At 34.7% G+C, this 57,671-nt stretch carries 43 protein-coding genes (1 of these 43 running past the window's edge); 22 read left to right on the top strand and 21 right to left on the bottom strand.

Annotation, left to right across the window (positions count from 1 at the left end):
• The 5 genes from SD960_RS21830 to SD960_RS21810 form a co-directional block, all read right to left on the bottom strand.
• A protein-coding gene (locus tag SD960_RS21830) for a phosphoribosylaminoimidazolesuccinocarboxamide synthase (protein WP_318805967.1) crosses the window boundary here: on the bottom strand, nt 1-59 show its 5' portion. The gene continues 898 nt to the left of window position 1, outside the view; the window shows 59 of its 957 coding nt (coding positions 1-59); it begins with the start codon at nt 57-59; its stop codon lies beyond the left edge, outside the window.
• A 176-nt stretch (nt 60-235) separates the two neighbouring features.
• Nucleotides 236-823 (bottom strand): hypothetical protein, encoded by a 588-nt coding sequence (locus SD960_RS21825; RefSeq protein ID WP_318805966.1) that lies wholly within the window; start codon nt 821-823, stop codon nt 236-238.
• A gap of 116 nt (nt 824-939) precedes the next feature.
• Entirely contained in the window at nt 940-1,773 is an 834-nt protein-coding gene (locus SD960_RS21820; protein WP_318805965.1) for a Cof-type HAD-IIB family hydrolase, read from the bottom strand.
• A 138-nt stretch (nt 1,774-1,911) separates the two neighbouring features.
• The gene (locus tag SD960_RS21815; RefSeq protein ID WP_318805964.1) at nt 1,912-2,274 is read right to left on the bottom strand and encodes a DUF1801 domain-containing protein; all 363 of its coding nucleotides are present in this window, start codon (nt 2,272-2,274) and stop codon (nt 1,912-1,914) included.
• A gap of 224 nt (nt 2,275-2,498) precedes the next feature.
• Nucleotides 2,499-3,449, bottom strand: coding sequence for a PhoH family protein (locus tag SD960_RS21810; protein WP_042566466.1), 951 nt, complete (start codon nt 3,447-3,449; stop codon nt 2,499-2,501).
• Between the two features lie 182 nt (nt 3,450-3,631).
• Between SD960_RS21810 and SD960_RS21805 the strand changes: the two genes are divergently transcribed.
• The 6 genes from SD960_RS21805 (at nt 3,632) to SD960_RS21780 (ending at nt 9,841) form a co-directional block, all read left to right on the top strand.
• The gene (locus SD960_RS21805; RefSeq protein ID WP_318805963.1) at nt 3,632-4,459 is read left to right on the top strand and encodes an SAM-dependent chlorinase/fluorinase; all 828 of its coding nucleotides are present in this window, start codon (nt 3,632-3,634) and stop codon (nt 4,457-4,459) included.
• 329 nt (nt 4,460-4,788) lie between these two features.
• Nucleotides 4,789-5,085: an antibiotic biosynthesis monooxygenase family protein gene (locus SD960_RS21800; protein WP_318805962.1), complete on the top strand. Its 297-nt coding sequence runs from the start codon at nt 4,789-4,791 to the stop codon at nt 5,083-5,085.
• A gap of 169 nt (nt 5,086-5,254) precedes the next feature.
• Nucleotides 5,255-5,980 carry a gliding motility-associated ABC transporter permease subunit GldF gene (gene gldF / locus SD960_RS21795; protein WP_318805961.1) on the top strand — a complete coding sequence of 242 codons (726 nt, stop codon included), beginning with the start codon at nt 5,255-5,257 and terminating at the stop codon, nt 5,978-5,980.
• Nucleotides 5,980-7,665, top strand: coding sequence for a gliding motility-associated ABC transporter substrate-binding protein GldG (gldG, locus tag SD960_RS21790; protein WP_318805960.1), 1,686 nt, complete (start codon nt 5,980-5,982; stop codon nt 7,663-7,665). The genes gldF and gldG overlap by 1 nt, the downstream gene beginning before the upstream one ends.
• A gap of 107 nt (nt 7,666-7,772) precedes the next feature.
• A complete protein-coding gene (gene dnaN, locus SD960_RS21785; RefSeq protein WP_042566471.1) occupies nt 7,773-8,891 on the top strand; it encodes a DNA polymerase III subunit beta in 1,119 nt (372 codons plus the stop codon).
• A gap of 320 nt (nt 8,892-9,211) precedes the next feature.
• Nucleotides 9,212-9,841 (top strand): DsbA family oxidoreductase, encoded by a 630-nt coding sequence (locus SD960_RS21780; RefSeq protein WP_318805959.1) that lies wholly within the window; start codon nt 9,212-9,214, stop codon nt 9,839-9,841.
• Between the two features lie 56 nt (nt 9,842-9,897).
• Here SD960_RS21780 and SD960_RS21775 read toward each other — a convergent pair whose 3' ends face one another.
• Nucleotides 9,898-10,905 carry a LacI family DNA-binding transcriptional regulator gene (locus tag SD960_RS21775; RefSeq protein WP_318805976.1) on the bottom strand — a complete coding sequence of 336 codons (1,008 nt, stop codon included), beginning with the start codon at nt 10,903-10,905 and terminating at the stop codon, nt 9,898-9,900.
• Nucleotides 10,906-11,135: 230 nt separating this feature from the next.
• Between SD960_RS21775 and SD960_RS21770 the strand changes: the two genes are divergently transcribed.
• The 12 genes from SD960_RS21770 to SD960_RS21715 all read left to right on the top strand — a co-directional run bounded on the left by SD960_RS21770 (nt 11,136) and on the right by SD960_RS21715 (nt 34,299).
• Nucleotides 11,136-11,585, top strand: coding sequence for a YhcH/YjgK/YiaL family protein (locus tag SD960_RS21770; protein ID WP_318805958.1), 450 nt, complete (start codon nt 11,136-11,138; stop codon nt 11,583-11,585).
• 209 nt (nt 11,586-11,794) lie between these two features.
• A complete protein-coding gene (locus SD960_RS21765; RefSeq protein ID WP_318805957.1) occupies nt 11,795-12,607 on the top strand; it encodes an SDR family oxidoreductase in 813 nt (270 codons plus the stop codon).
• A 363-nt stretch (nt 12,608-12,970) separates the two neighbouring features.
• Entirely contained in the window at nt 12,971-14,155 is a 1,185-nt protein-coding gene (gene uxuA / locus SD960_RS21760) for a mannonate dehydratase (RefSeq protein ID WP_318805956.1), read from the top strand.
• Between the two features lie 310 nt (nt 14,156-14,465).
• Complete coding sequence (locus tag SD960_RS21755; protein WP_318805955.1) at nt 14,466-16,103, top strand: hypothetical protein; 1,638 nt, start codon at nt 14,466-14,468, stop codon at nt 16,101-16,103.
• A gap of 284 nt (nt 16,104-16,387) precedes the next feature.
• Nucleotides 16,388-20,473, top strand: coding sequence for a two-component regulator propeller domain-containing protein (locus tag SD960_RS21750; protein WP_318805954.1), 4,086 nt, complete (start codon nt 16,388-16,390; stop codon nt 20,471-20,473).
• Nucleotides 20,474-20,982: 509 nt separating this feature from the next.
• The gene (locus SD960_RS21745) at nt 20,983-23,985 is read left to right on the top strand and encodes a TonB-dependent receptor (RefSeq protein ID WP_318805953.1); all 3,003 of its coding nucleotides are present in this window, start codon (nt 20,983-20,985) and stop codon (nt 23,983-23,985) included.
• Between the two features lie 377 nt (nt 23,986-24,362).
• Nucleotides 24,363-25,877, top strand: coding sequence for a RagB/SusD family nutrient uptake outer membrane protein (locus SD960_RS21740; RefSeq protein WP_318805952.1), 1,515 nt, complete (start codon nt 24,363-24,365; stop codon nt 25,875-25,877).
• Between the two features lie 310 nt (nt 25,878-26,187).
• Nucleotides 26,188-27,363: a glycoside hydrolase family 88 protein gene (locus SD960_RS21735; RefSeq protein WP_318805951.1), complete on the top strand. Its 1,176-nt coding sequence runs from the start codon at nt 26,188-26,190 to the stop codon at nt 27,361-27,363.
• Between the two features lie 198 nt (nt 27,364-27,561).
• Nucleotides 27,562-30,006, top strand: coding sequence for a glycoside hydrolase family 2 protein (locus SD960_RS21730; RefSeq protein WP_318805950.1), 2,445 nt, complete (start codon nt 27,562-27,564; stop codon nt 30,004-30,006).
• Nucleotides 30,007-30,337: 331 nt separating this feature from the next.
• Nucleotides 30,338-32,155 carry a glycoside hydrolase family 2 protein gene (locus tag SD960_RS21725; RefSeq protein WP_318805949.1) on the top strand — a complete coding sequence of 606 codons (1,818 nt, stop codon included), beginning with the start codon at nt 30,338-30,340 and terminating at the stop codon, nt 32,153-32,155.
• Nucleotides 32,156-32,221: 66 nt separating this feature from the next.
• Complete coding sequence (locus SD960_RS21720; protein WP_318805948.1) at nt 32,222-32,785, top strand: DUF2911 domain-containing protein; 564 nt, start codon at nt 32,222-32,224, stop codon at nt 32,783-32,785.
• Nucleotides 32,786-32,904: 119 nt separating this feature from the next.
• Nucleotides 32,905-34,299 (top strand): serine hydrolase, encoded by a 1,395-nt coding sequence (locus SD960_RS21715; protein ID WP_318805947.1) that lies wholly within the window; start codon nt 32,905-32,907, stop codon nt 34,297-34,299.
• 105 nt (nt 34,300-34,404) lie between these two features.
• Here the strand turns inward: SD960_RS21715 and SD960_RS21710 are convergent, their stop codons facing one another.
• The 4 genes from SD960_RS21710 to SD960_RS21695 all read right to left on the bottom strand — a co-directional run bounded on the left by SD960_RS21710 (nt 34,405) and on the right by SD960_RS21695 (nt 39,479).
• Nucleotides 34,405-34,860: an Hsp20/alpha crystallin family protein gene (locus SD960_RS21710; RefSeq protein ID WP_318805946.1), complete on the bottom strand. Its 456-nt coding sequence runs from the start codon at nt 34,858-34,860 to the stop codon at nt 34,405-34,407.
• Nucleotides 34,861-35,645: 785 nt separating this feature from the next.
• The gene (locus SD960_RS21705; protein WP_318805945.1) at nt 35,646-37,856 is read right to left on the bottom strand and encodes a xanthine dehydrogenase family protein molybdopterin-binding subunit; all 2,211 of its coding nucleotides are present in this window, start codon (nt 37,854-37,856) and stop codon (nt 35,646-35,648) included.
• A gap of 7 nt (nt 37,857-37,863) precedes the next feature.
• Nucleotides 37,864-38,844 carry a xanthine dehydrogenase family protein subunit M gene (locus tag SD960_RS21700; RefSeq protein WP_318805944.1) on the bottom strand — a complete coding sequence of 327 codons (981 nt, stop codon included), beginning with the start codon at nt 38,842-38,844 and terminating at the stop codon, nt 37,864-37,866.
• Nucleotides 38,841-39,479 carry a (2Fe-2S)-binding protein gene (locus tag SD960_RS21695; protein ID WP_042566488.1) on the bottom strand — a complete coding sequence of 213 codons (639 nt, stop codon included), beginning with the start codon at nt 39,477-39,479 and terminating at the stop codon, nt 38,841-38,843. The genes SD960_RS21700 and SD960_RS21695 overlap by 4 nt, the downstream gene beginning before the upstream one ends.
• 363 nt (nt 39,480-39,842) lie before the next feature.
• Between SD960_RS21695 and SD960_RS21690 the strand changes: the two genes are divergently transcribed.
• Nucleotides 39,843-40,964, top strand: a complete 1,122-nt coding sequence (locus tag SD960_RS21690; protein WP_318805943.1) for a cysteine desulfurase family protein — start codon at nt 39,843-39,845, stop codon at nt 40,962-40,964.
• Between the two features lie 143 nt (nt 40,965-41,107).
• Here SD960_RS21690 and SD960_RS21685 read toward each other — a convergent pair whose 3' ends face one another.
• Both SD960_RS21685 and SD960_RS21680 read right to left on the bottom strand, forming a co-directional pair.
• On the bottom strand, nt 41,108-41,701 hold the full coding sequence (locus SD960_RS21685; RefSeq protein WP_318805942.1) for a nucleotidyltransferase family protein: 594 nt from the start codon (nt 41,699-41,701) through the stop codon (nt 41,108-41,110).
• Nucleotides 41,691-42,815, bottom strand: coding sequence for an XdhC family protein (locus SD960_RS21680; protein ID WP_318805941.1), 1,125 nt, complete (start codon nt 42,813-42,815; stop codon nt 41,691-41,693). The genes SD960_RS21685 and SD960_RS21680 overlap by 11 nt, the downstream gene beginning before the upstream one ends.
• 312 nt (nt 42,816-43,127) lie before the next feature.
• On the opposite strand from SD960_RS21680, the gene SD960_RS21675 reads away from it, so the two are divergent.
• The 3 genes from SD960_RS21675 (at nt 43,128) to SD960_RS21665 (ending at nt 45,860) form a co-directional block, all read left to right on the top strand.
• Nucleotides 43,128-44,141 carry an AraC family transcriptional regulator gene (locus SD960_RS21675; protein ID WP_318805940.1) on the top strand — a complete coding sequence of 338 codons (1,014 nt, stop codon included), beginning with the start codon at nt 43,128-43,130 and terminating at the stop codon, nt 44,139-44,141.
• A 258-nt stretch (nt 44,142-44,399) separates the two neighbouring features.
• Entirely contained in the window at nt 44,400-45,377 is a 978-nt protein-coding gene (locus SD960_RS21670) for a helix-turn-helix transcriptional regulator (RefSeq protein WP_318805939.1), read from the top strand.
• 150 nt (nt 45,378-45,527) lie between these two features.
• Nucleotides 45,528-45,860 (top strand): YegP family protein, encoded by a 333-nt coding sequence (locus tag SD960_RS21665; RefSeq protein ID WP_318805938.1) that lies wholly within the window; start codon nt 45,528-45,530, stop codon nt 45,858-45,860.
• Nucleotides 45,861-45,936: 76 nt separating this feature from the next.
• Here SD960_RS21665 and SD960_RS21660 read toward each other — a convergent pair whose 3' ends face one another.
• The 9 genes from SD960_RS21660 to SD960_RS21620 form a co-directional block, all read right to left on the bottom strand.
• A complete protein-coding gene (locus SD960_RS21660) occupies nt 45,937-46,323 on the bottom strand; it encodes a helix-turn-helix transcriptional regulator (RefSeq protein ID WP_115846195.1) in 387 nt (128 codons plus the stop codon).
• Nucleotides 46,324-46,521: 198 nt separating this feature from the next.
• Complete coding sequence (locus SD960_RS21655; RefSeq protein ID WP_318805937.1) at nt 46,522-46,923, bottom strand: hypothetical protein; 402 nt, start codon at nt 46,921-46,923, stop codon at nt 46,522-46,524.
• Between the two features lie 429 nt (nt 46,924-47,352).
• Nucleotides 47,353-48,252, bottom strand: coding sequence for a carbohydrate kinase (locus SD960_RS21650; RefSeq protein WP_318805936.1), 900 nt, complete (start codon nt 48,250-48,252; stop codon nt 47,353-47,355).
• Nucleotides 48,253-49,306: 1,054 nt separating this feature from the next.
• A complete protein-coding gene (locus SD960_RS21645; protein WP_318805935.1) occupies nt 49,307-49,894 on the bottom strand; it encodes a LutC/YkgG family protein in 588 nt (195 codons plus the stop codon).
• Entirely contained in the window at nt 49,884-51,287 is a 1,404-nt protein-coding gene (locus SD960_RS21640; RefSeq protein WP_318805934.1) for a lactate utilization protein B, read from the bottom strand. Before SD960_RS21640 ends, SD960_RS21645 begins: the two co-directional genes overlap by 11 nt.
• A 110-nt stretch (nt 51,288-51,397) precedes the next feature.
• Complete coding sequence (locus SD960_RS21635; protein ID WP_318805975.1) at nt 51,398-52,138, bottom strand: (Fe-S)-binding protein; 741 nt, start codon at nt 52,136-52,138, stop codon at nt 51,398-51,400.
• 317 nt (nt 52,139-52,455) lie between these two features.
• Complete coding sequence (locus SD960_RS21630) at nt 52,456-53,817, bottom strand: FGGY-family carbohydrate kinase (RefSeq protein ID WP_318805933.1); 1,362 nt, start codon at nt 53,815-53,817, stop codon at nt 52,456-52,458.
• A 140-nt stretch (nt 53,818-53,957) separates the two neighbouring features.
• Nucleotides 53,958-55,232: a TIM barrel protein gene (locus tag SD960_RS21625; RefSeq protein ID WP_318805932.1), complete on the bottom strand. Its 1,275-nt coding sequence runs from the start codon at nt 55,230-55,232 to the stop codon at nt 53,958-53,960.
• Nucleotides 55,233-55,612: 380 nt separating this feature from the next.
• Nucleotides 55,613-57,671 (bottom strand): bifunctional aldolase/short-chain dehydrogenase (locus SD960_RS21620; protein WP_318805931.1); only part of this gene is annotated, 2,059 nt, incomplete at its 5' end.

The following is a 57,671-nucleotide window of genomic DNA, read 5'->3' as shown; positions in this document are numbered from 1 at the left end:
CGGTAAACTGATTTTTGATTTGGGAAATTAAAATTTGTAGTTGTGATTGTATTGCTCATTATCCTAAAGTTGTGTTTTGTTTTATGAATGCAAATTTAAAACTATTTCACAGAGTTACACAATGAAAAGACAGAGATCATCAAGAAATGTGATATTTTATAAATTATAATCTTTTTAAAAAGATAATATTCCAACAAACGTATTAATTATCTGCCATTTAAAATACAAGAAGGAGCTATCTGAAATTCAAAATCCCCTTACCTAATGTTTTTATTGAAGTATCAAAACTTTCTACAGTTGTATCAGACAATCTTTTTATATCAGCATTGCTTACCATATAAATTTGTCCCTGATCTTTTGCGGGAGCAATTGGTACAAAAACCACGGCATTTCCGTCTGTGTTTTCGTCAATTAAATAAGCGGGTTGCCAATAGGTGCCTAGCTTCAATAAAACCGGTAAATTGGCAGTTGGATTTTTTGCTTTTTTGATCAGTTTTTCTTCTGCAAGCTTTTTATTTTTTTCGTAACCCGGCAAAAAGACCATTAATTTATCATCAATCCAGTCTGTTAATCTTTTTAAGAAAGAAAACTGCATTAGATAACCACTGAAATAAATCAATAGAATTAAAAATATTCCACCAATAATGTCACTCCCAATTGTCCCTAAGAATTTATCGATATTCAAAAAGTGAGCAAATTTATCTCCGTACTTTCTAAAAAATCCCCAAACTTTTTCGAGGATCATAAAAAACACAACCAACGGTAATAAAAGAATAATTCCTGAGATACAATTTCTTTGAACCTGAAGTAAAAATTTTTTCATGGTATTGCAGATTAAATTAATATCAAAAAAAAACTTATCCAAAAATCAGATAAGTTTTACAAAATTAAAAATTTAGTACCAATAAGCAACACACCAACTGGTTAATTATTTAAATACTAATCGATTACAAATTCTTTGTTTAGTATTTTAGATGAAATATATCTTGCAACGCCATCTTCAGCATTGGTTTTTATAACTTCTAATTCAGGTAAAGTTTCTTTTAATAATGCCGGAGCGTTCCCCATAATTAAACCCTTTCCTGACGCGGATAACATTTGAACATCATTAAAACCATCACCAAAAGAAACAACCTGTTCTAATGTAAAACCTTCTTTTTCTAATACCGTTTCAATCGCAACTGCCTTATCTATAGATTTATCCATAAATTCTAAACAAGTTGGTAAGCTGAATGCGTGATGCAAATGCTCAGAAGAATTGGCTAGAATATCATCTTTTAATTTTACTAATTTTTCGTGATTGTCACAGGAAAAGAAAATCTTAATGGCGCCAAAGTCTTCCAGTTTTTTATAATCAACCAATTCAGGGCGGTAATTTAATTTTTCCTGAAAAGCATTTAATTTCTCACTTACTTTATTCGTTTGCCAAACATTTTCTTTAAATAAAACAACTGTAATTTCAGGATCAATTTCAACATTTAATGCCGCTTTTACAACATCGCTATCTAAATTAAAAGAGAATAATTCTTCTTTTTCCGGAGAATGAATTCTCGCTCCGTTTGAACTTACTAAGTAAACCGGTACTTCCAGTTTTTCAATAATAGCCATTGCGTCAAGATGATGACGTCCTGTGGCTACAACTATAAGATAATTTTGATTGTGAAGCTCCTGAAAAATTGATTTAGTGTAATCTGATATTTTGTGCTGAGTGTTGAGTAAGGTTCCGTCTAAGTCACTTACAACAACTTTTATATTCTTAAGTTTAGAAGTCATATTAAAATCAAGTATTTATGATATACAAATCTACGATTTTAACAACAGTTGAGCAAAGATTACAAAGCATAAAAGCGCCAGGACAGGCAAGTTTATTATTTATTTAACTATTTGGTTAAATAATACATTATCCCTATTTTAAATCCTTACAGCTCCCGAATTATATAAGTTCAGGGCTTTTTGTAAAATAATTTCGATTCTGTCCAATGGCAGATCTTCATTAGAATCGACCAGCATAATTTTCATTCGCGATCGTTTATCCTGCACTAAAAAAGATTCATTAAAATAGGATCCTTCTACTATTCCAATATAAGGTTTCTTACGTTTTTTATCTATCCATAAATAGCAAAACATCTTACCTTTATAGTAAAAAAAAGGCATCCCGTATTTAATTACATTAGTGATATTTTTGTCTCTTCTTAAAATAATATCCCGCAACGCAATTAGTGTTCCTTTTACAGGTTCTTCCTGGTTTAAATAAAATTCATCTAGCTGATTCATCGGCGCATAACTTTTTTTATTGTGCTAAAAAGTACCTGCAAATTTATAAAGGAAGAATCATTATTTATTTAAAAAAAATTAATTTATAAGTAATTTTAACTTAACTTGTAAAGTTTTACTTAAAAAAAAATATTCGTTTTATGCATTTTTAAAAAAAATGCATAAAACGAATACTAAAACATCAAAAAAACAGTTACGATTAAATCAAATATTTAAATTTAGTATTAATCGTGATTTTCAATTTGTTTATAAGCATCGATTACCTTTTTCACTAATCTGTGGCGTACGATATCTTTATCATCGAGATAAATAATACCAATTCCGTCAACGTCTTTTAAAACCAAAATAGCTTCTTTCAGACCAGAAATAGTTCTGCGTGGCAAATCGACCTGTCCCGGATCACCCGTAATCATGAATTTTGCATTTTTTCCCATACGGGTCAAAAACATTTTCATTTGAGAGTGGGTTGTATTTTGCGCCTCGTCAAGAATTACAAAAGCGTTATCAAGTGTGCGCCCACGCATAAATGCCAATGGCGCAATCTGAATAATTCCTTTTAAAATGTAATCTTCGAGTTTTTCATTGGGTAACATATCGCGCAAAGCATCATAAAGAGGCTGCATATACGGATCTAGTTTTTCTTTCATATCGCCGGGCAAAAAACCAAGATTCTCTCCTGCTTCTACCGCCGGGCGCGTTAATATGATCCTTTTTACTTCTTTCTCCTTAAGCGCTTTAACGGCCATTGCCACACCTGTATACGTTTTTCCTGTTCCAGCGGGACCAACTGCAAATACCATATCATTTTTTTTGATGGTATCTACCAATAATTGCTGGTTGGGCGTCATGGCTTTAATTATTTTACCGCCAACACCGTGCACTAAAATTTTGTCATGATCATATGATTTTCTTTCATCCTGACCATCACTCATAATGACACGTTCGATAACATTATCATCAATGTTATTGTATCTCGTAAAATGAAGCATTAGTCTTTGAAACCTTTTCTCAAATTCATCTAAAACTTCTTTTTCGCCAAATGCTTTCAAAGTAGTACCTCTCGCAACGATTTTAAGCTTTGGATAATACTTTTTAATTATTTCAAGATGAGTGTCCTGAGCGCCCCAAAAGTCTTTTGGAGCGATGTCTATGAGCTCGATTATTCTTTCGTTCAAATGAGGTAGTTTTAAATTAAAAATAAATTTGTTTTGTAAATCTATTGCTGTCGGGTTGTTTATATCTTTAAATGCAAATTGTCTTTTGTTTCTTTCAATTTGTATTTAGTATTACTAGATTTGCATATCTCAAATTTAATGAAAATTAGATTTAAAAACTACCAATAGTTATAAACAAAATTATGTCAATAATTACCCTTACTACTGATTACGGCTTAAAAGACCACTTTGTTGGTTCGCTAAAGGGTAAGATTTTATCTGAATATTCAGAGGCTCAAATAATTGACATTTCTCATGACATAGATCCGTTTAATACTGCCGAGGCAAGTTACATTATTGGAGCATCTTATTTAAGTTTCCCGAAAGGAACTGTACACCTTATTGGTGTTGACATTGAGCGCAATAAAGAGAACCAGCATATCGCCATGCAATGGAACGATCACTACTTTATTTGTGCCGATAACGGAATTTTAAGTATGCTTACGCAGAAAATCCTTCCTGAGAAAATTGTTGCCATCAACATTCACGATCGTTTTCCGGCTGAATCTACCGATTTGGATATTTTTATCCAGGTTGCCTGTCATATTGCAAAAGGCGGATTATTAAATGTAATTGGCAAAGAAATTACGGCTATTAAAGAGGTTACAGAATTACAGGCAGTTGTTGCCGGTGACGGAAATTCAATAAAAGGATATGTAATTTATATTGATCATTTTGGAAACGTAATTACCAATATTTCGAAAAAACAATTTTTAGAAATTTCACGCGGCCGACCGTACGAAATTGTCATGAATACCAAAAACATCAAAACTATTTTACCAAATTATTCTGCAATTGCGACTTCTGATAAATATCCAATAAAAACCTATGAAGGCGAAAAACTGGCTATTTTTAATGAAGCAGGATTTCTTGAAATTGCCATTTTTAGAAGTAATCCTTCAAAAGTGGGTTCTGCTAATAGTTTGTTAGGATTGAATTACAGGGATGTGATTACAATTCAGTTTTTATAAATTTTAGATTAATAGCACAGATTTTACGGATTGAGCGGATTTACACAGATTATATTTCATCTTTTTGTTCTTTGATTAAAGAAATCACTCTATTTATATTTTAGAGATAGGCCCGCAGTTTCAACCACGGGGACGCATTAATATATGTATTGTGATATATATGATGTCCACACGGTTGAAACCGTGGGCTATATTTGAAATACAATAAGACATTATAATCCGAAAAATATGTATTTATAATATTTTACTTTTTCCTAAAAACAACAATCAAATTTGGTACTTTTGCGCTCTTGTAGAATTATAGACATTCAAAAATCTAAAATCATTATATGTTTGTTCGAATAGTAAAAATGAGTTTTCACGAAGAAAAAATTCCTGATTTTTTGGAAAATTTTGAAACTGTAAAAGACAAAATACGAAATGCAGAAGGAAATCGTTTTTTAGAATTGTATCAGGACAAAAATGATAAATGCATATTTTTCACCTATAGTTATTGGGAAACCGAAGCGGACTTAGAAAATTACAGACAATCTGAACTTTTTAATATGGTTTGGAGTTTTACTAAAAAGCTGTTCAATGCAAAACCGGAAGCGTGGAGCGTTGATAAAATTGTTTCTTTAGTTTAAAGTTTCAGGTTTCAAGTTGCATACGTAACGTGAAAATTGGAACGAATTAACCGCAAAGAACGCAAAGAAAATATTTAGAAGCCTTAAAAACACAAAGTTCGCAAAGCTGGAACTTGAAACTTGAAACAAATCAACGATTAAACAAATAAAACGATTAAACAGAAAATAAATGAAATCAATCATTTTACGAGAAATAAAATCTTTTTTTGGCTCGCCAATTGGCTATTTGGTCATTGCTATTTTCTTAATTAGCAACGGACTATTTTTATGGGTTTTTGAAGGAGATTACAACATACTGAATACTGGTTATGCCGATCTTACTCCGTTTTTTACTTTAACGCCGTGGATTTTAATTTTCCTGATTCCGGCCGTAACGATGAGAAGTTTCTCAGACGAAAAAAAACAAGGAACTCTGGAATTGCTTTTAACCAAACCATTATCAATTTGGGAAATCGTAAACGGAAAATTTTTAGGTTCTTTATTTCTGATTGTTTTGGCTATTATTCCAACGTTTATTTACGTGAAAGTAATTTCAAGTTTGGGTTCTCCCGAAGGAAATATTGACATGGGAAGCACTATTGGTTCTTATTTTGGATTGTTGTTTTTAATAGCTGCCTATTCTGCTATCGGAATTTTTACTTCTACCCTATCCGAAAATCAAATTGTTGCTTTTATCATTGCTGTTTTTCTTTGTTTTCTTTTTTATTTTGGTTTTGAAGGTTTAGCAACATTAATCCCTGGTTTCAGCAATATTATTGTCGCTTTTGGTATGCAGGATCATTTTAAAAGTATGAGCCGCGGCGTAATTGATACACGCGATGTTATTTATTTTTTAAGCATCACAGTATTATTTTTGTCTTTTACTGTTTATCAATTAAAATCATTTAAAGCCTAATGAAAGCATTCAATCAACAAAACATCAAAGCATTAGGGATTACAGTTTTCGTTCTAATCGTTTTAAATGTATTAGGAAGTTTGTTTTTTCACCGATTTGATTTAACAAAAGACAAACGATATACTTTATCTGAAACTTCTTTACAAATCGTAAAACAGGTTAGAAATCCGCTATCAATCAAAATTTATATGCAGGGAGATCTTCCTGCAGATTTTAGACGTTTACAACAGGAAACCAAACAATTATTAGAAGAGTTTCAGGCGTATAACAGCAACATTGTTTTTGAATTTGTAAATCCTATGGAAAACGAAGACGAAAGCATGCAAATGGTAAAATCACTTTACCAAAAAGGACTTACGCCAATAAATATTACTGTTGACGACAAAGGGAAACAATCTCAGGCAATGGTTTTTCCGTGGGCAATTGCTGTTTATGATAATAAAGAAGTTAATATTCCATTATTAAAAAATATAATGGGCGCTTCGACAAGACAAAAAGTGATTGGATCCATTCAGCATTTGGAATATTCGATTGCAGATGCAATTAATAAAATTACCAAAGCCAAACAAAAGAAAGTTGCCATAATAAAAGGAAACGGTGAAATAAACGAAATTCACATTGCCAAAATGCTGATGCAAATTCGCGAAAGCTATTACATCGGACCTTTTACATTAGATTCTGTTGCCAAAAATCCAACCGGAAGTTTAGAAGCTTTAAAAAAGTATGATTTAGCCATTATCTCAAAACCAACAGAAACCTTCTCTGATGAAGAAAAACAAGTTTTAGATCAATTCATTATGAACGGTGGAAAAACTTTGTGGTTAATCGATCAGGTTGCTGCCGATATGGACAGTTTATACAATCAATCCGGTGCAACTCTGGCTTATCCCAGAGATTTGAATTTGAACGATATGTTCTTTAAATACGGTTTTAGAATTAATCCTGATTTGGTAAAAGACGAACAAGGAAGCCCGATAAAACTAGCTACCGGAGAACAAGGAAGCGCAACTCAATATCAGGATTTTACATGGAAATTTGCTCCGCAGGTATATCCTGCAAGCAAACATCCGATTGTAAAAAACTTAGGCGGAATTAAATTTGATTTTGCAAATCCCATAGATACTTTAAAAAACGGAATCAAAAAAACAGTTTTACTGCAATCGTCTCAATATTCGAAAGTTATCGGAACCCCGGCAGAAATTAATTTGAATATTGTAACCGAAAAAACGTCTCCGGAAGAATATTTAAACAAAGGAAACTTGCCGCTTTCGGTTCTTTTAGAAGGAAATTTCCATTCTGCTTTTGAGAATCGTGTTTTACCTTTTAAAGAAAATGATTTTATTGCAAAAGGGAAACCAAATAAGATGATTGTTATTTCTGACGGTGATTTGGCCCGAAATCAATTGGACAAAAACAGAGAACCGGTTGAATTAGGTTACGATCAGCGTACAGGAAACCTTTATGACAACAAAGATTTTATCATGAATTGTATCAATTATTTGCTGGATGACACAGGACTTATTAACATTAGAAGCAAGGATGTTGAACTGCCATTATTGGACAAAGAAAAAGTTTACGAAAATTACAGCATAACACAATTCATAACTATCGGACTTCCAATTGCAATTTTATTGGTATTCGGGCTTGTATTTACTTACATCAGAAAAACAAAATACAGCAAATAGATGTTAATAAAAAAATTGCGAAACTAAGATTGTTTACGATATATTTGTAAAACGGATCTTAGTTGAAGAAAAACTAAAGAAAAGAGCAAAAAAATAAAACAAAAGACATGAAATTTATAGTATCGAGTTCGTACTTATTAAAACAATTACAAGTTTTAGGTAGTGTAATTAACAGTAACAATACGTTGCCTATTTTAGATAACTTTTTATTTGAATTAGACAATGATGCGTTGACAGTTTCAGCTTCAGATCTTGAAACTACAATGTCTGCTACATTATCTATCGATTCTAAAAGTAAAGGAAGCGTTGCTGTACCTGCGAAACTTTTGCTTGAAATTTTAAAAACGTTCCCGGAACAACCTTTAACTTTTACAGTTGAAGACAACAACACAGTTGAAATTAGTTCTAACTCAGGAAAATATGCATTAGCATACGCAGCCGGAGAAGAGTTTCCAAAAGCGGTAAATCTTGAAGATCCATCTGTAACACTTGTTCCTGCTGATGTTTTGGCAACTGCAGTAAGCAAGACTATTTTTGCTGCCGGAAATGATGATTTACGTCCGGTAATGTCTGGAGTTTTCTTCCAGTTCTCACCAGAAGGCTTGACTTTTGTAGCGACGGATGCTCATAAATTAGTTAAATATGCACGTACAGATGTAAAAGCATCTCAGGTTGCAGATTTTATTATGCCTAAAAAACCTTTGAATATTTTAAAAAGTATTTTAGGATCTTCTGACGCTGAAGTTAAAATTGAATACAACGACTCAAATGCGACTTTCTCATTTGACAATTATATTTTAATGTGTCGTTTAATTGATGGAAAATATCCAAATTACGAGGCGGTAATTCCTAAGGAAAATCCAAATAAATTAATGATAGATCGTTCTTTATTTTTAAGTTCTGTTCGTCGTGTTGCGATTTTCTCTAATAAAACAACACACCAAATTCGTTTAAAAATTGCTGGAGCCGAACTTAATGTTTCTGCCGAAGATATAGATTACTCTAACAAAGCCGAAGAAAGATTGACTTGTGATTATCAGGGAGACGATCTTCAAATTGGTTTCAATTCACGTTTTTTAACTGAAATGTTAACCAACTTGCAATCAGACATGATTATGTTAGAGATGTCATTGCCTAACAGAGCTGGAATTTTAACTCCAGTTGATGGCTTAGAAGAAGGAGAAACGGTTACCATGTTGGTAATGCCTGTGATGTTAAATAGTTAACATCAAAACTTCTTTTTGTTACAGGGATTTTTTTTAATTTCAAATTAAAGACATATCATTGTAAAAAAAAAACATCGCTATTAACCAACCATTTTTTATACCTAGAAACCGCAATTTTTTCAAAAGAGTTGCGGTTTTTTATTTTGGGATTTTTTAGTTTCAAGTTTCAAGTTTCAAGTTTCAAGTTTCAAGTTTCAAGTTTATGTTCATAGTAAACCCGACAGGTTTTAAAAACCTGTCGGGTTTGTCACTCAGTAGAAAACGTGAAACTTGAAACCTGAAACAAAATTAACTTCTGTTTTTTCCCTAACTTTGTATTTATGAAAATAGAAATTTGGTCGGACATCATGTGTCCGTTTTGTTATATCGGAAAAAGACAACTGGAAACAGCTTTAGCTGAATTTCCAAATGGAGAATTTGAAATTGAGTGGAAAAGTTTTCAACTCGACCCAACTATCACACCACAATCAGGAAAAGACGTTTATACGTTTCTTGCGGAGAGAAAAGGTATTTCGGTTGAGCAATCCATAGAAATGCACAAAGGTGTCGTAGAGCGCGCAAAAAGCGTTGGTTTGGATTATCATTTTGACAAGGCAATTATTTCCAATTCACTTACTGCGCATCGAATTATTCATTTGGCGAAAGCTAAAAAATTAGGCGATGAAATGGAAGAAATTTTCTTTAAGGCTTATTTTACTGAAGGAAGAGATTTAAATGATGGACCAACCTTAATAGAATTAGCTGTAAAAGCTGGTTTAGATCAGAATCTGGTTTTAGAAGTTCTAAAAGATGAAAATTTATTTTTAGAAGATGTACAACACGATATTACCGAAGCTCAGGAAATTGGTGTTCAAGGAGTTCCGTTTTTTGTTTTTGACAGAAAATATGCAATTTCCGGAGCGCAGCCAGTTGAAGCTTTTGTGAATACTATCAGAGAAGTACAGAAATAATTTTTAGATTTTAGATTGACAATCCGTTTTGTTAAAACGGATTGTTAATCTAAATTTTATTTTTTCGCAGGAAAATAATTTTCTTTTAGAATAATCTCCAACGGGATATAATGAGTGTTTTGCACTGTTTCCTGTAAAACCATTTTTTTATACAAATGATTAATTCCCATATAACCTTGTTCTTCAGGTCTTTGATTTATTAAAAAATCAATTATTCCTTTATTTAGGTATTCTATGTTTTCTTTCAATAAATCGTAACCAATTATGCGAACGCCCTTTATATTGTTTTGTTCTAAAAAACGGGCCACAATATAAGCTCTTGAATTAGGCACAAAAACACTGTTGATTCCCGAAAATATCTCCAACGATAATTGATCAATTCCCGAATCTTTAATAGTAACTTCTGAGAATTTAAAATTAGTCAGTTCGTTATGATCTTTAAAAAAAGAATAAAAACCATCAATACGCTGTAAATAAACAGATGTACTTTCTATTTCTCTGGTAATTTTAAAAATCAGAACCTGCCTTTCATTATTTACCGCAAAGCTAATCAGTCTTCCTGCCAAATAACCGCTCTGAAAAGCATCCTGTCCTACATAAGCATGTTGTTCATTACTCGAAATATTCGAATCGATCATAACGACCGGGATATTTTTCTTTTCATATTCGTTTAAAAACCGAACAGATTCCTCATAAAAAATAGGCGCAAATAATAATCCGTCGCAATCAAAATCCAGTACTTTTTCAACCGCTTTTTTGAATGAAGATTCGTTAAAATCATAGAAAAAATAATCAAGTACAACGCCAAATTTCCCAAATTCAATAGCTGCTTTTTCTATTCCGTTAATCTGGCTTTTCCAATATTCTATATTTTCATATTTAGGCAGAAAAACAGCAAAACGAAACTTCTTATTTAATGCCAGATTACTCGCCAAAATATTGCGTTTATAACCATACTGCTCAATTATAGCATTTACTTTATCTACATTGTCCTGAGTTACCTGTCCGCGATTATGGATTATTCGGTCAACAGTTCCTGGTGAAACATTGGCTAATTCTGCTATTTTTTTGATTGTTATGATAATGATTGTTTTTTAAGTTAAAAGGGGATTTTTTTCAGTCTGTAAAATTAATTTTTTTTGGATATGATGAGTTGTTTTAGAAAACTTTTTATATACATTTGTAAAGCCCGTGTGCGTACACGTAAAATTACATAATTTACATACAAAATCGTAAATTATTTCTCTTTTTTAAAATAATTATAGATAAAAAAATCAAATACAAAATTTAAAATATGATTATAGACATTTTAAATAATGCAAAACGATATTCAGGTTTGCATCCGAATTTTCAAAAAGCATTTGATTATTTAAGCCAAAATGATTTGAATAATCTTGAATCTGGTTCGTTCGAAATTGCCGAGGGATTAAAAGTAATTGTAATTTCCGGAGAAGGAACAACCAAAGAAGAAAGCATAAAAGGTTTTGAATGTCACGATCAAAACATTGACATTCAATACTCGATAAAAGGTCCTGAAACTTTTGCGTGGAAACCAAGAGAAAAATGCGTGAATCCAAACGGAGAATATAGCGATGAAAGAGATGTTCGTTTTTTTCACGACAAACCGGATACCTATTTTGAATTACAGGAAGGACAATTTTGTATTTTATATCCGGAAGATGTTCATGCTGCGATGATTGGAGAAGGGATTATTAAAAAAATTGTTATTAAAGTTAAAATTTAAAAATTTAAACACATAGAAACATAGAATTCTCTTTGCCAAAAAAGAGGTAATTAAAAAAACAAGTTTTCACACATAGCTTAAATTGTCACTTAATTTGACGTCAAAACTATGTTTGTTAATGCAAGTGAAATGCCTTTTTCTAAGAATACAAAATCTATGTTTCTATGTGTTTAGAAAAAAACATCACATACAAATCATAAAATTAAAACATGAATTCAATATTTAACCTTGAAGGAAAAATTGCTCTAATCACAGGCGGTGCTGGTGTATTGGGAAGTAATTTTGCAAACGTTTTGGCAAAACAAGGCGTAATTGTCGGCATTGTTTCTCAATCGATTGATAAAGCCAATAAAACCGTAACTGATATCGAAAGCATTGGCGGTAAAGCTTTTGCGATACAAGCCAACGTATTAAATAAGGAAGAACTGGAAAAAGCCAAAGATTCTATTGTAGAAAAATACGGTCGTCTTGACATTTTGATTAATGCTGCGGGAGGAAATATGCCGGGTGCAACCATTCAGCCCGATCAGTCGATTTATGATATGAAAAGCGATGATTTACAAAAGGTAATCGATTTGAATATCATCGGAACCATGCTTCCATCTCAAGTATTTGCTGAACTTTTTGCGAAACAAAAACAAGGGATTATCATTAATATTTCATCGGCATCGGCACAAAGACCGTTGACGAGAGTGGTTGGTTATTCGGCTTCGAAAGCGGCGATTGATAATTTCACACAATGGATGTCGGTTGAACTGGCTTCAAAATATGGTGAAGGAATTCGTGTAAACGCTATTTCTCCGGGATTTTTTATTGGAGAACAAAACAGGGCTTTATTATTGACGCCGGAAGGAAAATTAACTCCACGTGGCGAAAAAATCATTGAACATACACCAATGGGAAGATTTGGAACTCCGGAAGATATTGACGGTGCGCTTTTATTTTTATGCAGCGATATGTCCAAATTTGTAACGGGAACAATTATAAAAGTAGATGGTGGATTTGCCGCAACAAGTATTTAAAGATCTGTTACGATTCCTGCAAGGTTTTCAAAACCTTGTAGGTATAAAACACAACCAGTTTGTCTAAATCTTTGTCATGGCAGACAGATGACATGGATTTGCGTTGCAAAGACGCGGATTTAAACGGATTTTTTATTTTAATTTCAAAAACGTCTTTGTAAAAATGAGAGATGGCATTAAATTAAAAATACTCCTTATGAAAACGATTGCCCTAGCCCCGATAGAAGTGGAAATCCTTTTGTGCCGGGGTTCGGCACAAAAGATTGTAACGGATAGCGGGATTAGCTCCTTAAAATCTTTATAAATAATTTACACCTACAAGGTTTTGGAAACCTTTCAGGAATTAATAGAAAAACATATAAAATGGAACAAACATTAAGATGGTTCGGACCAAAAGATCCGGTTTCTTTGCAGGATATTAAACAAACCGGCGCAACCGGAATCGTAACTGCGCTGCACCATATTCCGAACGGAGAAGTGTGGACTATTGACGAAATCATTAAAAGAAAAGTTGAAATTGAACATGAAGATGGTGATCCTAAAAAAGGGGCATCAGGTTTAATCTGGTCCGTGGTTGAAAGTATTCCGGTGCACGAAGACATTAAAAAACAAACCGGAAAATACCTGCAATACATTGAAAATTATAAAGAAAGCATTCGGAATTTAGCGTTGTGCGGGATCAAATGTATTTGCTACAATTTTATGCCGGTTTTAGATTGGTCAAGAACTGATTTGTCATATGAAGTTGAAGATGGATCAAAAGCTTTGCGTTTTGATATTAATGCATTTGCGGCTTTTGAATTGTTTATTTTGAAAAGACCGGGCGCGGAAAAAGAATATTCATCTGTTCAAATCGAAAAGGCAACTAAATATTTTCACGCTATGACGGATGATGATAAAGTCAAACTTCAGCAAAACATTCTTGCCGGACTTCCGGGTGCCGAAGAGGCGTATTCTGTAGAAGATTTTCTGTTGACTTTGAGCGCTTATAACCATATTGACAGAAAAGCATTGAAAGAAAATCTTTTCTTCTTTTTAAGACAGATTATTCCCGTTGCAGAAAGTAAAGGTGTTTTGATGGCTATTCATCCTGATGATCCTCCCTACCCTATTCTGGGTTTACCGAGAGTTGTAAGTACAGAAGAAGATTTAACGGAATTGATGGCAGCATACGATTCAAAATCAAACGGATTTACGATGTGTACAGGTTCTTACGGCGTTCGCGCAGATAATGATTTGCCCGGAATTGTAAGACGTCACGGTGACAAAATGAATTTTATTCACCTAAGAAGTACGCAAAGAGACGAGGAAGGAAGTTTTTACGAAGCCAATCATCTGGAAGGAAATGTGGACATGTACGAAGTTGTAAAAGCAATTCTTGAAGTTGAAACAAGAAACAACAGCAAGTTACCAATGCGCCCGGATCACGGTCACCAAATGCTGGACGATTTGAATAAAAAGACTAATCCTGGTTATTCTGCTATCGGGCGTTTGAGAGGTTTGGCTGAATTAAGAGGGCTTGAATTGGGAATTAAAAGAAGTCTCTAAAGGTTTTGCAATTTGCCACGAAGGCACTAAGACTCTAAGTTTTTGTTAAAGTCCCATATTAAAGTTTTTGTTTCACGCAGATTTTGCAGATTGAGCAGATTTTTTATTCTGATTGAGTACAGTTTGTCATTTCGACGGAGGAGAAATCCTCGCAAGTAGCTCCGTAAAGTAATCACTAATCTTTGTAGAGTTATTTGTGAAGATCCTTCCTCCGTCAGGATGACAAAAAATGAGAATAAAAAAACCTTGGGCCTTAGTGCCTTCGTGGCAAAACTGCAAAAAAACTAACTATCATAAATAACCACAAACCATGAATAGTCAAAGCCTTATTATCTGTTGCAGCTTTTTTATAAATAGTTTGGTGTTCAGCCAAATGCCAAAAATACTTTCGGATTCAAAAGTAAATTATCTGCCAGATTTTAGTTACGCTGGCTATCACTTCGGTGAAAGCCAAATTCCGGAAACTACAGGAAAAATTATAAATGCTGTCGATTTTGGGGTGAAAGCAAATGATGGTTTAGATGATTCTAAAGCGTTGCTGAAAGCCATAAAAACAGCGAATGAAACCGAAGGAAATGTAGTTTTACAATTGCCTGCGGGGCGAATTATTCTGAGTGATATTTTGTATATCGAAAGAAGCAATTTTGTATTTCGCGGAACAGGTTCTGGCGAGAACGGAACCGAAATTTATTGCCCGCGACCAATGATGTACCTTCAAAATCCGGAATCTTTGGCAGAGCTTCGCGAGTATTTAACGACTTTTGACAAGAGACAGCGCGAGCCTGAAAACAATGTCCAATTGCCTTTTTCGCAATATGCATGGTCAGGCGGTTTTATCTGGACGCAAATTCCGGGCGAACGTGTGAAATCGTATCTGGATAAATATGAGCCGGTTCCGAATGTTTTGGCAAAAGTCAGCAGCGGGAATATGGGCGAACATGTTATCACCGTTTCTGATGTGAAAGGATTGAAAGTTGGCGATATTGTCGAACTCCAATTGTTTAATAAAGACGGAGAAAATGGTGAAATTATTGCCGATTTATATAAAGGTGCAAAAGTAAAACCGGGTTCCCATCATTGGAAATTTCCAAAATTGCCAATCGTACGACAACAAGTTGAAATCACTAAAATTTCAAACTCAAAAATTACTATAAAAACGCCTTTGACCATTGCCATAAAACCAGGTTATCAGGCGCAATTGGTCGAGTGGAAACATTTAAACGAAGTGGGAATTGAACATATTCGTTTTACTTTTCCAGATATTCCGAGAGTCGCGCATCATGTTGAACCGGGAAATAACGCCATATTTTTAACGCGTGTTTTCAATAGCTGGGTCAAAGATGTAACAATCACCAATGCTGACAGCGGTATTTTATGTGAAGAAATTTCGAATGTTACCGTTCAGGATATTGTAACGGATGGAAATCATATGGCCCATTATACCGTTACTTTAGGCGGCGTTCATAATGTTTTGGTGAAGAATTTAAAAATTTACAACAAAACCGTTCACCCATTGAGTTTCAATACTTTTGCGACTAAAAATGTCTATCAAAATTGTGAAATATTTGCAGATCCGCTTTTAGATCAGCATTCGGGAGCGAATCACCAAAATTTATTTGATCATATTACGGTTCATATTAATCCGGATAAAAATAATAGTTATTTATTATTTGGCGGTGGCGGTGCAGATTACTGGAAACCTTCTCACGGACCTTTCAGTACGTTTTGGAATTTGAATGTTCAGGTTGAGAAACCTGCTGAAATTACAAAACCAATTTTGCTTTACGGAATGAAAGACGGGCCTTTTGCACGAATTATTGGTGTTAATGGCAATGTAAAATTTGAAGTTAAATACGAACCTGATGCTTATATTGAGTTTTTAAATATGCCACTGGATCAGATTCCTTCGTTGTATGATTATCAGTTAAAAAAGCGTTGGAAAAACTAATTAAACACATAGAAATATAGCTTTTTGGAATGTTGAAAAAAGGCGTTTCACTTGCATCAACAAACATAGTTTGAACGCGAAATTAAATCAATTTGTGCTATGTATGAAAACTAGTTTTTTTGATTTTCTTCTTTATAAAGAAAAATCTATATTTCTATGTGTTTAAAACCGCCACAAATCGCACTAATTTTCACAAATTAAATTCGTGCTAATTTGTGAAATTCGTGGCAAAAAAAACTTTGTCCCTTTGAACCTCTGCCCCTCTGCACCTTAAAAAAAACACCATGAAATACAAAATAGCTTTTCTGGTTTTACTGTTTATTTCCGGGAATCTATGCTCCCAAAATAAATACCGTCTTAAAAATATCTCGACGACCGACGGGCTTTCGCAAAGTTCTGTTATTGCGATTCATCAGGATAAATTTGGGCAAATGTGGTTTGGTACGCGCGACGGACTTAATAAATATGACGGAAGTCACTTTACCATTTTCAGAAATGATGTTGCTGATAAATCGTCTATTAGCAACAACGATATTTTGGCCATCGAGGAAGATAATACGGGCAAAATTTGGGTTGGAACCTACAACGGTTTAAATTGTTATAATCCTGTTACAAATACTTTTAAAAGATATTTACATACTAAAAACAATCACACTATAAGCAATAATGCTGTTTGGTCGATCAGGGAAATCAACAACGAAATGTGGTTTGGTACTTCAAAAGGATTGACAATTTACAATAGAAATACAGGGAAATTTACCTCTTTTTTTCATTCGGATACTGATGATGCTACTTTGCCGAGCAATAATATTCTCACTATTTTAAAAACCAAAAAAGGAAAAATCTGGGTTGGAACCACAAAAGGTTTGTGTGTGGTAAAAAGTAGAAAATTCGGAAAGCTTTCTTTTATAAATTATCGCTTAAACAATACTGATCTTCTTAATGTTCAATCTATAAAAGAGGACAGCGACGGAAATTTATGGATTGGAACAAAAAACAAAGGACTTTTAAAATTTGATACTTCCAACAACAAATTTGTTTCTTTTTTACCTGATAATAAATACAACGAAATTAATACTGATATTCGTTCTCTGGCCTTTGATAATCAAGGTTCTTTATGGATTGGCGCTTATGACGGAATTTATATTTTAGGAAAAGACAAAAGCATTCAGAAAATAAATAACACAACTAATAACAACGGAATCGATAAGGTAAAATCGGTATTTATTGATAAAAAAGGTTCGGTTTGGATTGGCTGTTATTACAAAGGCGTAAATATTTGGGATGTTTCGAATGTGAATTTCTCTAATTACAATCAGAATTCTAAAAAGATTCCGATGAGCTTTGATGTCGTGAGTTCTATTATTTCAGACAAGAATCACAATATTTATTTTGGAACTGAAGGCGGTGGAATTACGATTTTTAATCAAAATACCGAAGCGGTAAGTTACATCAATAGCAAAACGAATCAGACGAACAAAAATGATATTAAATCAATGTGTCTTTCTGAAGATAATATTCTCTGGATTGGAACTTTTTCTAAAGGAATATCGGCTTACAACATAATTTCTAAAAAAATTGAAGACAACCGAATTGCCTCTGATTTAAGTGATTTACTGAAAGAAAGCGGCGTTTATTCGCTTAAAACAGAAGGAAACGGGATTTTATGGATTGGTACTTTTGGAAAAGGTTTGATTCGGTATAATACGATTTCAAAAACTTTTCAGGTGATTGGGAACGATACTGCTTCTGCCAATTTCCTGACGAATAATATCGTTCGAACTCTTTTGGTAGATCAAAATAAACTTTGGATTGGAACTCAAAACGGTCTGAACTGCATTTCGCTAAAAGATTTTCAGCAAAATAAATATATAATAAAACATTACTTTTTTGATGCTTCTGCTTTGTCCGGCGATGATATACTAACGTTATTTAAGGACAGTCAAAACAAAATTTGGGTTGGAACTAAAGCAAAAGGACTGCACTATTTTGATGGAAAAAAATTCAACAAAATCAATCTTAAAGTAGGAAACACGATTATTACTTCCATACATTCTATTCTTGAAGATGATGATAAAAATCTTTGGATTAGTACTAATCAGGGGATTATAAAATACAGCACAACCCTGAAAAAATTAGTTCTTTATGACCAAAAAGATGGTTTGGCAAGTAATGAATTTAATGATAATGCAGCTTTAAAACTGGATTCGAATCAGTTTTATTTCGGAAGCCCGTCTGGAGCGACTTATTTTGATGCCAAAAAAATCTCCCTGAATGATTACGCACCTCAGGTTTTAATTACCAATTTGAAAATTAAAAATGAGACCATAAATCCAAACGGAAAAGATAGAATTTTGGAGAAAAGCATTGGCTATACCAAAAACATAACACTAGATTACGATAAAGCAAATTTCTCAATCAGTTTTGCGATTCCAAATTACATTCGATCCAAAAACAATCAATACAGTTATCGTTTAATTGGGTTAGAAAATAATTGGACAATTACCAAAAATAACGAAGCCATATTTGCGATTCAGAATCCGGGGACGTATCGATTTGAAGTTCGTGGTGCCAACAATGACGGTGTTTGGAATCACATTCCGACTACTTTAACGGTTGTTGTAAAACCGGCTCCGTGGCGCAGTATCTGGGCATTTTTATTGTACGGAATAATTATTGGTTCGGCATTGTACGGCTTGATCTGGATTATGAAATCGAAAGCCAGACTGAAACAAAAACTTGAACTGGAATATCTGGAAACCAAACGTATTGAAGAAAATAACCGCGCAAAACTGGATTTCTTTACCAATATTTCGCACGAATTCAGAACACCTTTGACATTGATTTTAGGTCCTTTACAACAGATTTTATCCGATTATAACGGAACAAACGAAATGTACAAAAAACTGTTGGTGATTGAAGGAAGCGCGAATCATCTTTTGAGTTTGATTAACCGTTTGATGGATTTTAGAAAACTCGAAAACGATCAGGTTAAACTCGAATCGGCAAACGGAAATATTGTTAAGTTCACTAAGGAAATATTCTTGTCTTTCATCGAATATGCCAAAGATGGCGGTTACAAGTATACTTTTGAAACTCAGGAAGAAGAGATTCTGGTGTATTTTGATCGTTATAAATTGGAACGTGTTTTTTATAATTTGATTTCGAATGCGTTTCGTTACACTCCAAAAGGCGGTGAAATCAACATAAAAATCAATCACGATCACGAAAATTTATTTATTGCCGTTGAAGATTCAGGTGTTGGAATTGCAGACGAACATATCGATAAAATTTTTGATTTGTTTTTTGAAGTTCCGCTTCATAATAATGTTCAGAAAAACTACAATAAAGGAACCGGAATTGGTTTATCTATCGTAAAAAACATTGTTAAACTTCATAGAGGAACTATTGAAGTGACAAACAAAGAAACGGGTGGCGTGGTATTTACTGTTACGCTTCCGTTAGGCAGAGCGCATTTACTGGACAATGAAATTATCGAAAATTTTAAAATCAGCGATGATATTGCACAATATTCGGCTCAACTTGAAACACAAGAAATTGCAGAATATGAGGATATTAATGATTTTGTGGTTGATGGAGAAAAACAAACTATTCTTTTAGTTGAAGATCATAAGGTTTTGAGAACTTTCATGAAAAATTTACTCAAAAAAGAGTACAATATTATTGAAGCCGAAAATGGAAAAATAGCGTTTGAAAAAGCGTTACAACATGTTCCGAATTTAATTATCAGCGATGTCATTATGCCTGAAATGGTAGGAACAGAATTGTGTTCGAAAATAAAAGAAAACCTAAAAACGAGTCATATTCCGGTTATTCTATTGACTTCCAGATCTTCCTTGGTTTATAAATTTGAAGGATTAGAAAGCGGTGCTGATGATTATATCAGTAAACCATTTAATTTGATCGAATTTAAACTTCGTGTAAAAAATCTTTTAAATTCAACAGAAAGATTAAAAAAGAAATTTACCAGCGAAGATAATTTTGTTCCGTCAGAAATTACGGTTTCGTCTCTGGATGAAGAATTATTGAAAAAAGCATTCAAAATTGTCGAGGAAAACATTTCGAACGAACAATTTGATATTCCGTTTTTCTGCGCCGAATTGGGCGTTAGTCGCACGATGTTATTCTTAAAAATAAAAGCGTGGACGAATTATACGCCAAATGAATTTATTCACGAAATCAGATTAAAACGCGCCGCTCAATTATTGGAACAAAACAAATTAAATGTTTCAGAAGTAAGTTATAAAGTGGGTTTCAACAATCCGAAATACTTCAGCAAATGTTTCCAAAAAAGGTATGGAGAAACTCCATCGCAATTTGCTGATAAATTTAGCGAAAAAATCTCCTGATGTATTTCCTGCAAGGTTTTCAAAACCTTGTAGGTATAGATTTTAAACACAAATTTCACGAATTCCCACAAATTTCAATCGTTAGCTTAGTTTGTGAAATTGATTTCACGAAACTAATTAGTGGCAATTGGTGACTCGAGCGATAGCGAACAGGCGAAGCAAATTCGTGTTTATGTTTCTATGTGTTAGAAATAATTATACTCAATGGGTTACCTGTAAATTTTCAAAATATAAATGAATACCTACAAGGTTTCGAAAACCTTGCAAGAGTAGAACTTGAAAATTCTATAATAATTCCTAAATCCGCATATTTAAAGGCTTAAAAAAGGGTATCTGTATTTTTAGATACCCTTTTTTGTATTTCTGTATCCTTCTACCCCTATACATTTGTGATATGAAAATCAAAAAAACAAAATTCCTGCTGCTGCAAATTCTCTGTATGCTGCTCATAATCGGAATGAGTTTATTGCTTTTTTATTTTATCTAACACTAACCTAAAACCAAAATGAATGTTTACAAATCTCAAAATTAAATCACTTAAATGGTGTTTTCTGGTACTTTTTTTACTGGCCAATATCATGATGAATGCACAGGAGAAAAAAATCACAGGAAAAGTTACTTCCAGCGAAGATTTACTCGGGCTTCCTGGTGCCAATGTTTATGTTAAAGGATCTTCGGTGGGAGGATCTGCCGATATGGATGGAAATTATAGTGTTTTCGTTTCAGACAAAAATGCTGTTTTAGTCTTCAACTTTGTGGGCTATCAAACGGTTGAAATTCCCGTAGGAGGCAAAACGGTCATCAACGTAAGTTTAAAACCAGACACCAAAAATCTTGAAGAAGTCATCGTTGTGGGTTACGGTACCCGAAAAAAGAGTGACATAACAGGTTCTGTATCTTCTGTTACAGCAAAAGAATTAACGGCTTACCCCTTATTAAATGCAGAACAGGCGTTGCAAGGACGTGCTGCAGGGGTTTCGGTACAATCAAATAATGGTGGTGAACCGGGCGCTCCTGTAAAAATAAGGGTTCGTGGCGGTACTTCGATCAATGCGAGTGGTGATGCGCTTGTTGTAGTCGATGGTTTTGCGGGCGTTGCCATGCCAGCGCCTCAGGATATTGCTTCTATTGAGGTTCTTAAAGATGCATCTGCAACGGCAATTTACGGTTCGAGAGGTTCAAATGGGGTTATTATGGTGACAACCAAAAAAGGAAAACCGGGAAAACCAGTTATCGAATTCAGCAATTCTACATCGGTACAATCGGTAAATAATAAATTGGATTTATTAAATGCTGAACAATTTGTGGCGTATAGAAAAAGTTTTACAACACATACTGATGGCGGTGCAAATACAGATTGGCAGGATGTTATTTACCGTGACGGAATGGTTTCGAATACATCTCTTTCGTTTTCCGGCGGATCTGAAAACGTGAGATATTATGTTTCCGGAAACTATTTTAACCAAAACGGAGTTGTAATTAACTCAGGAATTGACAAATACACGATTGTAAGTAATCTTGAAGCTGATCTGTCTGACCGTTTTAAAGTGGGTTTGAATTTATTTCAAAGCAAACAAAACAAGGAAGGAATTATTAGCCAAACCGGCGCTGGAGGAACTGGTGCTGCGGGTGTAATTGCTGCTGCGTATCGTTTTATGCCAGACAAAGGAATTTATAATGCAGACGGAAGTTATACAACAACAGCGCCAATTGGTGACGATATCGACAATCCGTATGCGACTGCGATGGAAAATGTTTTGGAAACCGTTTCAATCGTAAACAGATCAAATTTCTTTGCTCAATATAAAATCACGAAAGATCTTGACTTCAAAACTACTTTAGGATTAACCGATAATAATTCGCAAACCGGAAGATTTATTCCGTCGACTTTAATTGCAGGAAAAAATATCAAAGGAGAAGCTTCTGTAAACAACACGAGATTTTCTTCTTTCCTTACAGAAAATTACCTGACGTATAAAAAAGAGATTATCGACAAAGGAATCTTGACGGTTCTTGGAGGTTATTCGTACCAAAAAAACAAAAACGAAAGCTCGTACGCAGCTTCAAGAGGATTTTTGACGAATACCAATTCGTACCGAAATTTAGGCGCGGGAACTGTTTTCTTAAAACCGGATTCGAATTTATCTGAAACAGAATTGATCTCCGCTTTTGGAAGGTTGAATTTTGATTACGACGATAAATATTTATTTACGTTTACAGCACGTCGTGACGGTTCTTCAAGCTTTAGTAAAAACTACAAATACGGAACTTTCCCTTCTGGAGCCGTGGGTTGGAATATTGCTAAAGAGAATTTCTTAAAAGACAACAAAACGATTTCAAACCTTAAATTGAGAGCGAGTTATGGTGCAACCGGAAACCCGTCAATTGGCGCCTACTCTACTTTATCGAGATTTTCAGAAATTTATGATGTGAGCGGTGACGTTATCGTAAACGCGGTTCAATTGACTTCTTTGGATAATCCGAATTTGAAATGGGAAACGTCTTATCAACAAGATTACGGAATTGATTTGGGTTTATTCGATAACAGAATCAGTTTAACGGCAGATTATTACAAAACGATTACGAAAGATTTATTGTTCAACAGACCTTTACCGGGCGTTTCCGGAATTGCTTCTCAGCTTCAAAATGTGGGTGAGTTAGAAAACAAAGGCTGGGAATTAGGCATTAACTCTAAAAACTTTGTTGGTGCAGATTTCACATGGTCTACGAACTTTAATATTTCTTCAAACAAAAACAAAGTATTAAAACTGGCGGATAATAAAGATCTTTTAATCAACTCTACGCCAGGACATTTCCTTGCAACGGATTCTCAAATTTTAAGAGTTGGTGAGCCGGTTGGTTCTTTCTTCGGATTTGTTTATGATGGTGTAATTCAGCAAGGTGAAACGGCTCTTCCTGGGAATTTTGAAACAATTGCCGGTGGAGAAAAATTCAAAGATGTAAACAGCGACGGAAAACTGGATTCTAACGATAAAACGATTATCGGAAACCCAAATCCTGATTTTATCTTCGGTTTAAACAATGATTTCACGTATAAAAATATTGATTTGAATATCTTCTTTCAGGGCTCGCAAGGAAACCAAATCTTAAATTATACATTGATGGAACTGGCATCCGGAAACAACAATGCTACAACAGAAGTTTTAGACGCCTGGACTCCAACAAATACTGACACCACCGTGCCAATTAATGCGGCAAGAACAAAAAGGGTTACTTCGAGATTTGTTTATGATGGAAGTTACATTCGTTTAAAAAACGTTTCTATCGGATATAGTTTAGATGAAAAAGTGGTTTCGAAAATTGGTTTAAGCAAAGTTCGTTTCTACATCAGCGCGCAAAATCTTTGGACAATTACAGATTATCCAGGTTCTGATCCTGAAGGAAATTACCTGAATGATACCAACGCGAGAAGTAACACCAACCTAGGATTAGAATATGGAAGTTACCCAAATGTGAGAACTTTTACTTTCGGTTTTAATTTAAAATTTTAGTCTAAATAATATTAAACACATAGAAACATAGATTTTTCTTTGTCAAAAGAAGGAAATTAAAAAAACAAGTTTTCACACATAGCTTTACGCAAAATGCTATGATTGTTAATGCAAGTGAAACGTCTATAAAGCGTTCCAAAATGCTATGTTTCTATGTGTTAAATATACATTCAATACCTAAAAAAATAATATGAAACACATAGAAACATAGATTTTTCTTTCTCAAAAAGAGGAAATAAAAAAAAACAAGTTTTCACACATGGCGATATGCAAAATACTATCATTCTTAATGCAAGTGAAACGTCTTATTTAGCGTTCCCAAAAGCTCTGTTTCTATGTGTTAAAATTATTACACCCAATACCTAAAAAATAATATTATGAAAAAATATATAGCTTTTCTTTTCTTGGGAATATTCGCCTTTGGCTGTTCTGACCTTGAAGAAAAACCAGTGGGAATTATTCGTCCCGACAACTTTTTTAACAATACAGATGACTTGCAAGCCGCTGTAAACGGAGCTTTTGCCAACATTGCCCACAATAATTATTGGGGACGTGAATTTACGATTGCCCTTATGCTTCGTGATGATATGGCCGATATTGGCGACAGAACCACGCAGGCTGCGCGTATCGATGTTAATGATATGAATATGAATGATACCAATGCGCTTGTTGCTAACTTTTGGCCACAATCGTATGTAATTATTACGGCTGCAAATCAGGCTATTGAAGGTGCTAAAAAAACGCCCGGAGATCCTGCAAAAGTAAACGCCATTGTAGCTCAGGCTTATTTTGCAAGAGCGTTTGCTTACTATCATTTGGTTCGAATTTTTGGCGATATTCCGTACATTGATTTTGTGGTAAATGATGTTTCTCAGGTAAATTCGCTAAGCAGAACCAAAGAAGCTGATGTATACCCAAAAATTATTGCCGATCTGGAATTTGCAAAACAATGGCTAGAAGATAAACCAAAAGTAAAAGCCGTTCCCGGAAAAGGTACTGCGGCAGGTTATTTGGCTTCTGTTTATCTGACTTTAGGAAATTATCAAAAAGCGTATGATGAAGCGAAATATGTGATTTCAAACGAAGCTAAATTTGGTTTAGGTTTAGATGCTGATTTTCAGGATTTATTTAATGCTACAAAAGCGGCAGCGTTAAAAGAACCTTTGTTTACGATTGACTTTAATAACTTAACATCAGGAAATTACGGTCAGGATTATACAGCGTTTTTTACAGGTTCTTTAAAAGATGACAGTTATAGTTATGGACAAGGATTTTCGGTTGCGGTTCCTTCATTGAAAGTCTTTAATACCTGGGATCAAAGAGATTACAGACGTGCGGTAAGTTTTGATACGATTATCAGAAAGAAAACAGGTCCGGGTGGATCTTTGCAAATCTTTCCTTCAAGCGATAACGAAAAAGCACCGCGTCCGCATATTGCAAAATACTTTCGTTTTCCTGGAAAAGCCGGAGCAAACGGAAGAACTTCGCAACACAATTACATCACCATGCGTTACGCAGAAGTTTTGTTAACGGCTGCTGAAGCTTTAAACGAAATCACACCGGGAACTACAGAAGCTGATGGTTATGTAAATCGTGTTCGCGCCAGAGCAAGAAACAAAGCCGGAAAACAGGTTTCGTTTCCTGCAAACGTAACACCGGGACTTTCTCAGGTCGATTTTAGAAAAATGGTGATTGAGGAAAGACGTTTAGAATTAGCTTTTGAATACATCAGATGGTACGATATCAAGCGATTAAAAATTGGTCCTGACGTTTTTGGCGTGAATGGTTTGGAGCCGCACACTTTTGATGTAAACAAAGATTATTTATGGCCGTTGCCGGGAACTGAATTAGCGATTAATCCTAATTTAAAACCGAATAATCCCGGGTATTAATATTCATTAGAATGAATTAAAAATTTGGAATTAAAAATTAAAAATTTCTATTTTTTTGTCATTTCGACGGAGGAGAAATCACACTAGAAAATCCGTACGCAAATCGTCAATCGTTGTCGAAATCATTGTTTTCCAGGGATTAAAATCCCTGGCTACAATATAGATCGTTCCTCCGGAACTTTTAGGAAAGAGCCTTAGGCTCGGCCTATTTTGTAGGGATGGATTTTAATCCATTCATCGCATGCAAAATTACGGTTTCAAAGATTTTTAATTTTTAATTCTCAATTTTTAATTTAAAAAAAACATAAGCATGAAGAAAGTTAGTTTCATTTCTTTAATTCTATGGTTTGCACTGCTTGGGACAGCGTGCAAATCCGGAATTAATTCTCAGACCAAAACTTCGGCAAGTGCTGAACATCTTCTGGAAAACCGATACAAAATGTTACTCGATTATCCGGTAGATTCGATGTCGATGCCGCGAAGTATGACTATTAAAACCAATTTAATAAAAAAAGTGCCGTCGAGAGACTGGACAAGCGGATTTTTTGCCGGAAACTTATGGCAATTGTACCGCCTTACAAACGAATCAAAATACAAAGAGCAAGCTCAAAAGTGGACACCTTTCAGTAAAAAAGAAAGCGTTAATAGTAATTCACACGATGTTGGTTTTAAAGTGTTTTGCAGTTTTGGAGAAGCGCTGAAAGTGGAAAACAAACAAGAATACAAAGATGTGATAATTAAAGGCGCCGAAACTTTATGCACGCGTTTTAACGCAAAAGTGGGTGCAATTCGTTCGTGGGATTTCAATAAGGAAATTTGGGATTATCCAGTGATCATCGATAATATGATGAATCTTGAATTGCTGTTTGAGGCATCAAAATTATCAGGAAATCAAAAGTATCATGATATTGCTGTAAAACATGCGAATACTACACTGAAAAATCAGTTTAGAGAAGACAATAGCTGTTATCATGTTATTGATTATAATCCTGCTAGCGGAGAAGTTAGGAAGAAAACTACACTTCAGGGTTACAATGACGATTCGGTTTGGGCACGCGGACAAGGCTGGGCAGTTTACGGATTTACGATGTCGTACCGATATACCCAAGATCCGGCATATTTAAAACAGGCTGAAGCGACCGCCAGATTTTTTATGACGAATAAAAATCTGCCCGAAGATGGAATTCCATATTGGGATTTTAAAGATCCTGCTATTCCAAATTCGGCACGCGATGTTTCTGCTGCAACCGTCATGGCTTCTGCCTTGTACGAACTTTACGGATATACCAAGAATCAAAGTTATTTGGCTTTCGCCGATAAAATAATGACGTCTTTACAATCCGAAAAATACATTTTACCTGATGCTGTAAAAGCGCCTTTTATTCTGGATCACAGTACCGGAAACTGGCCCAAACACGACGAAATCGACGAACCTATAATCTATGCCGACTATTATTTTCTGGAAGCATTATTGAGAAGAAAGTAGCAAGATAAAAGGTTCAAAGGTGCATAGGTGCAAAGTAACAAAGGTTTTCTGCCTTTGAACCTTTGAACCTGATAAACCTAAAAAAAGGTACAAAGGTACAAAGTGACAAAGGTTTTCTGCCTTTGAAACTATCATCCTTTGAATCTTTGCCCTTTGAACCTTTTTCCCTTTGAACCTAAAAAAAAAGCTTTATAATTTATGCAAAAACTACATCACAACTATACCTTTTTTTCTGATATTGCTTTCTTGATTGTTTTTCAGTTTGTTTTCTTCTTTGGCTTTGCCCAGAAAAATTCGGCAATGCGAACAAAGACCAATATCAATGAAAACTGGCTGTATTTAGAAAATCATACTTCAAGTCTTTCTGAAGCAAAAAAAGCGGCAAACTGGTCGTCTATAAATTTACCACATACGTGGAATGCCGAAGATGCAACCGATTTAAATCCGGGTTACCGACGCGACGCAAGCTGGTATCAAAAGGAATTGAACATTGCCCGAATAGACCCGAACAAACGTTATTTTTTATATTTTGAAGGCTCTAATGTAACTACCAAAGTATATGTAAACGGCAAAGAAGCCGGCGGACATATTGGCGGTTATATTGGGTTTACGATCAATATTACGAATTTTATAACCGAAGGAAACAACGACATTTTTGTACGTGTTGATAATAGTTATGATATCGAAATAATTCCGTCGCAAAAAAGTGATTTTTTTATTTATGGTGGAATCACGAGAGATGTCTGGCTTTTGTCTCAATACAAAAATAGAATTGATAATCTAAAAATTACCACGCCCGAAGTTTCTGCAAAAAAAGCTTCGGTACAAATTCTGGCTTCGACAATAAATTCGGAAAATGCCCAGGATTTATCCTTAACTGTGATTCTTAAAAATCCGAAAGGGAAAAAAGTGGCCAGCAAAACGATTTTGATTTCAGATAAAACGTCGAATATTACTTTCAAAAATATTAAAAATCCGGAATTGTGGGATACGGACAATCCGAATTTATATTCGGTAACGGCTACTTTATCAGAAAAAAAACAAATTATCGACAGCGTAAACGAAAAAGTAGGCTTTAGATGGTTTGAGTTTAAAGATCACGGTCCGTTTTACCTGAACGGAAAGCGATTGTTGATTCGAGGAACACATCGCCATGAAGAACAGGCGGGCGTTGGCGCAGCTATGACAAACGAGCAGCATTGGGCAGATATGAAATCGATAAAAAACATGGGTGCCAATTTTGTTCGCCTGGCGCATTATCCGCAAGATCCCGAAATTTACAAAGCTTGTGATGAATTGGGTCTTTTGGTTTGGGATGAATTGCCGTGGTGTCGCGGCGGAATTGGCGGTGAACTTTGGCAAACCAATACTAAAAATATGCTGGCCGAAATCATCAACCAAAATTACAATCATCCGAGTATTATAATTTGGTCTTTGGGAAATGAAATGAACTGGCTTCCGGATTTTCCAAACGGCGATAATACAGAAAAAACAAATGCATTTTTAACGGAATTAAACGACATCGCACACAAAATGGATCCTACCAGAAAAACGGCGATTCGAAAATATTATGAAGGTTCACAAATTGTGGATGTCTTCTCGCCTTCTATCTGGTCTGGCTGGTATTCAGGAAGTTATAAAAGTTATCAAAAAGCAATTGACGTTTACAAAAAAGAATACAAACATTTTATTCACGCCGAATATGGCGGTGATAGTCACGTTGGCCGTCACAGCGAAAATCCCGTAACGGGCGAAAATGTCATCAAAGCCGAAGGTTGGGAAGAAGCCATCGTGCAAACCAAAGTGGCAAACATTGCGCAAATTGGCGATTGGAGCGAGAATTATATCGTCGATTTATTTGACTGGCATTTGCATATATCCGAGAACGATCCGGCATTTGTGGGAAATGTGCAGTGGGCGTTTAAGGATTTTGCAACGCCTTTGCGACCGGAAGATGATATTCCGTACATGAACCAAAAAGGGCTTGTGGACCGAAACGGAACTCCGAAAGATGCTTATTATGTTTTTAAAAGTTATTGGGCAAAAGAACCGTTTGCGTATATCGAATCGCATACCTGGACAGAACGCCAGGGGCCGGAGAATACGCCAAGAACCCTAAGCGTTTTTAGTAATTGTGAGCGAGTTACGCTTTATCATGAAGGAAAATCGCTTGGAGAAAAACAAAGAAATCTTTCGTTATATCCTGCAAATGGATTAACTTGGGATGTGAATTTTTTGAAGGGAGAAAATACGCTGATTGCGGTTGGAAAAACAACAGCCGGAAAAACGGTTTCGGATACTTTGAAAGTCAACTATCGTTTTAACAAAAATGATACGGCAACGTCGCTGCAATTGTCTTCGGAAAAATTAAAAAATGGCAATTATCTGGTTACGGCAATTGCGATTGACAATAATAATTTGCGTTGTCTGGATTATGAAGAGAGCGTTTATTTTCAATGTTTGAAAGGTGGGAAAACCATGAAAAATCAGGGAACTCCAACAGGAAGTGAATCCATCAGAATGGCAAATGGAAAGGCTTCGATTGAAGTTGTGCCGGATGGTTCTGGTTTGCCAATTGAAATGACGGCTTTGAATCAGAGTTTTAAGGGGGAATATTTAAAAATAATGCCACAAAGTCGCTAAGGCACAAAGTTTTTATAGCATAGTTCGTCATCCTGACGGAGGAAGGATCACACTCGAAACTCGACAAAGATGGGCGATTTGCACGCGATAAATGGATTAAAATCCATCCCTAAAATATAAATCGAACCTAAGGCTCTTTTCTAAAAGTTCCGGAGGAACGATTTATATTTTAGCCCGGGATTTTAATCTCTGGAAATGTAGAAAATCGACAAAGATTGGCGATTTTGCACACGGAATTTCTAGTGTGATTTCTCCTCCGTCGAAATGACAAAAAATGAAACTTTGCGCCTTAGTGCCTTTGTGGCAAAAACAAACAATAAAAAAAATACTAATGAAAAAACTAATAACCACATTACTCCTAACCTACTCCATATTAGGATTTGCACAAAATCAAAACCTAATCTCAAACGTTCCAAACCGAAATACAACTTCTTTAAACGGTGTTTGGAATTACATTGTTGATCCTTATGAAACAGGATATTACAGCTTTCATCACGATGAATACGATAAACAGGCAAAACCTTCCAACGCAGCATATTTCAATAATTACCACGCAGTAAACAAACAGGAATTAGTCGAATATGACTTTGATAAATCCCCGAAAATCAATATTCCGGGTGACTGGACTTCGCAGGTTCCGGAACTGAAATATTATGAGGGAAATGTCTGGTTCAAGAAGTCTTTCGATTATGATTTAAAAGCCGGAAAACGTCTTTTTCTTTATCTGGGAGCGATCAATTATAAGGCGGATGTTTATTTAAACGGCAAAAAACTCGGAACTCATATTGGCGGATTTACGCCTTTTAATTATGAAGTAACTGCGATTGTAAAATCAAAAGATAATTATTTGGTTATTAAAGTCGATAATACACGCCATAAAGAAGATGTTCCAACAATAAATACCGATTGGTGGAATTATGGCGGAATCACGCGTGATGTGACTTTAATTGAAGAAAACGCTTCATTTGTAGAAGATTATAATATTCAGCTGAAAAAGAATAGTACCGATTTGATCTCCGGTTTTGTAAAGATTAATAATTTAGAAGCTTCACAAAATTCGGTTTCAATTTCGATTCCGGAACTGAAAATTAATTTTAAAGGAAAACTAGGTGCTGACGGAATTTTAAACTTCGAAATTCCGGCGAAAAAAATCTCGTTTTGGTCGCCTGAAAATCCCAAATTATATGATGTTACGATCGATTTTAACGGACAAAAACTGAAAGACAACATTGGTTTCAGAACAATCGAAACCAAAGAAGATAAAATTTTATTAAACGGAAAACCGATCTTTTTGCGCGGGATTTCGATTCACGAAGAAAATGCAAAAGGCGGACGTGCGAATTCTGAAGAAGATGCTTTGCGTTTGCTAAACTGGGCCAAAGAATTGGGTTGTAATTATGTTCGTTTAGCGCATTATCCGCATAACGAAAATATTATCAGACAGGCAGACAAAATGGGATTAATGGTTTGGGAGGAAATTCCCGTATACTGGACGGTTGAATTTACAAGAGAAGCCACTTATCAAAATGCCGAAGATCAAATGACTGCAGCAATTACAAGAGATAAAAACAGAGCTTGCATCATTATCTGGTCGATGGCCAATGAGACGCCAATTTCTGACGCAAGAAATGTTTTCATCAAAAAATTAGTCGATCATACCAAATCTTTAGACAACACCAGATTAATCAGTGCGGCTTTATTAACGCAAAGCGGAAGTGATGGTTTTGGAACGATAAATGATCCGATTGGAGAATATTTAGATATTATTTCTTTCAACCAATATTTAGGTTGGTACGGCGGAAAACTGGAAGACGCCGAAAAAATTTTCTGGAAAACCAAATACAACAAACCGGTTATTGTTTCTGAATTTGGAGGCGATGCCAAAGCCGGATTGCACGGCGAAAAAAACGAGCGCTGGACAGAAGAATTTCAGGAATACTTATACATTCAGAATTTAAAAATGATAGAGAATATTCCGCATTTGAGTGGTACAAGTCCGTGGATTTTAGTTGATTTCAGATCTCCAAGACGACTTTTACCGGGAATTCAGGACGAATACAACCGCAAAGGATTGATTTCTAACGATGGTCAAAAAAAGAAAGCCTTTTATATTATGCAGAATTGGTATGACAAGAAGAAAAAAGAGTAAAAATTGTATGATTTCTCTTTGTTATTCTCTTACTTTGTATGAACCTATTAACAAATTACAATTCTTATGAAAAAATTTAGTTTATTGGCAATTACTTTTTTGATTGCTATTTCAGTTAAAGCTCAAGACGTAGTAAAATTTCCACCATTAGACGCTAGTCCGGTTGATATTGCTTATTTCCCAAATAAAGCGCTTAAATTCAAAAAAACAGATACTCCATCGCCTTCTATCAAAGTTATTTATTCAAGACCTTCTGTAAAAGGACGTACAATTTTTGGAGATTTGATAAAATACGGTGAAGTTTGGAGAGTTGGTGCAAATGAGAATACAGAAATCAAATTCTACAAACCGGCAACTATCAATGGTGTTGCGGTTCCTGCAGGAACTTATAGCTTGTTTGCCATTCCTGAAAAAGATAAATGGACCATCATTATCAATAAGGAACTTGATTTATGGGGCGGCTATGCTTATGATGAAAGCAAAGATCTTGTAAAAATTACGGTTCCTGTAAAACCAGTTTCAGAAGTAATCGAAGCTTTATCAATTGCTTTTACATCAAAAGATAAAGTAACAAATTTGGTAATTGGATGGGATAAAACAACAGTTGAAGTTCCGATCACAATAAAATAATTAGTCAATATTTCGACTTAAATATCAAAGAGACACTTAATTAAATAATTAGTGTCTCTTTTTTTTGCTTAATATTGAAGTAAATTTAACAACTAACCACCAACCAAAAAACCACAAAAATGAAAAAAAAGTATGTATTGCTGCTATTTCTGTTGTCCGTTTATTGCGGATATTCTCAACAAAAATTTAAAATTACTTATGAGCAATTAAAAGAATATGAAGGTATTTATGAATACCAAAACAATACTACTTTACAAATCGCCGCCTCGCCAAAGGACACCATTTTGTATGCGATTATCAACGAAAGCAAATATGCTTTAAAACCTTCTGAAAAAGACATCTTTTTAAACATGTCTAAAGAAAAAGTGATTTTCTTAAGAAATAATGCTTCTGCGATTACCGGTTATACTTCTCAGGAAAAAACATTTAACCTGATTAGTAAAAAGGTTCTTTTTCCAAAAGAAATGTGGTATCCAAGACTCAATCAAAAAGATTTTAAATATAGCTATCAGCCACCCAAAAAAGACCTTGATGGTTTATTGACCGGAACGCTCGATAACACGGGACTCGATAAAGCATTATTGAACGAAATGATGCAAAAAATTGTTGACGGAACTTATGCAAACGTACACAGCGTTTTGATTATAAAGGATGGCAAACTGGTTTTTGAAGAATATTTTTATGAATACAACAAAACCAAATTGCACGAAATGCGTTCTGCTACAAAAAGTATCATTTCTGCCCTTACGGGAATTGCAATTGATAAAGGCTTAATTAAAAGTAAAACTGAAACTGTACTTTCTTATTTTCCGGAATATACTTTTAAAAACCTCACAGATGATAAAAGACAAATTACAATTGAAAACCTTTTAACCAATCAAAGCGGACTTGATTGCGATGTATCGAATCCTAAATCGGAAGGAAATGAAACGACAATGAACAATTCTGACGACTGGATACAATTTACGCTGGATTTGCCTATGATTGATGTCCCCGACGGACGAGGAATGTATTGTTCCGGTAATCCGATTACGCTGGGAAGAATTGTTGAAAAAGCAACTAAAATGACGCTTCCGGATTTTGCAAAACAAACGCTTTTTAAAGATATTGGCATTAAAAATTTCAAATGGAATTTTAAACCCGATGCTTCCAGTTCTGAAACTTTCTGTCAGGTTTATTTAACGCCGAGAGATATGGCTAAATTTGGTTTGCTGTATCTAAATAAAGGAATGTGGGCAGACAAGCAGGTTATTTCTAAAAACTGGATCGAGGAATCTTTAGCCAAACATTCTGTTATTCAAGGCGTAAACTACGGTTATTTGTGGTGGCTTAAATATCTTGAGGTAAATGGCACCCGTTTCTTCGGAAAGGCTGCACAAGGAAACGGCGGACAGAAAATTTATATTTGGGAAGAACAGAATATGGTTACCGTGATTACCGGCGGAAATTATAACTCACAATCGCCGAGTGATGAATTGATTCAGAAATATATTTTGCCAGCTTTTAAGAAATGAAACAATTAGATAATTTTTAAATAAGATAAAAACAAAAGGCTGTCAAAATTGACAGCCTTTTGCATGAATAAAACAGATAAATAATCTCGAAATGAGACTTAATCATTATGCGATCTCAATCATTTTTGGTGCTTTTTGTTTTGCCTCATCTTTTTTCGGAATAGTAAGATTTAAAATTCCGTTATCGTAGCGGGCATTTATATTATCCTCATCTACAACGTTTTTTGGCAATTCAAAACTTCTTTGAAATGATTGGTAACTAAACTCTCTGCGAGTGTAATTATCTCCTTCCCCTTTCTCTTCTGTACTTGTAGATTTGGCGCAGGAAATAGTCAGTAAGTTATTATCCAGGGTAACATTAAAGTCTTTTTTGTCGAGTCCCGGAGCTGCGACTTCAACCTCATAATTTTCGGCTGTTTCTTTAACATTTATGGATGGTACGGTTGTACTGGTGGATGAAAAATTATTGTTTCCCCAGTTAAAAAGTTCACGACTGAAAAAGTCGTCAAATAATGCCGGAAATGCATGGGAATTTGTCCCGTTTCTTCTAATAGTTAACATGACTTTTACTTTTTAAATAGTTATACATTAAAATTTATTTCACAACCAAAAAAAAGCAAAATAAATACCAAAATAAAAAAACTGTCATTTTTTCAATGTTTATTTGACACAATTTCAGATACATACGAAAAAATGTCAGTCCAAAATTTAAAACATGGAAATTATGTAACAAATAAATGAAATTATATAAATAACGTGTGTTTTCTAAATTTATTTTTGATGTAGTATAGAAAAATAATTATTAAGAAATGTTCCACAACTTGTAAAAAACTTAACTATTATCCAATCATAAAATTCTATACTAACCAATACCAAATTAAAAAAAATGGTGCATTGTCATAAACGAAATATCAGCCTAAAGATTTAAAAGACAGTAATTAAGAAAACTACTTTTTTATATCCCATTTAATAATCATGTAGCATTTTTTTAATTTGTGTCCACAAAATTAATGACTTTTCGCTTTATGACATTTTGCATCATTTTTTATCGATGACTTTATTAACTATCTTGAAATACGGCTCATTTTATTTAATTAAGAAAATCCCTTTAAGAATCAAATTATTCGATTCTTAAAGGGATTGTTGATTCTTTTGCTTGCTAACTATTGTAAAGTAAACAATAGTTTATGTAATCCCTACGGGATATTTGAACTGGGGAATACGACTTTGTTAACACTATGTAAATCCTAACGGATTATCTTTTAGATTTGAATTTTATTCATAAATAAAAAATCGTATCTCGTAGAGATTACATATCGGTAAAGAAGCAATATGCACACAATATTTTATGCTTCCGCTACACCAGGCTCTAAAATCTTATCCAGTGTAATTGGTAAATCTCTAACACGTTTTCCTGTTGCATTAAAAACTGCATTTGCAATTGCCGGCGCCATTCCTACCAATGCTGTTTCTCCTAAACCCTTTGTTCCCATTGGGTTACTTACAGGATCTTTTTTATTTACAAAAAACACTTCCTGCTTTTCAATATCAGCATTTACAGGAACATGGTAATCGGCAAAATTATTATTGATTGGGCGGCCAAAACGGTGATCAATTTCTAAAGCTTCCATTAATCCCATTCCGATTCCGCCAACTGCACCACCGTACATTTGTCCCGCCGAAGTTTTGTGGTTGATTACTGTGCCAATATCAGCGCAGGAAACTACGTGAGCAATTCTGATTTTACCTAAATTCGGATTTACCAATACTTTTACAAAATGTACTGAAAACGAATAAATAGAATATTTTTTAGCTTCTTCTGAACCTTTTGATTCATTTTCGACCGCTAATTCTTCTAATTTATTAGCACTCAGCAAAGTTGCTAAAGAAATTGATTTTGAACCCTCTTTTTTAGAAGAAACCGAACCATTTGCAAAAGCTAAATCTGTGATAGGAATATTTTTAAAAGTCGGGTTTTCTGTTGCCAAACCTAAAGCTTTACTAACTAATAAATTACAGGCATCGTGAACTGCAGAGCCCACAGACGAAGTCGTTGCAGAGCCACCTTGCGTTGGTCCTTTTGGCAATCCGCTTCGCCCCATTTCAATTACTACATTTTCAGTTGGAATTCCGGTAATTTCTGCACCAATCGCCGTCATCATAGTTGCTGTTCCGGGTCCCATATCGTTTACACTACATTGGAGTACCAAATTTCCATCTGCCAAAAATTTCGCTTTTACTGTCGTAGGGTTTCGGTAAGAACCAAAAGTTCCCGTTCCCATTCCGTAACCTACAAGCCACTCGCCTTCGCGAACAGATGCCGGTTTATTTTTACGGTTTTTCCAGCCAATACGTTTCATTCCGGCTTCGTAACAATCTAAAAGATATTTACTGCTCCATGGTTTATTTTGCTCCTGATCTTTCTCTGCATGATTGCGTTTTCGAAATTCAATAGGATCCATATTTAACTTATGTGCCAATTCGTCAATAGCGCTTTCCAAAGCAAACGAACCGGTCGCTTCGCCGGGACCACGCATCCAGATCGGCGTACAAGTGTCCAGTTCTGCAATTCGGTATTTGGTTGAAACATTGGCGCAATCATACATAAAACGTGACATGTTTACGGTTGCTTCGGTAAAATCTTCATAGTTTGAAGTCATTGCCAGGGCTTCGTGACTTAAACCTGTAAGTTTACCGTCTTTGGTTGCGCCTAATCCCATTTTTTGAATGGTGTAAGGACGAAAACCAACATTGGTAAACATTTGCTCGCGATGCAAAACCAGTTTAACGGGTTTTCCTATTCTTTTTGATCCGATAAGAGCTGCGATTTCATAAGGCCAGGTATGTAATCCCATTCCAAAAGCGCCACCCAAATATTCAGAATGTACTTCTACATCTTCTGGGGGAATTCCAAAAACGTTCCCAACACTTTTTCTGGTTCCTTCTACACCCTGACTTTTAGTATATAAAATGGGTTTATTATTTTCCCATTTTGCTATAATATTGGCCAATTCCATCGGATTATGAACTTCTGTCGGAATCGTGTATTCTGCTTCTAAAACAACTTCTGCCGTTTTATACGCATCTTCTGTTCCACGATTGTAATCTTTGGCACGATCTCCACCGGGATTTCTGCTTTTATCTTTTACTTTTTCAAGTAGTGTGTTATGTTCTTCTTTTAAATATTCGGCTTTAATTAAACTCGCCGCGTATTGCATACGCTCAAAAGTATCTGCAATCACCAAAGCGATTGGCTGATCATAATAACGAACCGAATCGTCTTTAAATATTTGAAGTGGCTGTCCTAAATTATTACGTTGTTTAGCTTGCTCGTATCCTGCAGGTTTCTCAACATTTAAATGCGTTATAACCGCCAAAACTCCCGGCGCCCATTCGGCTTTTTTAGTATCAATACTTTTGATTCGGCCTTTGGCAATCGTACTTCCAACCAAACAGGCATAGGTAACACCAACGGTTTTATATTCAGCCGAATAAGTTGCAGAACCCGTTACTTTAGCAAATCCGTCAACTCTGTTTATATTACTTGTCTTGCTCATAATCAAATTATTTAGATGCTGCTATAGTTAACGCTTCGGTGATTGCATTTGGTCCTAGTGTCAATTTAAAGGCGTTATCGCCGTAACTTTTGGCACCTTTCATACTTAAACTTGCCGCTTGTTTGAATGTTTCTTCAGAAACTGTTTTTCCTTTCAAAAATTCTTCCGCTTCTGTTAATCGCCATGGTTTATGCGCAACACCGCCCATTGCCAGCCTTGCCTCATTTATTACATTGTTTTTAATATCTAAACCCACCGCAACTGAAACCAATGCAAAAGCATAACTGCTTCGGTCACGAACTTTTAAATAATGTACATTTTTGGTGAAATTATTCTCCGGAATTTCTATCGAAGTAATCAATTCTTTATTTTCCAATGTATTGTCTTTTTCAGGCGTATTTCCCGGAAGACGATGAAAATCAGTAAATTTTATTTGTCTTTTCCCTTTTGGACCTTCTACAAAAACGGTCGCATCCAGAGCCGCAAGTGCTATACACATATCACTTGGATGAACGGCAATGCAACTATCTGAAGCTCCAAAAATGGCGTGCATTCTGTTAGAACCTCCAATAGCTCCGCAGCCGCTTTTTGGTGTTCTTTTATTGCACGGCATATCGGTGTTATAAAAATAAGAGCAGCGCGTGCGCTGTAACATATTTCCTCCAACGGTTGCCATATGCCTGATTTGCTGTGACGCTCCGGCGGCTAATGCCAAAGCCAGCAAAGGATATTTTTCTTTTATGGATTTATCTTCGGCCACCTGACTGTTTTTTGCCAATGCGCCAATCGATACTTTTCCTGTAGTGAACTCTATTTTTTTTAATTCTAAAGCTGTGATGTCAACCAGTTTGTCTGGAGCAACAACATTCTTTTTCATTAAGTCTACCAGGTTTGTTCCGCCTGCAATAAACATTGCCGAAGGTTCTTTGCTAATATTGGTTACTGCAGAGCCGGATGAAAGCGCTCTAATGATTTGAAAGTTTTTCATAATGGCTTCCCTCCTTCCTTAACTTCTGTTATCGCGTCTACAATATTATGATAAGCACCACATCTACAAATGTTTCCGCTCATATATTCTCTAATTTCTTCTCTACTATTAGCATGACCTTCTTTAATGCAGGCAATTCCCGACATGATTTGTCCCGGCGTACAATATCCACATTGAAAACCGTCATTTTTGATAAAAGCTTCCTGCATCGGGTGTAATTTTTTTCCTTTCGAAAGTCCTTCAATTGTAGTCACCTGGGCATTTTGCTGCATGGATGCCAATGATAAACAGGACAAAATTCTGGTACCGTTTACATGAACCGTACATGCGCCGCATTGTCCGTGATCGCACCCTTTTTTTGTTCCTGTTAATTGTAAATTCTCCCTCAACAAATCCAGCAAAGTAGTTCGTGGCTCAACATTAAGATTGTGTTTTGTACCGTTTACTTCAATCGAAAGCGGAACTGTCTCTAAATATTCTGCAATTTTCTCATCCCACTTTTTTTCTGAAGCCATAACCAATGAAGGCGGAGCAAAAGCAAGTGCGGTAAATAATCCTGATTTTTTGATAAAATCGCGACGGGAATTAGTGTCGTCTTCGATTACTTTCTTAATATTTGTTTTCTTGGGAGCCATGCATAATGTTTTTAAATTAACAAATTGCTTGTAGTAATTCTAACAAATTTAAGTATCCTTTGTGAGAAAAAATTACAAAATTCACATAATCCTGTTATTCAGAAATTTTCTAGATAAGGACTGTTTCTGTTAAATTTCAAAATCGTATTTTTACAATAATTAGAACCTATTTGGTGTAATTATTTTTAACACATAGAAACATTAGCATTATTGAACTCAAAAAAAGGCATTTTCACTCGCATTAACAAACATAGCTATGTGTGAGAAACGAGTTTCTTCTGATTTCCTTTTTCAAATCAAAAATCTATGTTTCTCTATGCTTAATTAATTTTTATACATTACACTTAGAATAAATGTCACTTCATGATTTACCTTGATAACAATGCAACTACCCGTTTAGATGATCGCATATTAAATACTATGCTTCCGTACTTTACAGAAAATTATGCAAATGCAGGAAGTGCCCATCTTGCAGGATTAACAGTTAGTGAAGCTGTGGCCAATGCGGCATGGCAAACAGCAAAATTGATTGGTGCCAAAGAAGAAGAAATTATCTTTACATCTGGTGCAACCGAAGCTATAAATCTCGCGATTAAAGGCCTTGCTAATCAATATCGTAAACATATTGTTACAATTGTAACAGAACACAAAGCTGTACTCAATACTTGCGAATTTATGGAAAGTATTGGGTTTGAAGTTACCTATTTACCGGTGGGTTCTGATGGCATATTAGATCTTAATGTTTTAAATGAATCAATAACAGATAAAACACTGATTGTCATCACAATGTTAACTAACAATGAAACTGGTGTAACTCAAAATATTGAGGCAATTTCTGAACTTGCTCACGCCAAAAATGCATTGTTTATGTGTGATGCTACGCAGGCAGTTGGAAAAATCCCGGTTGATGTTGAAAAACTAAAAATTGATCTTTTACCGCTTTCTGCTCATAAATTTTATGGTCCAAAAGGTATTGGTGCTTTGTACATTTCGGCGAAAGCCAAATTAAAGTTACTGTCTCAGCTACACGGCGGACAACAACAGCAAAAATTGCGAAGCGGAACATTAAATGTACCCGGAATTATTGGTTTAGGTAAAGCAAGTGAAATTGCTGTTAATGAATTAGAAAGTGATAAAAATAGAATTGAAAAATTAAGAGATAAACTTGAAAATGGCCTGCTAAATTTTGAAGGTTCATTTGTAAACGGAAATACTGAAAACCGAATTTACAACACGACCAATATTTGTTTTCCGGGTGTTGTTTCCGAAACTTTAATTCTCGCTTTACAGGATATTTCTGTTTCTAATGGTGCTTCTTGTTCGGCTGTAACATCAAAACCTTCGCATGTTTTAAAAGCGCTGGGTTTATCTGATAATGATGCCTTGAGTTCGATACGCTTTAGTTTGGGAAGATTTACTACTGAAAGGGAAATTGATTTGGCTGTTGAGCGGATTTTGGATTTGGCTGGAAAGCTGAAGTCGTAGTTTTTTTTCACGCAGATTTTGCAGATTAAGCAGATTTATTCTCGGTTTTTGTCATTTCTCTCCCGAAGCTTCGGGATCGAAATGACAAGCTTTAAAAATAAAAACTTCGTGCCTTAGCGTCTTTGCGGCAAATCTTCAAATCTTCAAAAAAGCTTCTCATAATCCTCAATTGTATCAATATCGATATTGCCTTTTTCGAAAGGAACGGCAATGACATCATCAATAAAACGGTTGATTATTTTTTTTGCACCTTCATGACCTTCCAATTCTAAAAGTTCATGGAAGTATTTTTTATTAAAAAGAACGGGAGTTCCTAATGTTTCAGAATAAGCAGATGCTGCAATTCCTTTTTCGTTATTTTGATAATGATGAATTAAATCATCAAAAATAGCACTTGTTAAATAAGGCTGATCGCAAACGGCAAAAATACAGCTTTCACAATCCGGATATAACAGCAAAAGCTCTTTAAGTCCTTTGGCGATTGAAGTTGACATGCCTTTTTGCCAATCTGAGTTAAAGCAGATTTGTATTTCATCACTATTAAGACTTTTTTCTATTGTTTCACTATTTGATCCCGTTACCACGATAATAATTGAATCAATAACTGATAAAGCAGCTGTAATTGTGTTTTTTAAGAGCGTTGCGTTTTTGTAGTCCAGCAATTGTTTGGGCTGCCCTAATCTTGAAGAATTTCCTGCAGCCAGAATAACAATACCTGTTTTTAAATCATTCGACATAGGGCGCTGTGTTATGAATTTTTCCGGTTTTGTATTTGAGTGAAGTACCCGTTTTGCTACTCATCATTGCTTTTATTTCAGCAACAATCGACAAAGCAATTTCTTCGGAAGTTTCTGCACCAATATCAAGTCCGATTGGTCCATAAATGCGATTTAATTGCTCTTCTGTTACTTTTATTCCTTCACTCAACAAATCATCAAACATGCGGTTTAATTTTGTTTTCGGCCCGAGAATGCCAATATATCTGCAATCGGCTTGCAAAAGCAATTTTAGCATTGCTAAATCGTATTTATAATTGTGTGTAATTAGTACAAAATAAGTTTGATAATCAATGTTTATATTTTCAAATACCTGCTCCGGTTTTCCAACCCATATTTGTTTTGCTTCCGGAAACCGTTTCGTGGTTGCATGGGTGGCGCGGCCTTCGGCTATTGTAATTTCCCAGCCAGCTATTTCAACCATTTTTGCAAGTGGCTGTACATCGTTTCCGGCACCAACAATAATAAGTGAAACTGGTGGCGTAACGTATTCGATTAAAGCTTCGGTGTCGCTGTTTTCGTTTACTTTTTTTATGATTGTAAGCTTATCTTCCAAAACCTTTTTTGCATCCGGAAGCAGTTCTAAAGCTATGTTATTTGAATATAAAGGCTCTGTATTTTCTCTGTAAAACAATATAGTTCCGTCTTGTTTTGCCTGTTTTTGTAATGAAAACAAAGTACCAATTATGGCAGGTTTTCTTTCTGCCTGTAATTGTTGCAAAAGCTGGATTGGATTATTTTTTACCGTTTCGTCAATATATTCAAACAGAATATGAACGATTCCGTTACAGCCTAATTGCAGTCCTACTTCAACATCTTCGTCGTTACTGGTATTATATGTTATTAATTTATTTTGCTGCTGATGAATAGAAAGTAAAGCTTTTCGAAGCGCGTCTCCTTCAAGACAGCCTCCACTGATTGCGCCAGTAAGAAAACCATCTTCGGTAACGAGCATACGTGCGCCGGGCTGACGGTAGGATGAACCTTCAACTTTAACTACTGTAGCCAAGGCTGTTTTTTTTCCTGCAAGTTTTGCTTCTGAATAAGCTTTAAGAATTTCGGTAGTTTCTTTCATGGTTAAAAATGCCTTCTAACAAAAATAAAGGATTTAAATAGTTTTATCACAAAGCATACTAAGATTTTTACGAAGTATTCAAAGCTAATTTAGCTTACAGCAAAAAAGAAAGCTATATTATTGTAAATAATTTTGCACAAAAATTTTTTATTGTTTTTAAGGCTTTTAGCGCTTACGTTTTGATTATCTCAATAGTAAATTTGGTGTATAATCTACATTTAATGTTTTATTTTTTTAGAAGCTTATATCTAACAAATAAAACTAACAATCACATGTGAAAATTTAAATTAGTTCAACCAAACCAAAAAACAAATGATAAACATCTCTTATTTTCACAGTTTAACACCAGAATGGCAAGAGCAATTTGTACATGATATTAAAGGTGAGCTCATTAATAATAAAATAATTTCAATTCCAGAATCAATTGGCCACGGGCATTATTACTTCACTCCTGTAAAAAGCTATATATCTGCTATCTACATGGATTTTACAGCGAAAATTCCACTTAAAATAAACAGACATAAATCTGATAGTGAATTGTATATTTTTCATTTTGATTTAAGTGATGAAGCCAACTTAATAAAGATTAAAAGATCCAATTATAAAATAGGCTCCAGTAAAGGTTCAGGTGTTCTTGTACTAGACAATCAGATAGATAGTTCTTTCGAACCTGTGGTTGGTAAACGAATATCTGCTTTACGGCTATTGGTTGATAAAAAGAAAATGGACTTTTTTTTAAAGAACAGACCCATCGGTTCTATCTCAAAATCGAAAACTATAACACCTCAAAAATTCGTTTACTATTATAATGAAATCGACAGCAAAAGTATTCTTGCTTTAAGATCTATTATGAATAAATCTATTTTTGAACTTTCGTTTGATTCTTATCTAAAAGGTATTTCGTTAAAATTACTGGCTAATTTTTTAAACAAACAAGAACATTTCGAAGAAGAAAAAACTTTGATTAATAAAACCGACAGCCAAAGGATTCTCAATACAAAAAGCTATATATTAAAGAATTTACACGAGCCTTTCCCTTCTGTTTTATTTTTGGCAGACATGGCCGGAATGTCTGTTACAAAATATAAAACATTATTTAAGAAGCATTTAGCAACAACTCCAAAAAAAGTATATGTTAAAGAAAAATTTTTACTTGCCAAAAAAATGATTGAAAGCGGCAAATATAGCTTATTGTCAGAGGTAATGCATGAACTTAATTACTACAACTTAAATTACTTTAAAGCTCAGTACACTATTTTTTTTAGAAAAAGTCCAACCAAATATTTTCCCAGAAATACAAAAAATAAAATAATTAATGAAAGATAGAAAATAAACAAAAGGGGCAATTACGGAGTCGGAAAAGTCGAAAAAAAATACTCCTCTTTAATTTATTTTATCGGTAAAAAATGCTTTCTATTTGGCAGAATACTATTATTACATTCATAAGTAATTGGATAAAAAAATCAATTTTATCTCTTAAATACTTCGTTTAAAAGTAAAAATAAACCTACATTTATAAACCAAATATTTAGAGATTTCAGTTTATTTATAGGGACTGTAGTCTCATTTAAAGAATTACTTTTAATGAAAACAATTAGTTTTTCGTACAGTGCAGATTTTGACTGGACGTCATCATTAGCTGAGCAGCTTGATGGCAAAATTGAAAAAAACGCTATAACTTCCTGTGAATCTATTTCTACAGGAGACCGCTATTTTATGAACATTCAAAAAGGTGTTGTTGTATATTATCATAATACGATTACACAGGTGGATATCAGAATGATTCAAAAAAACAAAACTGATGACTTTATAGCTGCTTATTATATTTTGAGTGACAAATATTCAAAATATTTAAGCAATGACTTTTCTGTGGAGATTGGCCGGTGGCGTTATAATTTTTTAATTGTCGATAGCAAAGTAGAATCAACTTATTATATAAAAGCAGGAACCAAAACATTGGCTTTGGCGCTATTCATTAAAAAAAGTGTAATACAATCGTTTGCAAAAATCAACCATTACTGCTTTCCTGACCTTGACAAAATGCTAAACCCATCCGAAAATCTGATTATCAGACTTGACAGAATGAGTAATGAAAGTATTCAGGAAATAAACGACTTGCGCAAATTAAAGGTGGGCAGCGTAATATTTGAATTGTATTTAAAGGCAACTGTCGAATTATTATTCTCCAATTATTTAAAAAAGGTAAGTACCAACAGAACTATCATAGAAACTGATGATTCTGATTTTTCAAATATTGTGACTGCCAAACTTTTTCTAATTAATAATATTGAGGAACATTTTCCGAGTATAAAAAGCATATCTAGCATTGCTAATATGTCTGAATCCAAGTTTCAGCATTTATTCAAAAAAATAACAGGAACTACGGTTAATAATTATTTCATGTATAATAAATTAATACGAGCCAAAGAACTTCTTGAAGAGAATGAATTAACGGTTTCTGAAATTTCAGACAAGCTTCATTTCACAAATAGTTCTCATTTTGCTTCTACATTTAAAAAACATTTCGGCATTTTACCAAAACAATTTATCAAGCAATTATAAGCTGTTTTCAAGTTCTCGGTTTTGATTTTTGCAGATTTTATAAACCTAATATTATCAAATAATTATTTTTTTCTTCACCATAATTTATATGATGAAGTTTTGTATTTTTATCAGGCAAAATAAAATATTACCTAACTTAAACCAATAATTATGGGAAAATTTGTGATTACAAAAAGAGCCAACGGAGAATTTCAATTCAATTTAAAAGCTGGAAATGGACAGACTATTTTAACCAGCGAAGGTTACAGCACAAAAGCAGCGTGCACTAACGGAATTGAATCTGTAAAAACAAATTCACAGGACGATGCCAGATTCGACAAAAAAGAATCAAGTAATGGAAAACCATATTTTAACTTAAAGGCATCAAACGGTCAGATTATTGGCGCAAGCGAAATGTATGAAAGCACATCTGCCAGAGATAACGGAATCGCATCTGTAAAAACAAATGCTCCTGAAGCTGTTACAGACGATCAAACAGCATAATTCTAAATATTAAATAAACACGAATTTCACAAATCGTGAAATTCGTGTTTAAATAATTTAAAATAAATTGTTGGTTTTATATAGGTCCGAATTTCTTTTTGTACCGATACAATTCATCTTCAGTTTTTTTTAGAAGTTTTTCGAGAAGCTTTATTTTATCTTCGTAAAGCGTTTTCAGAGTTTCGTTGTTATCCTGATTAATGAGGATACTGCCGTTGTTGTTTCCTTTTACATTATTAAAATTATTAAAGTACCTCTGGCTGTCGAAACTAATAATATCTTCTACACTAACATCTAAAATACGGGCAATTTCAACCAATTTAATATAGGAAAGAACCGTTTTTCCTTTTTCAATTTTACTATAACCCGCCTGGGTGACACCTAGTTGATCTGCCATATATTCCTGAGTGTAATTTTTTAACTCTCTAATGCTTTTTATTTTGTTTTTTATTGAAGTGGCCATAAACTTTGTTTGGGGGGATGGTATAGCTATAACTACAATGCATAATCTGAATTTGCTCCAAATGTAGGTCAATGAAGCACCGTATATATGTTATTTTTTTTTAATGGTAATTATGAAACCGTATACTATTGCAACAGCCATAAATGCCCAATCGAAAGATGAAATTCCGAATAATGATTGATTCATTTTATTTTTGGTTTATGCTTCCTGCAAAATCTGATCAAATTTCAGACTAAGGTACTGGTCAATTTGTTTTCCTATTTTTGTTCGGTCTAATGCTTTTATTTTAACTTTGGTTTCTTTTTGATAAACGTCTTTTACGATAACATAATAATCAAATTCGAGATTTTTGGGAAATCTTAAAATGATTAAAATAGTGTAACAGAGCAAAGTTGGAATAATGTAGTAGAGTTCGGCAAAATTCGAAAAAATAATAAAATAATAAGCAAAAGCGGTAACAATTAAAAAAGCAATGTTTTCAAAAAAATAGGATTTCTTTTTTTTGAGCAATCCAAGCTCGACAATTTCGTCAAAATTGTATTGCCAGTGTTCGGATCCGTAATAAAATCGGACTTGGTCGTGTGTGAGAGTAATAAACATAGTAATTGTGTTGTTTAAAATAATAAGTATTTAATAATGAAATCTTAAATACAGTAGTGAAAAACCATTTTTACACCTGAAAAAGGGTATAAAAACACTAAAAATGTTACGAAACATTCTCAATCGCAATATTACGTATATTCTGCTTTTTTATTCTTACAAATAGCATCATAGAATATAACTATACGTTGTAATTCAATCTTAATATCACTTTTTACTGATTTTTGATATAGCGAGATTGAGATTTTACTTATATAGTATTCTATCCTAAAATTGAATTGTAAAACTCAAAAATTATTACCCAAAATAAAGGCCGTTTCTTTATATTAGAAACGGCCTTTATTCATCAAAATTATTCTTTTTTACTATTTTTTTTAAATGCATTCACCTAAAAATCATTTGTTTCATACATTATTATATCTAATGAATTTATTTTTCACGAATCATATTTTCAATTCGTGAAAACGATATTTCAGGATTTGCTCCCGTAGATTCTGCAACCAAAGCACCAACGGCACAAGCAAAATCAATCGAAGTCTGCGGATCCTTATCGGTAAGTAAATAAGTTATTAACGAGGCTAGAAACGAATCGCCTGCCCCAACTGTATCGGCAACTTTTATGGGATAACCCTCATTTTCGTAAAGCTGTCCCTTCCAAAACAATAAAGCGCCGTTTTTACCTCTTGTTACGCAAATTGCTTTTGTGTGGGTAAGTTCTGCAATAAAATGAATATTTTCGTCCAGACTTTCAAAAGGTGATTGCAAAGCCCTGGCAATTTCGAGGATTTCTTCGTCATTAAACTTAATAAAATCTGCCGAAAGCATTAACCTTTCAAGCACTTCATACGTATAATGCGGTTTTCTTAAATTAACATCAAATACTTTATAAATGTTCATTTGCAGTAAATCTTCCAGAGATTCTCTCGAAACTTTATCACGGCAAACCAAACTTCCATAAATTAAAACATCGGCATTAATAACCAAAGTTTCCGCCTGATTATTCAGTACAATTTTATCCCACGCCGAAGGATAACTGATTTCGTAAGTGGCAGAACCCCTTTCGTCTAAAGTTACCTTTACCAACCCCGTCGGAAAAGTATCAGATTGCATAATGGCATCTGTTTGAAGCCCTAATTGTTTTACGTGGTTTAGAATTGCTTTTCCATCTTCGTCATTTCCTACGCAGCTTATCATTGCGACTTCACAGCCTAATGTTTTCATTCGCAAAGCCACATTAAGCGGGGCTCCGCCTATCTTTTTCTTATCATCAAAAACATCCCAAAGTACTTCTCCGTATGCTACTGCTTTAAGGCTTATATCGTTATTCATTCTTAACTTTTTTAATGGGTTCAATATTATAAAGTTAAGTTTTTATTTTTTGATTGGCTATAGAACGAGGAATATACAAACAAAAATAAGTCACAGCATGAGGCTATATTTATAGAAACATATGATATATAATTTACAAGGCTCCATAGAGCGACATATATCGCTCCTATGGAGCTTTCGGAATGCTGCTGAATTATTTTTGCTATAAATATTTTGCTCCGCTGGAGCTTTTTAGTTAATTATTACAGCGTGACTTTGACCATCTTTTGTTAATTTTTCTAATTAAAATATTTTTCAGGGAATGATCATAAAAACATTACTTATGGAATACTCTGTCATTAAAAAAATATATAAGATCATCTTGATGTAAAATAAAACTTGGAAAAGCAATCATTTTTTCTTTTGAATTCATTGTCATGCCACATGTCCTTACATATACTTCGACCATCACTTATTCTCATAATTTAGTATTTATAAGTCACAGCGTGACGCTATATTTATAGAAACATATGATATATAATTTATAAAGCTCCATAGGAGCGACATATATCGCTCCTATGGAGCTTTCGGAATGGTGCTGAATTATTTGCTATAAATATTTTGCTCCGCTGGAGCTTTTTAGTAAAGTATTACAGCGTGACTTTGACTATCTTTTGTTAATTTTCTAATTAAAATATTTTTCTGGGAATGAATAAAAACATTCTTTATGAAATACTCTGTCATAAAAAAATATATAAGATTATCTTGATCTACAATAAAACTTGGAAAAGCAATTATTTTTTCTTTTGAATTCATTGTCATGCCACATTACCTTACATATACTTCGACCATCACTTATTATCATAATTTAGTATTTATAAGTCACAGCGTGACGCTATATTTATAGAACAGCGTGACGATATATAGAAGATCGTGGCGGTATATTTATAGAAACATATGATATATAATTTATAAAGCTCCATAGGAGCGACATATATCTCTCCTATGGAGCTTTCGGAATGCTGCTGAATTATTTTTGCTATAAATATTTTGCTCCGCCGGAGCATTAATGCTATTACTCCAATAAAAAAACAATCAATCCCCTTGCACCGTGCGCACCCAAAACTAACGATTGTTCAATATCTGCCGTTTTTGAAGGTCCTGCAATAAAAGTTCCGAAACCATATTCCTGGTTTCCAATTCTTTCATACGCCTGATGCATCGTTGGGACAATGTCTTTTTTGTTTACGATAATCGCCAGATATTGTGCAATAAAAGGCGCTACACGCTGACCCAAAATATCATCGGTTACCCACAATGCGCTATTTTCGGCAACACCAAAATGTGCTTTAATAATCGTTAATTCAACATTTTGCAACAAATGCGGATCTTCGTTTTTCCAGTCTAAAACTGCTACTTCAGAAAGTTCCGGAACTGTGGTTATAATTCGTCTTTCTAGTGCGTAATTGTTTTTTAGAAAATCAATTATTTCATTGTAATTGGCAACTTCAATAAAATCGCCGCCAATGTTTTTTAAAACGGTTTTATAAGTATCCAAAACCTCAAATTGATCTGAACCTAAAACATTTAAGTCAGGCAAATGAGCAACTATATTGGGTTGGCTGTTTTTTATTTTTTGTAAAATTTGGTCTTTACTGCTCATCTTTTTTCGCTTTAGCTTCTCTCGAATTTTTCTTGTACCATTCTCTAAAAGATTCCTCGGGAACGCTTGGCATTTCGCGCTGGTCGTACCATTTGTTCATTTTATTATTCACCAAAGCGGGAATATTTTTCATAACAAATCTTCCTGATTTTCCGGCAATATTAAAAATAGTCGGATTTGCCAAAACGGTTGCCATAGTTTTCATTGCTGCGGTTTTTGCTGCTGGCGTATGCCCTTCTTTTACCAAAACCTGACGCCATTTGTACAACTGATCGTGAATGTCAATTTTTACAGGGCAAACATTGGTACACGAACCACAAAGCGTACTGGCAAAAGGCAAGTCTGCATTTTTGCTCATGTCGAGATTGGGAGCCAAAATAGCACCAATAGGTCCTGCAACGGCATTGTGATAACTGTGTCCGCCACTTCGTCTGTAAACCGGGCAAGTGTTCATACACGCGCCACAACGAATGCATTTTAATGAGTTTTTAAAATCTTCTCTGCCTAATTGTGTGCTTCTGCCGTTATCGACAATTACGATATGTATTTCTTTTCCGTCTCTTGGTTTCTTGAAATGACTTGAAAAAGTTGTAATCGGCTGTCCGGTTGCGCTTCTGGCTAATAATCTCAGGAAAACACCTAAATGTTTTCGCTGCGGAATCAATTTCTCAAATCCCATACAGGCAATATGAACATCGGCTAAATGCGCGCCCATATCGGCGTTTCCTTCATTGGTACAAACCACAAATTCGCCGGTTTCTGCAATTGCGAAGTTGACTCCGGTTAAAGCTACTTTTCTGGTTAAGAAGGTATTTCTTAAACTCAAACGTGCCGATTCTGTTAAATATTGAGGATCAAAATTTCCTTTTTCTGTTCCTAAATGTTCATGGAAAGTTTCGCTTACATCTTCTTTTTTAAGGTGAATCGCCGGCAAAACAATATGACTTGGCGGTTCCTTGCGAAGTTGAACAATATATTCTCCTAAATCAGAATCGATTACTTCGATGCCTTTTTCGGCCAGATAATCATTCAAATGGCATTCTTCTGTAAGCATTGATTTTGATTTCACCATTTGCTTTACATCATGTTTTGCCATGATCGAATGCACGATCTCATTGTGTTCTTTTGCATCTGCAGCCCAATGCACAATGATTCCGTTTTTTTGAGCATTAGCCTCAAATTCAACTAAATAATCATGAATATTGGAGAGTACATTGTTTTTTATTTGTGAAGCCGTTTCGCGAAGCAATTCCCAATCTGGTATATTATGCGCGGCTCTGTCACGTTTTTCACGAACAAACCAAAGGGTTTCATCATGCCAGTTTACGCGTTCTACATCTTTGTTAAAACGTGTTGCGGCTTCGCTGTGTTCGATTATTTTTTTTGAAGACATTTTTTTTCCTTATTTATTTTACCATTAAGACATTAAGTAATTTAAGCCCAGCTTTATGAACTTAATCTCTTAATGGTAAAAAGAAAATTAAGCTTAACTTTAAAAATCACTTAGTTTTCAAACGAATTTAATATTTCGGCTATATGAATGGTTTTGATGGTGCTTTTTTGTCTTTTCAGAATTCCTTCTAAATGCATTAAGCACGACATATCGCCACCTGTAATATAATCAACCTGATGCTTTTCATGATCTTTGATTCGGTCTTGTCCCATTTTTACAGAAACAGCTTCTTCCGTTACGCAAAATGTTCCGCCAAAACCACAGCATTCATCTTTTCTCGAAAGAGAAACCAAATCAAGTCCGTTTATTTTGCTTAATAATTGTTCGGGTTTAGAGAAAAATGGCGCATTTAATTCCGTCATCTGCGAAAGCTTTAACCCTCGTTGACCGTGACAGCTTACGTGCATTCCAACTCTAAATGGGAAATTTCCGTTGATATGATCTACTTTCAAAATATCGGTAATAAACTCCGTTAATTCAAAAACCTTTTTACGCATTTCTGCTGCTAATTCTTCTTGTTTATCATCGTGTAAATGCTCTTTTACATGCAAAACACAACTTCCGGACGGACAAACGATATAATCAAATCCAGCAAAATTGGCGATAAAATTGGCATCACAGCCTTTGGTTAAATATTGATATCCGCTGTTTGCCATTGGCTGTCCACAACAGGTTTGCCCCATCGGAAAATGAACTTCACAGCCTAATTTCTGCAAAAGTTCATAAGTTGCAATCGCTACTTTTGGGTAAAACTGATCGACATAACACGGTATAAATAATCCAATTTTCATATTCTTTTTCATTATTTTTTAAACACATAAGCTATGTGTTTTACTATTTTTTCACGCAGATTTTATTCTCATTTTTGTGATCCTGACGAAGGAAGGGTCTTTAAAAGTAACACTACAAAGATTAGCGATTTTGTTTGCGGAGTTACTTGCGGAGATTCCTCGTTCCTCGGAATGACAAACTAACTTCAATAATTATAATAAAAATCTGCTCGATCTACCAGATCTGCGTGAAATATAATCTTTTAATCTGTCGTTATTATTTTCCACTCAAACCAAACAGATTTTTAATTTTTAATTCTAAATTTTTAATTCCAAATCTAGTGTTTATAAAACTTCAAATCAATCAAATCATTTTGAATTGGTTTTGGATTCCAGTTTTGATGAATTGCCAATGCTGCTCCCAAAGCACTTGCCTGCGCCATTGATGCTGCATAGACTTCTACATCCGGAAAAGCTTCTGCCAGTAAATTCATGAAAATGGAATTTTTACTGAAACCTCCGTCTACAAAAATCTTCTTTACAGGACTATTACGAATGACTAAATTAGTTGAAAAAAACTGTTGTTCGACCAAATCAAGCATTAATTGATGGTACGCAATATCGTAACTTTTAAATGTATTTAAATCTCTCTTTTGAAACGGACATTCTTTAAGAATATCAAAATCATATTTCTTTGGATAAACGATTTGGAAATTTAAGGCTCTTAAATTCGAAACTATCTTTTTATCAAAATAAATATCCTTGAAAGAATCAAACGGTACATTAAAATGTTCTGCTAATCTTTTGGCCTGAATTTCATGTTCGTTACCTGCAAATAATCGTGCTGCTTTTACCGGTTTTTCGGTGTATTGCATGTAACACAAACAATCGTTTTGAAGTTCTTCAAACGTTAAAGGCTTATTATTAAATGGATTCAATGAAATACTCCATGTTCCCGTTGATAATAAAACAAAAGGTTCTGTAAAATTAATCGTGTACGGAATAATTGCTGATGAACTATCGTGCAAACCAATACCGACAGCGATACCGTTTTCTTTTTTGATAATATCTTTTCCAGGATGAATTGGCGGAAGTTTATCTTTAATACCTTCATTTTTAAGCCATTTGTGATACTTCATCTTTTTAAAATTCCAAAGATTGGTGTGGCATCCAATGCTCGTAATATCAGTATAAGCTTCGCCGGTTAACAGAAAACTCAAATATTGCGGAAGATGTAAACAATACTGTACTTTTAAAAACAACTCCGGATTTTCTTCTTTTAATCTGTAAATCTGCATTCCTGAATTCAGATTTCCTAAAACAGGAGAAGCTGTTTTTACAGCAAAAACTTCTTCTCCTTTGTATTTAGTATAAAAATTGTCTTTTAGCTCTTTTGGATACTCTTTTAGATAGTTGTATAAAGGCGTTAAAACTTCGCCTTTACCATCAATATAAACAAAACTAGCTCCGTACGTGCTAAAATTTATGGCTTTAAGAGTGTAATTACTCAGTTCTTTTATTTCTGATAATCGATCGAGAATCCAGCTTTTCAGGACTTCAATATCTTCACACGGAAAACCGTCTTCATCAACTGTTTCCTGGAGATTTACTGACTTTTCCCAAACAATTTTATAGTTTTCATCAAATAAAAATACTTTTTTGTTGGTTTTACCAATATCAAAAATTGCAACTACATTCATTTTTTTAATATAAATTATGAATTATTAATTATGAATTACAGAATTATGATTTTACCCGAAGAGGTCAATGTTATTGAAATTTGATGTTTTTCTATATTAAACAATAGTCTAATTAATAACTCATAATTCATAACTCCTAATTACAATCCTGTTGCCATTGTTTTTAATCCTCTTTCTCCAATTAGATTTTCTCTAACGGCAAGACTGCGATACAATTCAACCGGATTTAATGCCGCTCCGGAACGCAAACGAGCTTCGGCAACCAAAGCGCGAACATCTGTACGGAAAGCATTTTGCAGAATTTCCTGCGCTTTTACCACATCATTCTCATCCTGTGCAATTTCCAAAGCTTTTCGGTCTACCAAAAGTGCCTGGGCATAAGCAATCATAATCGCTTCTACAGATTGCAATAAATCTTCTAAAGGATCTTTGATGTTGTGAGAAGCATCGATCATCCATCCTAAATCTTTGGCGTGATTCATTCCTCTGGCATCCATCCCCTCAACTAATTCATTGAAAATCAAGAATAATTGATAAGGTTTTAAAGCCCCCGCTGTTAAATCGTCGTCGCCATATTTTGAATCATTAAAGTGGAAACCACCCAATTTATTTTCCATTAATAATAAAGAAACAATTTGCTCGATATTGGCGTTTGGCAAATGATGTCCTAAATCGACTAATGTCTGCGCTTTGTCTCCTAATTTTTTTACATAAGAATAGGATTGTCCCCAATCTGCCACTGTTGTAGAATAAAAGTTAGGCTCAGCACATTTGTATTCTAAAAATAATTTCCAGTTAGAGGGCAAAGCGTCGTAGATTTCTTCTAAACTTTCTAAGGTATTTTGATAGGCGCGACGGAAGTTTAATTGTCCCGGAAAAGAAGATCCGTCTGCTAACCAAACTGTTAGTGATTCCGATCCTAATTCGATTCCGTGTTTGATCACTTCAATATTGTGAGCGATCGCTTGTTTACGAACCGCTTTATTTACGTTTTGTAAAGAACCAAATTTATAAGTATGTTCCTGATTGGCCTGATCCTGAAAAGTATTCGAATTCATGGCATCAAACTTTAAACCGTGTTGTCCGGCTAATGTTTTGATTGCTTTATAATCCTGTGGAATATCCCACGGGATGTGCAATGAAATCGCTCCGGAAGCTTTGTTTAAAGCATGAAGCAAACCTACATCTTCGATTTTTTCTTCGATCGAACGTGGTTCTCCGCCTCCTGCAAAACGCCCGAATCTTGTTCCTCCGGTTCCCAAAGCCCAAGATGGAATTGCAATTTGGAATTCGATTAATTTTTTAATAATCGCTTCTGCATCACCAATTTCTGAAGTTGTAAATGCAAATTTATTTTGATGTTTTTTTAGTAACTCATCATTATGAGAGTCTATTTTGTTTGATCCAATTAACATATTTTTTCTCTTTAATGGAATTTCAATTGCTAAATATATAAATTGAATTCCTGTTTTACTATACTATTTTGAAGCTAATTTGTCTGTTTAATATTCTTTTACATTTTAAAAACCTAACGTTCGAAATCATCGAACGCTAGATCACAAAAAACCACTTTTGCTTAAACAAACTTAAAAAAAACTATTTTTAACTCATTGGGAGTAATGCCTGAAAATTTAATTAAACACATAGAAACATAGGCTTTACATTTTCGAAAAAAGAAATCAAAAAGAAACTCGTTTCTCACACATAGCTATGTTTGTTAATGCAAGTGAAACGCCTTTATTCACTTTTATAAGCTATGTTTCTATGTGTTTAAAATCACACCCAAAGGTTTATTTTATCTATAGAAGCCCATTGATACCCCGCCGTCTACATTTAGTGCGTTTCCTGTCGATTTATCAAGTAAACCGCCAACAAAAGCAAAACACGCATTGGCAATATCGTCGGGTAATATGATTTCGTTGAGTAAGGTGCGTTTGGCATAATATGCCGGCAGTTCTTCCACCGTAATGCCATACGCTTTTGCACGTCCTTCTGCCCAGCCTCCAGACCAAATATTGGAGTCTGAAATTACAGCGTCAGGATTTACCGTATTGACACGGATTTTATCTGCTCCCAATTCCGCGGCCATAAGACGCGTTAAATGGGCTTGGGCCGCTTTTGCCGATCCGTAACCCGGATTGTTTGGGCCTGCAACAACTGCGTTTTTCGATACAATGTTTACAATGTCTCCACCGAATCCCTGTTTACGCATTACTTCGATTCCGGCTTTTGAAACTATAAATTGTCCTTTAACCAGAATGTCGTATAATCTGTCCCATTCTTCGAGCGTGTGTTCTGCGATAGATTTTGAGATGCTGATTCCGGCGTTGTTTACCACGATATCCACTCCTCCAAAAGCAAGGCAGGCTTCGTCAAGTGCTTTTTCTGTACTGCTTTCGTTTGTAACATTTAAAAGCGTACTTGAAACTGCATCTTTTCCGAAAGCTTTGATGAAGTCTTTTGTAGCTTCTTCCAGTCTTTCTTCGTTGATATCGTTGATAATCACGCACGCACCTTCCTGAGCAAACTTTTTGGCGATTGCTTTTCCAATCCCTCCAGCTGATCCGGTGATAAGGGCCACTCTTCCTGAAAGTGCTTTTGGTTTTGGCATACGCTGTAATTTAGCTTCTTCGAGTAACCAATATTCGATATCAAAAGCTTCCTGATGTGGAAGTGAAGTATACTGCGAAACTGCTTCTGCGCCTTTCATTACATTCACTGCATTCACATAATATTCTGATGCCAAACGTGCCATTGTTTTATCTTTGGCAAAAGTGAACATTCCAACTCCCGGATATAAAATTACCACAGGATTTGGGTCGCGCATTGCCGGTGAATTATCTTTCTTGCATTTATTGTAATAATCCTTGTACATGGCTCTGTAGCCTTCAAAAGCAGGTTGTAATTTTGCTTTGATGGCATTTACATCTGATAAATCTTCGTTTGGATCCAGTTCCAAAACAAGCGGACTGATTTTAGTTCTCAAGAAGTGATCTGGACAAGAAGTTCCAAGTGGGGCCAGTTTTTCCAAATCATTTGAATTGATGAATTCCAAAACCCTTGCATCATCGGTATAATGTCCAATCATTTGACGTTCTGATGAGCAGAATCCTCTTAAAATTGGCGCCACTTTTGCCGCTTTTAGTTTACGTTCGTTTTCCGATAAACTGTTTATTTTTTGTCCTCCAAAAACAGGACGTTTTTTTCCGTAGTTATCTTCTAAGTAAGTCGCGCATTTCTCGATTACTTCAAGCGTGTTGATGTAACTTTCGTATGAAGTTTCTCCCCAGGTAAAAAGTCCGTGAGAACCCAACATGATTCCTCTTAGTTTTTTTCCTTTTTTCTCCGCTTCTTCAAGGCAAGATCTTAGCTGAAGTCCAAGATCAAAACCCGGACGCTGCCAGCCTACCCAGCCAATTTCTCCGTCGAATAATTCTTCGGTGATTTTTGCACCGTCTTTGGCCGCTGCAATAGCAATAGCTGCATCGGGATGCAAGTGGTCGATATGTTTGAAAGGTAAAAATCCATGCAACGGTGTGTCGATTGACGGTGCTTTTGAAGCCAGGTCAAAAATACAGTGGTTGAATAATTCCACCATTTCATCTTCGAATTCAATGCCTCTGTACACGTTTTCCAAATTACGAAGCCTGTCTAAATACAATGCCGCACAGCCCGATTTTGTAAGTGTTCCAATATCGCCGCCGGATCCTTTGATCCACATTACTTCTGAGCTTTCACCAGTCAAAGGATCTTTGTCGGTGATTTTTACCGAAGTATTTCCTCCTCCGTAATTGGTCAATCTTAAATCGGCTCCAAGTAAATTAGAACGATAAATGAAAAGCGCTACTTCATCC

Origin of the sequence: Flavobacterium sp. MMLR14_040 (genome assembly GCF_033657265.1) — a bacterium.
In the GTDB taxonomy this organism is placed as follows: Bacteria; Bacteroidota; Bacteroidia; order Flavobacteriales; family Flavobacteriaceae; genus Flavobacterium.
This window is presented reverse-complemented; position numbering and strand designations above follow the sequence as displayed.

Coding starts and splice junctions, on each gene's coding strand:
- SD960_RS21730 (WP_318805950.1), top strand. CDS start 27,562: ATGCAAAAACTACATCACAACTATACCTTTTTTTCTGATATTGCTTTC.
- SD960_RS21705 (WP_318805945.1), bottom strand. CDS start 37,856: ATGAGCAAGACAAGTAATATAAACAGAGTTGACGGATTTGCTAAAGTA.
- SD960_RS21770 (WP_318805958.1), top strand. CDS start 11,136: ATGATTATAGACATTTTAAATAATGCAAAACGATATTCAGGTTTGCAT.
- SD960_RS21710 (WP_318805946.1), bottom strand. CDS start 34,860: ATGTTAACTATTAGAAGAAACGGGACAAATTCCCATGCATTTCCGGCA.
- SD960_RS21755 (WP_318805955.1), top strand. CDS start 14,466: ATGAATAGTCAAAGCCTTATTATCTGTTGCAGCTTTTTTATAAATAGT.
- SD960_RS21740 (WP_318805952.1), top strand. CDS start 24,363: ATGAAAAAATATATAGCTTTTCTTTTCTTGGGAATATTCGCCTTTGGC.
- SD960_RS21670 (WP_318805939.1), top strand. CDS start 44,400: ATGAAAACAATTAGTTTTTCGTACAGTGCAGATTTTGACTGGACGTCA.
- SD960_RS21825 (WP_318805966.1), bottom strand. CDS start 823: ATGAAAAAATTTTTACTTCAGGTTCAAAGAAATTGTATCTCAGGAATT.
- gldF (WP_318805961.1), top strand. CDS start 5,255: ATGAAATCAATCATTTTACGAGAAATAAAATCTTTTTTTGGCTCGCCA.
- uxuA (WP_318805956.1), top strand. CDS start 12,971: ATGGAACAAACATTAAGATGGTTCGGACCAAAAGATCCGGTTTCTTTG.
- SD960_RS21630 (WP_318805933.1), bottom strand. CDS start 53,817: ATGAATGTAGTTGCAATTTTTGATATTGGTAAAACCAACAAAAAAGTA.
- SD960_RS21640 (WP_318805934.1), bottom strand. CDS start 51,287: ATGTCTTCAAAAAAAATAATCGAACACAGCGAAGCCGCAACACGTTTT.
- SD960_RS21635 (WP_318805975.1), bottom strand. CDS start 52,138: ATGAAAATTGGATTATTTATACCGTGTTATGTCGATCAGTTTTACCCA.
- SD960_RS21720 (WP_318805948.1), top strand. CDS start 32,222: ATGAAAAAATTTAGTTTATTGGCAATTACTTTTTTGATTGCTATTTCA.
- SD960_RS21820 (WP_318805965.1), bottom strand. CDS start 1,773: ATGACTTCTAAACTTAAGAATATAAAAGTTGTTGTAAGTGACTTAGAC.
- SD960_RS21695 (WP_042566488.1), bottom strand. CDS start 39,479: ATGGCTCCCAAGAAAACAAATATTAAGAAAGTAATCGAAGACGACACT.
- SD960_RS21690 (WP_318805943.1), top strand. CDS start 39,843: ATGATTTACCTTGATAACAATGCAACTACCCGTTTAGATGATCGCATA.
- SD960_RS21680 (WP_318805941.1), bottom strand. CDS start 42,815: ATGAAAGAAACTACCGAAATTCTTAAAGCTTATTCAGAAGCAAAACTT.
- SD960_RS21645 (WP_318805935.1), bottom strand. CDS start 49,894: ATGAGCAGTAAAGACCAAATTTTACAAAAAATAAAAAACAGCCAACCC.
- gldG (WP_318805960.1), top strand. CDS start 5,980: ATGAAAGCATTCAATCAACAAAACATCAAAGCATTAGGGATTACAGTT.
- SD960_RS21625 (WP_318805932.1), bottom strand. CDS start 55,232: ATGTTAATTGGATCAAACAAAATAGACTCTCATAATGATGAGTTACTA.
- SD960_RS21715 (WP_318805947.1), top strand. CDS start 32,905: ATGAAAAAAAAGTATGTATTGCTGCTATTTCTGTTGTCCGTTTATTGC.
- SD960_RS21765 (WP_318805957.1), top strand. CDS start 11,795: ATGAATTCAATATTTAACCTTGAAGGAAAAATTGCTCTAATCACAGGC.
- SD960_RS21665 (WP_318805938.1), top strand. CDS start 45,528: ATGGGAAAATTTGTGATTACAAAAAGAGCCAACGGAGAATTTCAATTC.
- SD960_RS21750 (WP_318805954.1), top strand. CDS start 16,388: ATGAAATACAAAATAGCTTTTCTGGTTTTACTGTTTATTTCCGGGAAT.
- SD960_RS21735 (WP_318805951.1), top strand. CDS start 26,188: ATGAAGAAAGTTAGTTTCATTTCTTTAATTCTATGGTTTGCACTGCTT.
- SD960_RS21745 (WP_318805953.1), top strand. CDS start 20,983: ATGTTTACAAATCTCAAAATTAAATCACTTAAATGGTGTTTTCTGGTA.
- SD960_RS21650 (WP_318805936.1), bottom strand. CDS start 48,252: ATGAATAACGATATAAGCCTTAAAGCAGTAGCATACGGAGAAGTACTT.
- SD960_RS21655 (WP_318805937.1), bottom strand. CDS start 46,923: ATGTTTATTACTCTCACACACGACCAAGTCCGATTTTATTACGGATCC.
- SD960_RS21800 (WP_318805962.1), top strand. CDS start 4,789: ATGTTTGTTCGAATAGTAAAAATGAGTTTTCACGAAGAAAAAATTCCT.
- SD960_RS21700 (WP_318805944.1), bottom strand. CDS start 38,844: ATGAAAAACTTTCAAATCATTAGAGCGCTTTCATCCGGCTCTGCAGTA.
- SD960_RS21725 (WP_318805949.1), top strand. CDS start 30,338: ATGAAAAAACTAATAACCACATTACTCCTAACCTACTCCATATTAGGA.
- dnaN (WP_042566471.1), top strand. CDS start 7,773: ATGAAATTTATAGTATCGAGTTCGTACTTATTAAAACAATTACAAGTT.
- SD960_RS21685 (WP_318805942.1), bottom strand. CDS start 41,701: ATGTCGAATGATTTAAAAACAGGTATTGTTATTCTGGCTGCAGGAAAT.
- SD960_RS21805 (WP_318805963.1), top strand. CDS start 3,632: ATGTCAATAATTACCCTTACTACTGATTACGGCTTAAAAGACCACTTT.
- SD960_RS21815 (WP_318805964.1), bottom strand. CDS start 2,274: ATGAATCAGCTAGATGAATTTTATTTAAACCAGGAAGAACCTGTAAAA.
- SD960_RS21660 (WP_115846195.1), bottom strand. CDS start 46,323: ATGGCCACTTCAATAAAAAACAAAATAAAAAGCATTAGAGAGTTAAAA.
- SD960_RS21675 (WP_318805940.1), top strand. CDS start 43,128: ATGATAAACATCTCTTATTTTCACAGTTTAACACCAGAATGGCAAGAG.
- SD960_RS21780 (WP_318805959.1), top strand. CDS start 9,212: ATGAAAATAGAAATTTGGTCGGACATCATGTGTCCGTTTTGTTATATC.